The organism is Pseudomonas sp. NPDC087817, assembly GCF_044742875.1.
Taxonomy (GTDB): domain Bacteria; phylum Pseudomonadota; class Gammaproteobacteria; order Pseudomonadales; family Pseudomonadaceae; genus Aquipseudomonas.
In genome coordinates, this window is record NZ_JBIUVJ010000002.1 from 1 (window position 1) to 40,664 (window position 40,664).

Here is a 40,664-nt window from a genome sequence, read left to right on the forward strand (position 1 = left end):
AAACCAGTATCGATGATTGTAATGACGGCATGTTTGAGAGACTAAAGCGGGTATACACCATTACCATCAGAAGATGACTTCGCCGGACGCTTACATTGCAATGACCTGGTTCCCCATTTGCGTTCGACCTCTCCAATCATTTACATCGGATTTGACCAGCCCGCTGGGTGGCCATGACCGGCAGAAACGGCGCGTAGCTGGGCACACTCTTGAATGACCTGGGGTTTGAAGGACTTGGAATAGGAACGGTGTGTTGGCCGCATGAAATACCCACTTAAAAGGCTAGAAGTGGTGCCCACTTAAATTTAAGTGCACACCATGTCTTGGCTTTGCAGGGTTGGGTAAATCAGCCCACAACACCTCGGAGGTCAGCCGAGTGATCCCAGCTAACTGCCGTGAATCAAGCAATGGAAAGTAGTGCTTTTCAAGGTTCGGTGCCGAGCAATACTGGGTGTAGAACTGTTCGAGATCCTGACCCGGCTCCCACGGAGAAACACTTTCGGCATGCACATAAGCAACCGGCCAGAGTGTCACAGCCAAAAATACAAGCACTCGTAACATGAGACTTTCCTTGTCGCTTTCCTATATTTCGTTGGGTCTAGCTGCATGCGTGGGTAATTACACAGACTTGCCTACCCATTTGCATTCGGCCTGACCAGTCATTTGCATCGGATTTGACCAGCACGTTTCGCGGACATGACCGGCAGAGAACGACCCATTGCAGCCCTTCGTTAACGTCTGCAAATGTTCGGGTGTAGTCCTCTACGAACACCAAAAATCTGCTACAAAAATCCGTATATAGCTCTCGTTAGAAAACGTAAATGACTCTGGGTAGAAAAAACAGCCGAAGACCCCGTCAGTCCAAAGCAGCAGAATGCGCCTATAGACTTCGTGCTATCGCGGAGCCCACTGCGGCGGGATCCCTGTCACTCCGTTTCACCGCCCCTCGTACGAGGTAGTCGTCGAGTCCAGAGTTTCGCACTGCCCTAGACCCTGCCGGGCAGACAAGAGACCAGCTCCAAGCTCCGCGATTACTTCGACTGCCAGATAATATGTGTATAGGGAGCGGCAATCGTAATGGGGAGCCCACAGAATTCGGAAAAAATCGTACGCTAAGCCTGAGTCACCAGCTATAGAAGGCCAAGACTGTTGGCGTTGATTGAAATCTATGGTCACCCCCACTTTTGCAATACTGATTAACGGGCGAAGTGGTTGGCTTGCTTAAATCTATCCGGCGTCTATCTCGGGCATACCCCGCGCCACGATGAGAGTCGCGCCTAACGATCCTGAAAAACTGAGCGGCTTCTAAAGCCTATTTCAATCGCAGGTTCTTCGTCAGGCCGGTGGGCCGTTCACATCATCTGTTGTTCAGTTATCGCAAAACCTGAAGGGTAGTTCGTGGTACAGCAACATCAGCAGGGCCAGGCATTCATAGTGCTTGGCCCTGCTTCAAACTCGGTATGGTTGGTCGCTATCGCCCAAGCGATCCGCGCAAGTTTGTTGGCCAAGGCGCAAGCCACGACATTGGAGTGCCGTCGGCTGGGTAACGAGCGTACCCACTCGGCCAGAGCGCCATGCTGATACTCCAATCGTTGCATGTAGACTCTGGCGCACTGAACCAGAAGTCGTCTGAGGTTCTTATCACCACGCTTGCTGATTCCTAGCAAATTACTCTTGCCACCTGTGCTGTACTGCCTGGGTACCAGGCCTACAGACGCGGCGAAGTCGCGACTGCTGACCATCGCCCATTTCCACAGCCAGCAGGCTGGCGGTGATCGGCCCGACACACGGCATGCTCAGCAAACGACTCCCAAGATCATCGTCGGCCAGTTGGCCCTCCAGCTCTTTATCCAGCTCCTTGATCTGCTCATCCAGATAAACGAAATGGTCGTGCAGCGCTGCAACAGCACCGTCAGCCGAACCGGCAACTCATGCTCGGCAAGGACACTCGCCAAGCGCTTCATGATCGCCAGGCCCTTGGGCAGGCTGATGTCGAACACCAACAGGAAGCCATGCAGCTGATTGACGGTTTTGGTGCGGTCACGCACCAGCGACTGGCGCAGGCGATGCAGAACGGAAAGGGTCTGCTGGCCCTCGGTTTTAGGTGTGACGAAGCGCATCGAAGGGCGCGAGGCCGCTTCGCAAATGGCTTCGGCATCCGCGAAACCGTTTTTGTTGCTTTTGACAAAGCGCCGAACGAACTGTGGGGAAATCAACTTGGCCGTATGCCCCATGGCCATCAACTGGCGAGCGACAAAATGTGCGCCGGCACACGCTTCCATCACCACGGTGCAGGCCGCTAGATTGCCGAAAAGCTGCATCATCTGTGGGCGCTAGCTGTTTGCGAAACACTTCTCGCCCTGACGTGTCCTGGCCGTGCATATGAAAACTGTGCTTGCCGAGATCGATACCGATCAGCGCTGACTCGTTCATGATGATGGCCTCCGAAAACAAAACACCCTGCGAAACCGTAGCTCTCGTAGGATGTGGGGGTGACCATCTCATTAACTGACCCACCGGTGATTTTTGATTTACTTGTCCATCGTCTCGATTCTTTGATCTGGGCTCTCGACACGCTGCACCAACTGCGCATCCGGGGCGCGCAGTTGTTCAGGATTTAGTTGATCGAGATTTGGAAACGACGGTCATCCCTCCATTTTACCTGAGCAGGACAACACCGGTGATAGACTGATCGGGCCACTAGACAACTAATAAGGCATCACATGATAGAAGTCGCGCCGCCCGACCGACTCGTTACTGCGATCAATTGTTTAGCGCACAATTCCAGCTGAGATCCTGGCCAGAAAACTTGCCTTGGCGCAGACGGCGGGCCACCATTCAGATACCTAAATCGCCGTGCACCAACGCCTCAGCGCGTTATCGGTGCCCATGCGCATGTCCATGGTTTGCCGACGCAGCGAGCGACTGAGATTACCGAACTGTTTCCCCCGACTCTTAGCGCTCGTTAAGAGCCGGGAGGAAGGAGGAAGTTTATTGCAAAATCATTTGGTGGCCTTTAAACCCTTTTCTACGGCGTTCCAAAATTCTGCATTTTCGTAACCCATAGCCCATACGCTGGTGCCTGCAAGATTTAGTGCGCCTACTAATCGAGTTTTGGCTACAATGCTCGCAGTATCGTCGAACCAAAGGACCGGTTGCGCGGTCTTTTTGCTCCATTCAACCTCTTCAGTGAACTGAGTGACCGGCCCCCAAGTGGCAAATGGTGTCTGAGAGGCAGAGTCGCGACTAACAGTAGCTTTATGTGCTGAAATCACCTTTGTGTAGTCAGCCCAATGCACTTGATCTTTTGTACTGTAGTCGTAACCGTACGTAGGTAGGCCTGACAATACTTTGTTTGCTGGTACTCGGGACACCGCATATTCAAGCATGGCTTTCTGCCAATCCGCTCCCGACTCAGGACCAGGCCAAGTCTCACCATTGAATCCGCCACTGCTCCAACCAGGGCCTACTTGATCGTATGTCATAACTTGGAAGTAATCGACAGATCGTCCAATCTCTGCGTAGTCATACCCGCCCAGATATTCAGGTTCAAGGTCACTAATCTTTGCAGGAATACTGATGATCAGCTTCTTGCCACTCGCATGAAGAGCCTTTCCAAGATCTCTTACATAGCGGGAGAAGGCGTCTTTGTTTTTTGTCTCAACAGCCTCAAAATCAAGGTCAATGCCTGCGAACACCTTGCTATTTGCGAAATTCACTAGATGTTGAATAGATGACGAAAACTTCACTGGGTCAGTAAGAATTGCATTAGAAATCGCCTCATCGAATCTCTCTATTTTCTGGTTATAATCAGAAATAGTCGGATAAATCGGTAAAGACTTTGATTTTGATATCTTAATAATGTCATCAGTAATCGAGTTTGCTCCGCTCCCGTCAATAGTGCCTTTGTCAGTCATTCCATAGGCACTGCCCAATCCAACGGCGGATAGTTTTCCGTGAAAAAGCTCCAGATTTACGGATGCCTGGGGGAGCTGGCCATCAGTATAAGCAAGCACAAAAGGTCCGGCGCAGGCATTGCAAGCAATGGTCATGATTCCCAATGCAGCGCACAAATTCTGAATTGCTTTCAGGTGCGATTTAGAATTAGTAGTAGTCGGTATCATGCTTTTCATTACATCTCCTTCAGATTTACAAATACCATTCAATAGTAAAATAATTTTACTACATGTAAAGGCTAGCAGTGATTTATTGATTTTTTATGACGCAACATCAAATTGAATTATATTTTCTTAGCGTCGGGACAACTTTACTTTGCCAAGGGGGGCGTAATAACCACCACTGTGAATCGCCCCGGATTTTCTAGACACGCTAGCTTAACGTGTTTTCCGCGCCGACGAAATACGGGGTGTAGTGTCGCATGAAGATCGCGCTCAAACTGAAGGATATACTCGCGTTCAGAATTTTTGATCGGATAAGTGGCTTGATGAACGACTTGAGTAAATTTGTATCAATTACAATACATTTTCCTATTCATAAGTAGCTCAAACCATATTTTTGCTGGAGCAGGATTAGTTGGTCTGGACTGGGCTTTTCCGGAGCGACACGGCGTATCAACTCACCTGCTTCCTTAAAGAAACCTTCTGCTTCCCCAGGAGTAAAGGTTGTGAGAAAGCGACAGTGGGTGTCACCTTCATTTTTGAAATACTGCTGGACCCCACGTGGAGCAACGACATAGCTACCTGGCCCCGCCAAGTAAACAGCCTCGCCAATCTGCATGGTTAGTTCCCTTTCGAGGACAAAGTTATTTTCATAACTCCCCCTTGTGGATATGCCGCGGCACTACACCTCCAGGGGGGAGCACTGTCTCCATAAGCGAATAGACTCCTCCTGTTCCGTTCGCAAACACCTTGATGTTCATGTGCGCGCCAGTAGGGTGCAAAACGTGATGCCCCCCCATCAGGGCTAATCATGCGCGCCGTGATCGGACAACGTATCGGCTATGTCCGGGTCAGCAGCTACGACCAAAACCCAGAACGCCAGTTGGAACAGGCCGAGGTGAGCAAACTTTTCACCGACAAGGCCTCTGGCAAGGATGCCCGACGCTGCGCCCAATGATCGGCGGCACGCTGAACATTAAGCACGTCCGCGCTCACTGGGACGAAATTCTGCGTCTGGCGTCGTCGATCAAACAGGGTACGGTCACGGCCTCGTTGATGCTGCGCAAGCTGGGCAGCTATCCGAGCCAGAACGGCCTGGCCGTTGCCCTGCGGGAGTTGGGCCGGATCGAGCGCACATTGTTTATCCTGGACTGGCTGCAAAGCGTCGAGCTGCGCCGTCGTGTGCATGCCGGACTTAACAAGGGTGAAGCGCGAAACGCCCTGGCCAGGGCGGTGTTCTTTAACCGCCTCGGCTAAATTAGAGATCGGAGCTTCGAGCAGCAGCGATACCGGGCCAGCGGCCTCAATCTGGTGACCGCCGCCATTGTTCTGTGGAACAGGTTTACCTGGAGCGGGCAACCCAAGGGCTGACCGCCGCCGGAAAGCCGGTGAATACCGACCTGTATCAATACCTGTCGCCGTTGGGATGGGAGCACATCAACCTGACTGGCGATTACATCTGGCGCCAGAGCCGTACTTTGGAGGACGGGAAATTCAGACCGTTGCGACAGGTCGGAAAACCTTAGCGTACGATTTTTTCCGAATTCTGTAGGCTCCCCGTAATAGGCAATGCGTTGCCGCTATGGGCCGAAGTTAAGTGCAGATAGAGCGTTGAAGGGGCTAATGCTCGAAGACACCTATGCCGTCGGAGCTAACGGATATTGGTGCGTGCTCCCTCATCCTGCTGTCAATGGGTGTCAGCGAGGGATGTGGCTTGTAAATTGCATAACATGCTATTTGAAGGTTTCAAAGAATGAAAGTGGCACAGGTTTACTCTCTGCTGGCTGAGCAGACTGACATTTCAGACTCGAATCTAACCCCAACATTAGTGATTCGTACTCAAACCCATCGCTTCTCGACCGAGTGGTAGCTATATAAAACCACAGTCAGCGAGCAAACAGCTTACCCATGATGAACACTGAGGATGCAATATGCTGATATCAAAAAACCCTACAGCGCCCGTGAGCGCGATCAACATTGCACGGATGCTTCAGCAGAAAAGAGCTGTTGAACAGCTGCCTGACCAAGGGGCAGGTGTATTACTCATAAATATGGTTCTTAAGTATGGCGATACGTTTGCAGGCGTAATCGCTGCGCATCAGTCTGAAGGCCAGCCACCACAAACACCAACTTTTCCCATCGAGGTGTGATCAGCGCAGCAATCCCTCCGAATCAATCACTAAACCGAAACCCCCAAGATTGTTCTTGGGGGGGGCGTGTCTTGTACGAATACGACGACTAGCAATCTACGATCATGCTCGCGATCATCGCTTCACAGTGGGAAGTCATTTCTGCATCGCCCATGTCTAAGCTTGCATACCATTTGAAGGTGTCCACTTAGCGTTTATCACTTGCTCGACAGTTTTCGAGTGGTAACGGTAATTCTTCAAATTAAGGGGGAGTGTCATGTAGGTGTCACCGAGTGACAACAAACGCTTACGAAGTAGACCTCCATTCCTGAGGAGCCCGCAGAATTCGGAAAAAGTCGTACGCTAAGCCGATGCCATGCAGCATCTCAGCGCCACTGCGCAGGCCCCTCGAAGCGCTCGGCGCACTATTGCTGGTTCTGGCAGGGCATTACCTGTTGAATGCTTATCCGATGCGATTTTGGCTCGGTACCCAGTGCAGGATGCAGGCGAGCTCGTGCCCGGGGTGGTGTCGGCTAGCGGCGCGCGAACAACTGAGCTCGTGCACAAACAGCCGATTGCACTCACTCGCGGCCTGACCGGCACCGCAGGCGGTACAGCGCAAATAGATGCCCGTCAGCAACCAGTGTTGCGAATGCTCCAGCACCTGGCGATCCAGCGCCGACAAGTTTGTGCTCCACTGTGTTGGTGGTAGCAATTGTTCCACCATGACGCCCTCCATTTTGTTATCCGTCGCAGGTTTCGCGTCAAACCACCCAAGGGATCAACGGTAGACCAGTCCCTGCCCGATTGGTAACCGCCAGACGCAAGAAAGCCCGTCGAAGCGGGCTTTGCTGTGGGGGCCGTTTGAACGAAAACGCGTGATGCGCAGGTCAGTGCTCAGGCGGCGGCCCCAGGTCTTTGCTCAGTTCGTCATACTTGAAGTCATGCCGAGATAAGTCAGGCCATCGGCAAGAGCTGTAATTCCCCCACCGCGCACGGCATCGACCGCGTAGTGACCGCTAAAAAGGGCCATCGCGCATGTACATTTGGCGTGCCCCTCAAGCTCATCCTCTACTCCCTTGCGCCTTCCGCTCACAAGAAAATTGACCATTCACCAGGAGGGCTTTATGATTTACATAAACCTACCGACCGTTAGGTAGTTTTTAGGGTTTGAATACTATATGAATACGCAAAAATCGAATGGGGTTCCCTTGAGGTTAGCGATTGGGCTGGGGATGATCGGTGCCTTGGGCCCCTCGGCAGTCGACATGTACCTGTCAAGCCTTCCCGAGATAGCACGGGAGTATGCAAGCAGCTTCGCAAGCGTACAGCTCACACTTACGTTCTTCCTTTTAGCCATGGGCGCGGGTCAACTGATCTTTGGGCCTATTGTTGATGCCTACGGGCGCCGTAGACCGTTACTCGCGGGCTTGGCGGTTTTCACGATTTGCTCTTTAGGGGCGTCTTGGGCCCCGACCCTGCAAACGCTCATTGCCTATCGATTTGTTCAGGGGTTGGGGAGTGCTCTGACGCTTGTCGTGATCATGAGCATGGTGAGAGATGTGAGCCAAGGCGTCACCGCCACTAAACTGTTCGCGTTATTGATGACCATCGAAGGTGTTGCCCCCATCATCGCCCCTGCATTGGGGGGGTTCATTGATGCACATTATGGATGGCGTGCGGTGATGGTGGTGCTGGCCTCCTTTGGTCTGGCGGTCTATTGGAACAGCTGGACGTCTCTACCTGAAACCCTGGATGTCAAAAAAAGAGAGCCACTACGACTAGGGACCGCTTGCCGGACCTACCTGACGATTGTCTGCGACGGCAGTTTTCTAAGACCTACATTAGCCGTGGCTGCCGTATTCTTCTTCCTGTTTGCTTATATCGGTGGGGCAACGCTGGTTTACCAAGAGACATACGGCCTGAACGCAGAATCATTCGGCATGCTTTTTGGTGTAACAGGGACTGCGATCCTCTTCGGTGCGATGCTCGCCAGCGAGCTGGTCAGTCGGATAGGGCTAAATCGGCTTTCACTCATAGGTGTCACCGCGATGGCTGGCGGTGCGGCTATAACCTTGTTCTCGGCGGCGACAGGCATAGGTTTGCCCGGAATTGCGTTTGGCATGGCGGTGGCGCTGTTTGGTTTGGGGATCGCCGAGTCCACGCTCATGTCATTGGTGATGTCCTCCCAAGAGCGTGCGTTAGGCTCTACAGCTGCATTGCTCGGAGCTATCCAGCTAACCGTATCCTCAAGTGCGACACCCATTTCGGCATTGGTTCTAGAACATGGTCCTGTGGCTTGGACAGTCTTGCTTACAGCAAGCGCTCTGCTGGGATGCCTTTTAACAAAAATCAGCCTCCGCCAAGGTGCAGACGAAGTGTTTAACCTCAGCGGACACTGATAAAGGATCGACATGAACTCAACGCCCCTAAGCCCTGCTGCTGAACGAATTGCCCTTCTTGCTCTGGAGCAGTTTGCCGAGCATGGGTACGACGCCGCATCGCTCAACGACATTGCTGTCCGAGTCGGGATAAAAAAAGCTTCTCTTTACGCTCATTTCGCAAGCAAGGATGCCCTCTACGAAGTCACTTTAGAGCTGGCACTCCGAGCAGAACTCAATTATGTGGATGCCCAGTTTATAGAGTTCAAGCAATCGAACACGTCTCCTGGCGAGCTATACATCCGTAATCTGCGTTATCGCTTTAGCAGCAGCGAATCCCTTCGCTTTTTGCTACGTGCGGCGTTTTATCCACCGCAGACGCATAGGGAGAGAGTCATGTCCGGATTCAATAATTACCTTGCGTGCATGCGTAGCCGATTTCTGGCCGCTCTACATACCTGCTACCCAGCATTGTCCGGGCAGATCGGCGAACTACTGGCAGAGACATACATGGCGGTGATCGACAGCCTCAATGTTGAACTCATCTATGGGAACGAGAAGGCCTATGACCGCCGACTTAATGCCTTGCAACAGCTCTCACAGGCGGATGTTATAAATGCGCTAACTGGGAGAGAAGGTGAGTAACCAAGACATCGGCTATTTGATATTGGGTTGCATTGTGTGTTTCGGTTTAATCCACCACGGCTTTAATTGGACGCGCCCAAAAGATGAGCCAAATCAAAAGTCTGCTACCGAGTTGAAGAACCATAAACGAAAAGATCGACCTGATCGAGATCCGTATGCGTCCGGCCAAGTCATCTACCCAGCCCCTCAAAGCCAAGACATGGTGTGCACTTAAATTTTAAGTGGGCACCAGTTCTAGCCTTTTAAGCGGGTATTTCATGCAGCCAACACGCCGTACCTATTCCAAGTCCTTCAAGGCCTAGGTCATTCAATAGTGTGCACAGCCCGGCGCTTCGATTGCCAGCGTCGCGCTCGGCCACAGCCTCAACGCAAACCTCGTCCACAAATGGATTCGGCTGCAAGCGCAGAAAAGCCCTGCGCTCCCACCTGCATTTATTCCGTTACCCATAGATAACAACTGGTGTGAGAACCAGATCCGCCCTTGGGCTCTTGAACGTAAAAACTGGCTCTTCGCAGGGTCGCTACGCAGCGGAAAACGGGCAGCGGCGGTCATGAGTCTGATCCAGTCGGCGAGACTGAATGGTCATGATCCGTATGCCTATCTGAAAGATGTACTCACGCGCCTGCCGACGCAGCGGGCGAGTGAAATAAGCCACCTACTGCCCCACGAATGGACGCCTAATCGTGCCCAACTGAAGTAAGTTAGGCATCCGGCGTAAAATCGGTCACGGAGTTGACATGAAAACCCACGCCAAAAATGGACTGTTAGAAGGTTCCTGTCATTGTGGAAACGTGCGCGTGTTCATTCCGCATCCACCAGTTCATGCCATCAAATGTAATTGCTCTATTTGCCGGAGACTCGGGGCGCTTTGGGCTCACTATGAAACTGGTGCAGTGAAGTTCGAGGGATACCCTCAAAATACCTCATCGTACGTTTGGGGTCAGGAAACCCTGAGAACGATCCGTTGTAGTGATTGTGGGTGTGCCACTCACTGGGAAGCGATCCTCCCGCGGGCAGGTGCTGGTGTTGGGGTGAATATTAATAATTTCGATCAGGAATTGGTCGGAACAACACCCGTGCGCCATTTCGATGGTGCCGATAGCTGGGCATATCTAGACTAGGCAAGGTGCATTGGCTGGACACTTACGCATAAATGGCAGCCCGGTTAGCTTACGCGAGGCGGGATGCCTGGACAGATACTTTCGGGAGTGAGTAATGAGCAATGACGCCTGTGTTCTAACTGCGCGCGTGATTCGCAATTTCAATGATGTGCCGCTGCAATACGAGCGCCGCAACCCTCTTTACGAGAGCCATGGCGCGCGCCTCGGCACTGACACCGTCGCGCAGAAACTCGGTGCGTCAGTGGACATCGTCGCGCCAGGCAAGCGTTCTTGCCCCTACCACTTTCATTATGCTCAGGAAGAGATGTTCGTCATCCTGGAAGGGTCTGGCACCCTGCGCGTGGCGGGCGAAATGTTGCCGATCCGAAGCGGCGACGTCATCTTCATTCCGCCCGGGCCCGAGTATCCGCATCAGATCATCAACACCTCGGATGCGCCGCTGAAGTACCTGTCCATTGGCACCCGAGAAACCCCCGAAGTCTGCCAATACCCGGATTCCGACAAATATCAGGCGATGGTCACAATTAATGGAGCGCGCGCGTTCACTGCTGTGCAGCGGCCCGGGACTACGCTTAATTATTGGGACGACGAACCATGAGGGCGTAGTGTTGCCTGCCAGAGAACTGAATTAGGAAGGTCAAGTGACACTGCATCTGGTTGATTACGAATTGCTTGGGTGAGTTGGCCGGACGGTTACCGAGATCCTGCAAACCAGAGGATTCATTCACCAATCAACAAACCTGGAGGAACTGCGAGCACATCTAGCCAGCGCACCACGCTCAATTTACCTCGGATTCGACGCAACGGCCGATAGCCTGCAGGTGGGTCATTTGCAGGGGCTGATGCTCATGCGCAGGATTCAGAAAGCTGGGCACCGCCCTATTTTACTGCTTGGCGGTGCCACAACCCGTATTGACGATCCGAGCTTCAGGGATGAAAGCCGACCGGTGCTCTCACAGGCGCAGATAGACACCAATATAGCTAGCATTACCCAGACCTTCGGTCGTTATCTCACCTTAGGAGCGGATGCAGAACGGGTGTTCAATTGGAGTGCAATTTCGCAGCATGCGTGCTGTTATCTCAAAGCTTTCTCGGCCCCCGCGAATCTAACGAAATTATATTTGACGCAGGCAACTGCCGCTCAAGCTCAGCGATACGGTCATACAGCTCAATGATTTTCGCATCCGCTTCGCTCAATAAGCTTGCGAGTTGGTCGCGCTGCCGGGCAACTTGCTCAATCCGATCACGCAGGGCGCGGCTTTTCTGCCGGGCGAGAAGATTTACCTTGTTCAACGAAGGAGGTCGCTCCTCCGCATGTTGTTCCACGTAGGTTTTTATCTCTGCGATGAGACTCGGGAAACGAGATTTCTTAAGCGCTGACGGGTCGCTCCCGGCCTCTTTGGCCACGTTGTTCTGAGTGACCGGCGTCCCCTTCGGTAGAAGCTGTGGCCTATTGAGTTTCAGGCGCTCAAAAGCATCACGATATTGATCAGCCGCGCTGCGGCGAGCAGGGAGTTCAACGTCCATTTGCGGTCCCTACGACACGACGGAAGCTCTCTACGCTTCGCTGTTGAGCCATCAACGATTCCATCAGCGGACTTCCATCCTGAGCAGTAGCAAGCCGCTCTTTCAGTACATGTTCAAGATCATCTACCGCACCCAATCGTTCTGAGTCATACAGCACATCAGGGCAAGGTTTTGCATCCTGTGAATCACCGCCGCCGCAATGGGCAATGTTGTCAATGCCGCCGTACGGACAAGGCTCGCGGCTTGAACAAAAACCAAGAATGATCGGCCGACAGGCCACAGCGCCTTTCTTGGCCAAACCAATCATCTTCTTCGCATCCTCTGGCGAAATCAGCCGAACGATCTCAGCCTTTCGTTTGTCTCCATGTGGACTGACAAAACGTTCACTCGTAAGCTGCTGTAACTCTCTTCCAAGCGTCTCGTACATTGTGCGAACGTACAGAGTGTGAGCCTTCTCCTCTAGACGCAACCGAGAGTGATTTTGTCCATAGTAAAGGCTCATCGCTCGAGTGACGTGCTTGAGCTGGTACTGAAGCGAAGCATCACTTACGAGTCCGGAAGCTTGCATGTTCACTGCCCCAGTTCTACGCAACTGGTGCCAGGCCAGCGGCCAGACAGCGCCTACTTGATACTCCTCCGGCAGTGTAGGGGTAGCTAGCCGAGCCAATTTCAAATCCTCAGTCGTAATACGCAAACGTTTTAAGTCGAATAGCTTCCCGTACCGCCTCAAAAGGTCGGCGTATGGCGGAATGCTCGGTCTCCGTGAGTGATTACCTTTATTGCGCAATGAGCTCCAGGGTTCGTAAGAAAAATCGGTCAGATAGCGCCCGGCGAGAACTCTCGCAGCTTCATGAGGTGCGTGTAGTGAGCGAAAAAGAGAAATGACCTCCATCGCCTTCACGGCGACCGCCACAGATGGGGATGTGACCCAAAGGGCGGCGCTATCAGCGAGCGTTTTTGTCGTCTGCCCGCGTAACAAAAAAATGTCGCCGAAGCTCTTGTCGTGCTCGATGTCAAGGCAACCGGCTCGAAGATTCCATGCTTCCTCGACCCGCATGAGACTGAAGTTAAGGATGTAAGCTAATCCTGCTCCGCTGACCAGTTTCAGATAGCCAGTAAGCGCTGTTACTTGCAAATCGTCACCTCGACCCACCCAACGTTCAAGTAGCTCAAAGATGCCAAAGCGTTTCGCGGTGTCTGCAAACGCGCCGAGAAAACGAAGCCCCGTTTTAGAGCCTGATAACTTCATTTTATGGCCACTAAAAGGCGGGGCGTTTAGGCACGCCGTTCTCTCTGAAACCCTCTCGTTATGTTCGTAAGCCGCGAAGCAGAACCGATAACACGCTTCAACCTGTTCTCGATGGGACAGGAAGTCATCAAGGCACTCGCGCAGCCTGGTAACTTGGTAGCGCCAGATACGTGGAGGAATGTAAGGTGTTTGGGCTTTGTGGTGAGTGGGAAAAAGCGCAGCCATACGGATTAGAGAGCCTGAATCCAGCAACGTAAACCCTACGGCCTCTCTGGACGCGTAAAGCTCATGCATTAACGTCAGAAACTCGGTTTTTCTCGATGTATGAATAAAGGCAGGGATTCGTTCGCATACGCGTGGAAAGTGGCTTAATTCGCTGGCAAGGACTCCTGCCTCTTCGCAAAGAACAAAGAGCCGTCGCATCTGATCGAAACGCGTTTTAAGAGATCTGTAGCCACGAGCGCCGTACGGCCCGTATAGCCACCAGCCAGTGATGATTCGAAGTAAATTCGCGTTCTTTGAGCTAATTGGCGCCGCTGATTTTTTAACTGGCCCATCACCAAAATTCAGCGTCAGTGCCTTCTTGGCCCATGGGTCAAGCCTCCAAATTGGATCGCCCCAACGGCTTATTACTTTGCCCTGTGCATCAAGTACGACCGGCCAATCAGGTGGCGGAGGCCAGCTCTCTGGACGGTAATTCGATGCCTCAGGAACGGCGAGAGGCGACTCGATAGAAAGCCCTAACGTCGTGAGCATATTCATAGGGACGGCCCCGCTGTAACTTCCGCAAGCCGAATAAATCCGTCCCAAGCTGGGTGATAGTCCTCCTCAGCTATGCGAGCCAGTGCCTCTTGAACCCAAAGCCGACGCACCTCGCTACTTTCCTGAAAGAATCGTAACTTCGCACTCAGACGCTCGACCGCAAGCATCGCTGGATGGTGAGCCTCGTCAAATCTATCCGTGCAAGCTGGGCGGTATCTAGCCAGCTCCAAGCCCTTGAGCACTCTCAAACTACTCAGAGACCAGACGTGATCCTCGCTTTCAATATCCCGATGATTGACGCAGAAAAGGCAACCCGCTGCGTTAATACAATCGGGATCAGGAGCATTAGTTGGAGCATCCACGACAGATTCTGGTATCGGCGCCACACAAGTACCTGGAGCAGGTGAGCAAACGACGGGATCTGCTTGCCGGTAAAATCGAGTGATTTCAATCATCGCAATCTGCGGATTGGGCTCGGCGTACACACGAATCAAAGTTTCAGCGGTGTGCTGTGCGATTTCCGCCACCAGATCGGGCCGTTGCGATTCACGTAACAGCCAATTAATACGCGCACCCCGGAGCTTACGAGGTCGAACGAATCGAACATTGGAAATGGTGCAGACGCGCGCAGTAGCTATAAACTGAGGAGCTTCTAAAACGAGGCGTCCACCAGGACGAACGAGAGGGAAAAGAAGTCCCTCTAGATCGTCAGGAAACCACGTGTTTCGCCACTCGATGTAGCGTTCGAACCACTGCTTATAGCTTGAGAAAACGTCAAACAGCACTTCACCCTGACGGCGATTTTTGTAAGACCGCACTTGGTAACCATCAAGATGACTCGTGTAGTGGTATTGCTCAATTCGAAGCTGATGCGCCTGGGATAAATTCATGCCGGTTTGTGCTATGAACATCAGCAACTCGGCTTCGATTCGTAGATTCACCGCCGGGTATCGAGTCTCGATTGAAACGTCAGCGTTCCGAAGGTCGCGGTTTCGAAGGATGTCCGCAATCTGGAATTTGGTTTGAGGTCGGCTCCGTCGTGACGCTGCCTTCTCTGTATCGCGCAAGCCGCACCAGATAGGTAGCGTCGAACCCGACCGCAATTCCACATGGATGGGAAGCGGCCCCGTCACAGCTTCATAGGTAAGGGACGTACATACGTCGGCAATGAACTGCCCAAATGAAAAGCTCTCTTCTAGACTTTGCTTATCAGTGCACCCATTACTTGCCTTTCCGTTGCCTCTAGGCTTGCGAATTCGGGTGCTGTACAGAAGCGTCGAGCTTCGGCCTAGAACTCGGTCGAGCATCGTCGCGGTTAAACTTGCCGCGTCGTATAACGATCCGGCAGTTAAGTATCCTTCCACGCGATGACGCTGTAAAAGATGTTCAGTCCACCTCAGGTATTCCTCCGTGACCGTATCAATGCACAACGGACGCTCGCACTGATCCACCCACTGGAAAAACTTCCTCAACGCACCAATCTTGTTATTTGCCGAAAAGCGGCTCCCCCCGCCGACAAGGTCGTCGGTCAAACAGTCATGAAGCCCCTTCACAAGCTCTGCTCGCTCCAGCAAAAGATCACCTAAAGCACCTGATGTGATTTCACTGCGCACGGTCTTCACTTTTGCCCCAGCACCACCGCTGTATAAAAGCGGTGCCAAATCCCAGGGCGTCTCGGTTTTCCCGTACTCAAGCATTGGAAACGTCAGGTCTAAAGACGTCAGGTTACTCATTACTCGCTCCCTGCCTTGAAGCAATTCCTGTAAATGCAGTCATGAAGCTGTTCGCTAGGGCCTGCTTAGCAGGTGCGGCCTGCACAAACTTAATGTATTTGAAGGTGGTGGCCTCCGAGTTTCGACCGTGAAGCAATGCATTGCTGACCGTCGCAATCACTATCGCCACATCAGTGCAATTTGCTAAAGCGAGTCTAGCTAGCTCAGTTCCGAAGGTGCACCGGGATTGGTGGAAGCGAAACTTCCTGAGCGCTTTGATGCCCGACGCTATGCCTAATTTTCTAAGCGATGACATCTCAACGTTTATGGCCGAGGATTGATCACTATTGCGACGTCCGAAAGGGTTTCCGAAACGTGTCAAGAACACTAAGTCTTGATGCTCGCCAGCAGCAGATGCCTCGCGAGTCAACCTGCGAAGACCCTTGGCGTACTCCAAGACTTCTGAACACAACGCTTCGGGAATCCATACCTGGCCAGTTACACCAAATTTGGTATGCACTGGCGGCGACGTACCTGGCCCTATGGATATTAGAAGCAGACCTTTAGCAGACGGATCATGTAGGGCACGCTCCAACGTATCGATACGAAGGTCACAGATCGTTCCTAGTCGCATACCCGTAAAGAAACCTAGAGCCAACATAAGGTAAAGCTCGGGTGAGGCGTTCTGTTTTGCGAAATCAAGAATAGCTCCTCGATCAACCGCAGACACCGGAAGTAGCCCACCTTCCAAAGTGACCCCAATGCGTTTTCGGTTTGGAATACCCAGATCGGTCGTGGTGCCAGCTAGCGTTCGCTCGAAGCCCACCTGGTCAAAGAATTTGATGAAATAGCGCTTGTCCTTCCACAGCGGCAATAGCGGGTTTAGAAGGCCGCACCTTCTAACCCACCTGTAGAAACTGATGCAGTTACGCATGTACTCGGAAGCCGTGGCAGGACTGATATGACCAGCGTCACGAGCCTTTATAAGCGCCCCACGGTACTGAACAAGACATCGATCAGCCTTTCGAGGCGGAAACTCAAACCACTGAAGCCTGCGACTCTCCAAAAACTTCGCGTAGTTCAACAGCCCGTTCAGGTTGCTGGAAACGGTCTTAAGGAGTGCCTCACCATTGGTGACTCTCTCCATAGCCCAGAGATTGGCTTCTCTCCAAGGCAAACCGTCTTCCCAGAATATTTGTGGTAATCCTTCGATCACTACACGGGAGCTATTCAGCGAGTAGGTAATCAGGCGGTTTTTGACAGAAAGGTCATGCGGATTGAAGTGAATGTGTTCGACGGTAGGCAAGTGAAATCTCTGTAAGAACAAGCGTCAATGTCCATGGGGACGCCATCTAACTTTGGACGTCCACGGTATGCAACTTATTCTTACCCATTCGATCCCGCTGCGTTCAAGCAACGAATGTTGACGGCGCATGGCTGAATACCGACTGACGCCTGCGGCTGAAGGCGACCTTGAAGCAATCTGGGGTTATACCGCACGTCAGTGGGGTCAAGATCAGGCCAGTCGCTACATTGATATCATTACCACCGCATTTGCGCAGTTAACCGAGCGCCCAAAAACAGCGCCAGCCTGTGACGCTATACGTCCCGGTTATCGACGCTACAGTATTGAACGACACACGATTTACTTCCGAATCACGGCGTACGGAATTGCGATCATTCGCATACTGCATGATCGTATGGACACGCAGCGCAACCTCTGACCGCCCGTTATTACGCACAGGCTCCCGGCAAGGAACTGGCATCTTTCGCTTTTGATGTGGCGGAAGGCAGCCGGAGTCGAACCTGCCCGGGAACGGATGCCGTCCCCAACCGGGTTTGAAGCCCGGCCGCGCCACCGGGCGCGATTGCCTTCCTTTAACTCAATGGGCGCCTGGGTTGGCCAGCGCGCTGTCGGGGCGGATCAGTCGGTGTTCGCCGAGGCGTCGGGTCAGGCCGAGGCGGTCGAAGTATTCGAGGAACTGAATACATCGTTTGCGTCCCAAGCCTAGCGCATCACGCACGCTTGTCACCTGGATCTGCGGATTTTCCTGCGCCAGTTGCAGGAGCATCGCCGCCATTTGCCGCAGGACGATGTCGGTGACAAATAGATCGCGCACCACTTGGTGGGTCAGCCCCAGACGCGCCAGTTTGCGCAGCAGCAGACGCACATTGGCGTCTTCTTCGCCGACAGCTTTAGCCAGATCGCGAACCCACGGTGGGTCGAAGCCGGCCTGTTCGAACAGCGGTTGCAGTTGTTGCCAGAGGATTTCGTCAGCGGCGCTCAGGCGTACCTGGTGATCCGGCAGGTGCAGCCACGGCCCACTGGCGTTGATCGAGCCGGCGGCGAGCAACTCATCGAGCAGGCTTATGAACGTCGAGCGCTCCAGCGGCAGCGCACTGAAACGCCGCAGGCGATCCCGGTCCGGACCCATCTGGTCGGGCTCCAGTTCATGCAAGCGCGCCAGTTGCTCCAGCAAAGTGAATTTGAGCATGCCCCAACGTTGCACGTTGAACAGCAGCGGGCCCTGGCGGGTGTCGATCAGGCGTACGTTTTGCGGCAATGACCAATCGACGCGCGGGTGATTGAACTGGCGTTCCAGGCGCAACGGATCGAGCCCCGCCGCGCAGTGGTTGAGCAGCAACGGCAAGGCGTGCTCGAACGTCTGATTGAGCGCCAGCGCTTGCAGTTGCGCCAGACGTTCAGGGCTGCGCCGATGCCTGGCCGGAGCGAACGGGTCGAGCACCTGCCCGCCACCGAGCGTGCGTTGCGCGCTCTGGTCGCGCAGGATCAGCCGATCCCCCTTCACCGCATGCACCGGGGCGTTGATCAGCAGTTGCGCGAACATGCGCTCGCCAGGGTGCAGGCGTGAACCTTCGAGCAACGCGACACGGGCGATCACGTCCTGCGTGCCGAGATGCAGGTGCACCGGGTGAAAGTGTTCGAAGGCACGTTCGCCGGGCAACAATTGAAAGTCGATGTCGATTCGTTGCGTCGGCGCATGCAGCCATTCCGACAACAGCCATTGGCCGCGATGGATCTGTGCCAACTCAAGGCGTTCGCCGCTTAGATTAAGGGCCACGCGTTGCCCGGCGCAGGCGTGTTCGGCGATTTGGTTCTGTGCATGCAGGCCGCGCACCCGCACCGTTTTCCCCGACGGCCCGAGTGCCAGTTTGTCGCCCACCGTGACCACGCCGGACAGTGCCGTGCCGGTGACCACAATCCCCGCACCGGCCACGCTGAAGGCGCGGTCGATGGCCAGACGAAAGCCCCCGGCGCGACTACGTTCATGCACTTGGTTTTGCGTGTGCAACAACGCCGCACGCAGCTCATCGATACCCTGCCCGCTGACACTCGACACCGCCACTATCGGTGCTTTGGCGAATGGCCCCGGAGCCAGTAAATCGGTGATCTGCTCGCGCACCGCCATCACCCTGCCCGCCTCGACCCGATCACACTTGGTGATCGCGACCAATGCACGAGGAATGCCCAGCAGTTCGACAATCGCCAGATGCTCACGGGTTTGCGGCATCACGCCGTCATCCGCCGCGACCACCAGCAACACCAGATCGATGCCTTGCGCACCGGCGAGCATGTTGTGGGTGAATTTCTCGTGGCCGGGGACGTCGATAAACCCGGTGAGGCCCACGCCCGGTTCAAGTTCGGCGTAGAGATAACCGAGATCGATGGTCATCCCGCGCTCACGTTCCTGTGGGCGGCGGTCGCCGGTTTGCCCGGTCAGGGCTTGCAGCAGCGAGGTCTTGCCGTGGTCGATGTGCCCGGCGGTACCGACAATCACGGATTGACCTGCAAGTGGGGCAATTGCCCGAGCCACGCCGGTTCATCGTCGAGTTGGCGCAGATCCAGCCACAGCGCATCGTCATCAATGCGTCCGAGTACCGGGATCGGCAAGGCACGCAGCGCTGCTTCCAGACTCAGCAAATAACGCCCGCGCAAGCGTTTCGAGACTTGCGGGCGACAACACAGTGCTGCGCTCGGCAAGCGCGCCACGGGTTGGCTGCCGCTGCCGATCATGCCCAAGGCCTCGACTGCGCTGACCTGCCAAACCGAGCCCAAGACTTCGGCCAGCGCCGGTTGCAACCGCGAAGCCTGGGCGAAGATGTCGGCTTGCGGTCGGGTCAGCAGGCGCAAGCTCGGCAAACGCTCGGCCAGTCGATCCGGATCTCGGTACAGACCGAGCACCGCCTCCAGCGCCGCCAAGGTCAGCTTGTCCACCCGCAACGCCCGTTTCAGCGGATTCTTCTTGATCTTCGCGATCAGCTCTTTGCGCCCAACGATCAACCCGGCTTGCGGCCCGCCGAGCAGTTTGTCGCCGCTGAAGGTGACGATGTCCGCGCCATCGAGCAGCGCCTGCCGCACCGTCGGCTCCGCCGGCAAACCCCAACGGGTCAAGTCCAGCAAACTGCCACTGCCCAGATCCTCCAACAGCGGCAAGCCATGACGGTGGGCCAGCGCCGCCAGTTCCGCCGTCGGCACGCGCGCGGTAAACCCTTCGATGCTGTAATTGCTCGCATGCACGCGCATGATCAAACCGCTGCGCGGGCTGATCGCCGCTTCGTAATCTCGGGCATGGGTGCGGTTGGTGGTGCCCACCTCGTTCAAGCGCACACCAGCACGGGCCATGATGTCGGGAATGCGAAAGGCGCCGCCGATCTCGATCAGTTCGCCACGGGAAATGATGCCTTCCTTGCGGGCGCCGAGGCTGTTGAGCGTCAGCAGCACGGCGGCGGCATTGTTGTTGACCACGGTGACGGCTTCGGCGCCGGTCAGTTCGCGGATCAGGCCTTCGATCAAATCATCGCGGTCGCCGCGTTTGCCGCTGGCCAGATCGAATTCCAGATTGAGCGGATAACGGGCGGCCATGTGTACCGCTTCAATGGCTTCGTCCGGCAGTAAGGCACGGCCCAGATTGGTGTGCAGCACCGTGCCGGTCAGGTTGAACACCCGCCGCACGTGACTACGCTGTTGCTGCGCGAGGCGTTCACCGACGCGACCAGCGAGCACTTCGGGGCTGATTTCGACGGCGGATAATTGCCCGCTCAATACGCTGGAACGCAGTTCATCAAGCAACTGGCGCAAACCGGCCAGCAGCGATTCACGCCCGTGTCGTTCGAGTAAGGGCAGACACGCCGGATGACGCAACACACCATCAATGGAAGGTAACCGCAGGGCACCGCTCGCAGACATCAGCCACTCCCGAAATCAAAAGACTGTCGGTGTCCAGACCCAGCACACCGTCAAACCTGTGGGAGTGTAGACGCTCTGGTCATTCGTCTCCCGGCGCCAGCAACAAGTTCGGCGCCAGGCGCTGATAACCATCCTGAGCAAGGCGCATGTCGAGCAGCAAACTACCGAGATCCGCCGACAATGCCTCGGCGTCGGCATCGTTTTCCAGATAGACCAATTTCAGGTAGCTGTTACAGCCCGGACAGACCTCGGCGCGCAACGGTGCCTGATTGGCCGCGTAGCGATCGTCCTCAAGGCTCAGGTAATCAAGGCCTTTGCTCGATTCGCAATACACGCATTTGACCCGCACTACATGCCATTCGCAGGCGCACAGCGAACACACCAGATAACGCAAGCCGTTGTGTTTGCCGCGATGGCGAATGACCCCGGCCATGGCCGGCGAACCGCAGGCCGGGCATTGGCTGAGGCTGTTGCCGGGCGTCAGTTGCAGGTTCGGCGTACTCAGCAACCAATGACTCCAGGCTGTTTGCAGCGCCGCGCCAAGAAACGGCACCAGCGCCGCCGGCACCAGCGAGTATTGGCCACTGACCAGCGCTACGGCCCAGGCGCGCAATTGTCCGGCACTGGCGGTGCGCAGAGTGGTAATCGCTTCCACCACGGCGGGTTGCTGGGGCGGAGAGTAGCGTTGCAGCAAAGCCTCCAGCCAGGCTTGCCAGTCATCTTCGCGGATTAAGGTATCGGCAGCGAACGGCGGCAAACCGTGTTGCTGGCACAACTCAAGCCGTTGTTGATCGACCACTTCTGCTGACGGCGGATCGTCCAGCACTTGCTGCTGAACCCGACACAACCCGGCGATCAAGCGCAGATACTCGGCCAGCGGATGCCCGTCGGCCAGCTGCTCCAGGCGTTGCGCGCGCAAGGTGAACAAATTATGCGGTGGCAGATGCAGAAACGGCGGCGAACTGGCCGCCGCCTCGATTTCTCCGGGTTCAAGAATAGTCGCCAAAGGTCAGCCCTTTTTGGTGATCGGTCGCTCCGGCACGTCCGGATTGCGTTCGTCGCGGGTGATGTCGCGGTACCAGAGTTCGTGGTGTTTTTTCGCCCAGGCGCGGCTGACCCAGCCATGCAACATCGCGTCCACCGAACCCTTGATCCACAGCCCCGCGTAGATATGGATGATGATGCTGAGGATCAGCACAAACCCGGCCAGTGCATGCAGCAGCATCGCCCAGCGGATCACGGTGATACCGAAGTACGCACTGAAATACGCCCGCCAGATGACCAGCCCGGTGAACAGCAAACCGAGCATGCACAGCAGTAAAGTCCAGAACAGCAGCTTTTGCCCGGCGTTGTATTTGCCTACCGGCGGCACGGTTTCCTCGTCGTTGACCAGCACCCGGTCGATGCGCCGCAGCCACTTCCAGTCATTACCGATAAAGAAGTTCGCGCGCCAGAACCTGAACACCAGGCCGAGAAACAACACAAACATCACCACGCCCATGAACGGATGCAGAATCCGCGTCCACGGCCCGCCACCGAACAGGTGGGTCAGCCAGAACATCGACGGGTGAAACAACGCCAGCCCCGACAGCCCGGCCATGAAAAACAGGATCGCCACCAGCCAGTGATTGGTGCGCTGGTTGGCGGTGTAACGCAGGATTGTCTTGTTGCTCATGGCCGGTCCTCCCCGCGTGGATCGAAGGTATGCACCGCCGGATCGACGACGTGCACCGAGGTGTCGGGCGGCGTCGGGTGCTCATCTTCCTCGACGCGATTGGGCCCGATGCGCACGTAATGGAAGAACCCGGCCAGCACCGCCGCGCCCATGGCCAGCAGGCCCAAGGGTTTGCTGATGCCTTTCCACAAGCCCACCAGCGGACTGATGGCCGGGTCCTGCGGCAGATTGGCGTAGATTTTCGGTGTATCGGCGTGGTGCAGCACGTACATAACATGAGTGCCGCCGACACCCGCCGGGTCATACAAACCGGCGTTTTCGAAACCACGGCTTTTCAGATCGACGATGCGTTCGGCGGCGTGTTCCTTCATGTCTTCCTTGGTGCCGAAGACGATGGCACCGGTCGGGCAGGTTTTCACGCAGGCCGGTTCCAGCCCCACCGCCACCCGATCCGAACACAAGGTGCATTTGTAGGCCTTGTGATCCTTCTGCGAAATGCGCGGAATGTTGAACGGGCACCCGGTGATGCAATAGCCGCAGCCGATGCAGTGATCCTGATCGAAATCGACGATGCCGTTGGCGTGCTTGATGATCGCGCCAGGGCTCGGGCACGCCGCCAGGCAGCCGGGCTCGGCGCAGTGCATGCAGCCGTCCTTGCGGATCAGCCATTCGAGGTTGCCGGCGTCGGTTTCGTGCTCGGTAAAGCGCATCAGCGTCCAGGTTTCTGCGCTCAAATCCTGCGGATTGTCGTAGGTGCCGTGGTTGTGGCCGACCTCGTCGCGCAACTCGTTCCATTCCGAGCAGGCGACCTGGCAGGCCTTGCAGCCAATGCATTTGGTGGTGTCGATCAGCTTGGCCACCGCCTCCTGATTCCTCACCGATGGCGGCACCGTGGTGGTGGCCGAGCGGGCAATGATGTCTTGGCTGGCCATTTATAGTTTCTCCACGTTGACCAGGAATGACTTGGATTCCGGGGTCTGTGTATTGCCATCGCCGAGGAACGGCACCAGGGTGTTGGTCAGATAGCCGTGACGCGTCAGGCCGGTGAAGCCCCAGTGCAGCGGGATGCCGATCTGATGCACGACCTGGCCGTTGACCTGCAGTGGCCGAATCCGTTTGGTCACCACCGCCACCGCTTCGATAAAGCCGCGTTTGCAAGTGACGCGCACACGATCACCGGCCGCGATGCCCTTCTCTTTCGCCAGCACTTCGCCGATCTCGACAAACTGCTCGGGCTGAGCAATCGCGTTCAATTTGCAGTGCTTGCTCCAGAAGTGGAAATGCTCGGTCAGCCGGTAACTGGTGCCCGCATACGGGAAGTCCTTGGCCTCGCCGAGGGTTTCCCAGACCGAATCGAAGATCCGCGCCGCCGGGTTGCTAGTGGCTTTCTTGTTTTGCGGGTGCAACGGGTTGATGCCGATCGGCGTTTCGAACGGCTCGTAGTGCTCGGGGAATGGCCCCTCGTTCATCTTGTCGACGGCGAAGAAGCGCGCCACGCCTTCGGGGTTCATGATGAACGGGTTCATCCCGGCTTCCGGCGGCACGTCGGCCTTGTAGTCCGGCACGTCGGTGCCGCCCCAGGCCTTGCCGTTCCACCATACGAGGCGCTTTTTCGGATCCCATGGTTTACCCGCGACGTCCGCCGAAGCGCGGTTGTAGAGAATCCGCCGGTTGGCCGGCCAGGCCCATGCCCAGCCTTGATGCTGATGCATGTTGTACGGATCGGAATTATCGCGTCGGGCCATCTGATTGCCGGCCTCGGTCCAACTGCCGGCAAAGATCCAGCAACCGGACGCGGTGCTGCCGTCGTCCTTGAGCTGGGCAAACCCGGCCAGTTGTGAACCGCCCTTGATCACCGCGCCGCTGGCGTCGGTGAAATCGCTGGTGGCGTTGCCATTGAGTTCCTTGGCCAGTTCCTCGGGCGAAGGCTCGTCCGGGACTTTGTACGGCCATGACAATTTCAGCAGCGGATCGGGGAACTTGCCGCCCTCGGCCTGATAACGCTTGCGCAGGCGCAGGAACAGTTCGGCCATGATGCGGATGTCGGTTTGTGCTTCGCCCGGGCCATCGGCGCCTTTCCAGTGCCATTGCAACCAGCGGCTGCTGTTGACCAGCGAACCGTCTTCTTCGGCAAAGCAAGTGGTCGGCAGGCGAATGACTTCGGTCTGGATCTCCTCGCTTTTCACATCGTTGTATGGCCCGACGTTGTGCCAGAACTCCGAGGTTTCGGTGGCCAGCGGATCCATCACCACCAGCCATTTGAGTTTGGCCAGAGCGCCCATCACGCGGTTCTTGTCCGGTAACGCAGCAATCGGGTTGAAGCCTTGGCAGAGGTAGCCGTTGACCTTGCCCTGGCTCATCAGGTCGAACATTTTCAGGACGTCGTAGTTGGGGATGTCGAGTTTCGGCAGGTAGTCGTAATTCCAGTTGTTCTCGACGGTGGCGTTGGCGCCGTACCACGACTTCATCAGGCTGACGTGGAATTTGCTGTAGTTCTGCCAGTACGACAGTTGCCCCGGACGCAGCGGCACTTGCGTGCGTTTGGTAATAAAGGCGTTGTAGTCCTGCTCATTGTCGCTGGCCAGTGTCAGGTAGCCCGGCAGTGCGTTGGACAGCAGGCCAAGGTCGGTCAGGCCCTGAATGTTCGAATGCCCGCGCAAGGCATTCACGCCCCCGCCCGGCATGCCGACGTTGCCCAGCAACAGTTGCACCATCGCCGCGCTGCGGATGATCTGCGCGCCGATCGAATGCTGCGTCCAGCCCAGCGCGTAGAGAATCGTCATGGTTTTGCCCGGTGTCGAGCAAGTGGCGATTTCGTCCCAGATTTTTTGCATGGCATCGACCGGCATGCCGCATATCTGGCTCGCCAGTTCGATGTTGTAGCGGCTGTAATGCTGCTTCATCAGTTGATAGACGCAGCGCGGGTGTTGCAGCGTCGGGTCGACAGTGGCGAAGCCGTCCTCGCCCAACTCGTAACCCCAGCCGGATTTGTCGGTGTAGCTGCGCTTGGCCGCGTCGTAGCCGCTGAAGATGCCGTCTTCGAAGCCATAGCCTTCTTTGACGATGAACGACACGTCGGTGTAATTGCGCACGTACTCGTGCTGGATCTTGTCCTCGGTCAGCAGGTAATTGATCAAACCGCCCATGAAGGCGATGTCGGTACCGGTGCGGATCGGCGCGTAATAGTCGGCCACGGACGCGGTCCGGGTAAAACGCGGATCGACCACGATCAGCCGCGCGGCGTTGTGCGCCTTGGCCTCGGTAACCCATTTGAAGCCGCACGGATGCGCTTCTGCTGCGTTGCCACCCATCACCAGGATCAGATTCGCGTTGGCGATATCGGTCCAGGTATTGGTCATGGCACCACGGCCGTACGTCGGGGCAAGACTTGCCACCGTCGGGCCGTGTCAGACACGCGCCTGGTTATCGAACCCCAGCATGCCGAGACTGCGAATCACCTTCTGGGTGATGTAACCGGCTTCGTTGGACGCTGCCGACGCCGCGAGGAATCCACTGGAAACCCAGCGATTCACCGTTTGCCCGTTGGCATTTTTCTCGATGAAGTTAGCGTCGCGGTCGGTTTTCATCAGATCGACGATGCGGTCGAGCGCTTCGTCCCAACTGATCCGCGTCCATTCGCTGCTGCCGGGCTTGCGCGTTTGCGGGTAGAGCAAACGGCCCGGGCTGTGAATGAAGTCGAGCAGGCCTGCGCCTTTCGGGCAGAGGGTGCCGCGGTTGACCGGGTGGTCGGCGTCGCCCTCGATGTGAATGATGCTTTGCGCTACGTTCTTCGCGGTATCGCCCTGGCTGTACATGATCAAGCCGCACCCGACCGAGCAATACGGACAGGTGTTGCGGGTTTCATGGGTGTGGGCAAGCTTGAAGTGGCGCACCTGCTCGGCGAAGGCCAGCGTCGGGGCCATGCCCAACGCGCCCAGGCTAGAGCCTGCAAGGCCGATACCGGCGACCTTGAAGAACTGACGACGGCTGAGATCCATCGTGCACTCCTGATCAGGTGGAACCCGGTACTGGGGCCGGGCTTTTTCTGGACAATCACGGTTGCGGCAGACGAGTGCCGACTTTTTCACTGTAGACAAAGACCCCACAATCCGTGTGAAAACCGACCGTCGGCCGTTTGTCGGCACTCTCACTGACAGCCGCGCTCCCTGTGGGAGCTGGCTTGCCAGCGATAGCGGTGGGCCAGTCACCTTCATTGTTGGATGTGCCGAAGCTTTCGCTGGCAAGCCAGCTCCCACAGGTTTTGTGTGCTCCCACCGGGCCGTGGGCTTAGAATGCCCGGCAGGACCAATCCCGCCTTCACGAGACCGCGCATGACTTTCGATTTTGATCAGGTATTCGACCGCCACAACACCGGCAGCACCAAGTGGAGCCGTTATCCGGCCGATGTGTTGCCGATGTGGGTCGCTGATATGGATTTCGCTGCGCCACCGGTGGTGATCGAGGCTTTGCAACAGCGCCTGCTGCATCCGCTGGTGGGTTACAGCGTGCCTCAGGAAAATCTGCGTGAGGCCATCGTCGCCGACCTATGGAACAAGTTCGCCTGGAAGGTCAAACCGCAGGAGCTGATCTTTCTCCCGGGTGTCGAGTCGGGCTTCAATATGGCGCTCAAAGCCTTGGTGCAGCCACAGCAGAATGTTGTGGTGCAGGTGCCGAACTATCCGCCGTTGCGTCACGCGCCGGGCCACTGGGGCTTGAACAAAGTCGAACTGGAATTCGTCGCGCAGGCTGACGGCACCTACGCCACGCCGCTGGACGTGTTGCGCGACTCGCTGAACGGCGGTGGCGCGCTGCTGCTGAGCAACCCGCACAACCCGATCGGCAAAGTGTTCGGCCGTGAGGAGTTGCAAGCCGTGGCCGATATCTGCGTGGCGCAAGACGCGTGGATCATCTCCGACGAAATCCATGCCGAGCTGTGCTTCGACGGTCGCGTGCACATTCCCACGGCGTCCCTGAGCCCGGAAATCGCCCGGCGCACCATCACCCTGATGTCGGCGAGCAAGGCGTACAACATCGCCGGCCTCAAGACTTCGTTCATGATCATCCAGGACGCCGCTCTGCGCGAGCGCGTCAATCATGCTCGTTGCGGCATGGTCGACAGCGTCAACCCGCTGGGCATGGAAGCCACCCGCGTGGCTTACAGCGAAGCCGGACCGTGGCTGGCCGAACTGAAAACCTATCTGCAAGCCAACCGCGACTATCTGGTTGAAGCGGTGCGCAGTCGCTTGCCCGGCGTGAGCATCCAGGTGCCACAGGGGACTTACCTGGCCTGGCTCGATTGTTCGGCGCTGGACCTGGGTAATCCGCAGCAGTTTTTCCTTGAACAGGCCAAAGTCGGTTTGAGCGCCGGTAGCGATTTCGGCGATCAGAGTCAGCAATTCGTGCGCCTGAACTTCGGCTGCCCGCGTTCACTGCTGGAAGAAGGCATTGCGCGGATGGAGCGGGCGTTGGCCAGCCGCATCGGTTGAAGGCCGTTGCCATATGCGCGAATTCTTGGTTTCGTGCCACCGCTATCGCCAATGGTGATTAAAAACTGTCATTTATGACAGTTGGCACCCACGCGGATTTGTCGAACCATGGGCTTGTACGTCGCGCCGTCCCCGCGACGAACAGCTTCCATCCCATGGCATCGAGGTTTCAACATGGCAATGCACAATCACATTCGCAATGGCGATTTCAGTAGCGGAGACTTCACACACTGGATAGCCAAAGCCTACGACACGCCAATGTCGGTAGAGCTATGGCAATCCAGTCATGCCGCGCGGATGGTCGGAGGCAGAAGCTCGGGGCAGAATCTGGCGAGCGAAACATTTACGGTCTCGCCCGGACGATTCATCTTCAGTTTCGATGTGCAGGCTCCCGACGCCGTCCCGCTGGAGAACAGCGCGCATCGCCGGTTCCACATCGAGGGCCGCGAAACAGTCGATAACCCCCTGCTTAATGCATTCCTGACTTATACGGTTTGGGCCACCCACGGCAATGACGGCACCGCTGAGGTCTGGTTCGAACAGGCCTACGTCGATCCGAAAAAACAGCGGATCAATCTTGAAGGCGTTATCCCGCCGGGTTTTGCTCAGGTGGATGTTCACTTCGGGATTCCCAATGATCCATTCGGCAACAAAGGCCCTTACTTCATTGATAATGTGCAGTTTTTGATGGCGGCGTAAGTTCTGCCCGGGTGCCATGCGTTGTGATGATCCGAGTCGCTAGGACAGGTGTTACGGGCTATGATGGCGCCCCTTCCCGTCCTGCCATGCCAGTCGATTCCATGCCTTTCGAACTCAGCGTTGACCTGACCACCCTCGCCATTCTGGCCCTTGTCGCTTTCATTGCCGGTTTCATCGATGCCATCGCTGGCGGTGGTGGTTTGCTGACCACGCCGGCGCTGCTGACGGCCGGCCTGCCGCCGCACCTGGTACTGGGCACCAACAAACTGAGCTCGACCTTCGGCTCGGCCACCGCCAGTTTCACGTTCTACCGACGCAAGCTGTTCCATCCACGGCAATGGGTCCACGCGATTGTCGGCACGCTGGTTGGCGCACTGACCGGCGCCATCGTCGCGCATTACCTGCCAGCAGAATGGCTGAACAAAATGCTCCCGGTGATCGTCTTCGCCTGTGGCCTGTATCTGCTGTTCGGCGGCACCCCAAAAGCGCCGCTGGACAGCGACGCGCCGATCAAAAAGAAATGGCAATCGACCCAGGGCTTCAGCCTTGGTTTTTATGATGGCGTGGCCGGCCCCGGCACAGGCGCGTTCTGGACGGTCAGCAGCCTGTTGCTCTACCCGATCGACCTGGTCAAGGCCAGCGGTGTGGCGCGCAGCATGAACTTCGTCAGTAACATTGCGGCGCTGTCGGTGTTCGTGTTTTCCGGGCAGGTGGACTGGATCATCGGCCTGAGCATGGGCCTGTCGGTGATGGTCGGCGCGTTCTTCGGCGCACGCACCGCAATCAGCGGTGGCGCCAAGTTCATTCGTCCAGTGTTCATCACCGTGGTGCTGGGCCTGACCGTGCGCCTAGCCTGGCAGCACTGGTTCAGCGTGGCCTAAGCGCCGCGCCACGTAGACGTCGATCAGATAACGGGCAATCGACTTGGACGCCGGCAACGGCGGCAGGTCGTGCACGTTGAACCACTGGGCGTCTTCGATCTCGTCTTCCTGACAGACAATCTCGCCACCAGCGTACTCGGCATGGAAACCGAGCATCATCGAATGCGGGAACGGCCAGCACTGGCTGCCCATGTATTGAATGTTCTTCACCTCGATCTGCACTTCTTCGCGCACTTCACGAATCAGGCAGTCTTCCGCCGATTCGCCCGGCTCGGCGAACCCGGCCAGCGTGCTGTAGACACCAGTGACGAAGCGCGGTGAACGTGCCAGCAGAATCTCGTCACCACGGGTCACCAACACAATCATGCTTGGCGAGATACGCGGATAACTGCGCAAATCACACGGCTGGCAATACATCGCCCGCTCGCGCGGCACCTGGGTCATGGCCTGCCCGCAGTTGCCGCAGAAGCGATGCTCACGCGCCCAGGTACCAATTTGCGCGGCGTAACCGAGCACTTTATAAATCGTGTGATCGCCATCGAGCATGAACGCTCGCAGGCCTTTCCAATTGCAGCCCGGCACCTCGCTGGCACTGCGCAGTTCCAGCAGATACACCGGCTCGCCATCGAGATGGCCGATGCCGTGTTCGGCAAGAATCGACAAGTCCTGACGCTTGAGCCATTCCCGTGGGAACAGCGCGCCGTTGTCATCGAACAGAAAACCTTCGGGGCTGCGCGCCACGGTCCAGCCGCCCGGTTGATCGGTGTCCAGTACTGCAGTGGTCCAGCGAGATGTCATGGTTTCTCAATCCAGAAATTCGGGTTTCTGTTTGCTCATATGGGCGGCCATGGCCACGCGCAAGTCGGTGGATTGCAACATGGCGGCGTTCCAGGTGGCAACGTATTCGAGGCCGTCGTCAATGCGATGGTCGCGCATGTAGCTGATCATTTCCTTGGTGCCGGTGACCGCAATCGGCGATTTGCCGGCGATGTCACGAGCAATATCAAAGACGCCTTCGAGCAGCACATCCTTGTCGCTGTACACGCGATTGACCAGGCCGATGCTGCGCGCCTCTTCCGCACCAAAGGTGCGACCGGTGTAAGCCAGTTCACGCAGCATGCCGTCACCGATGATCCGTGGCAACCGTTGCAATGTGCCAACATCGGCGGCCATGCCGATATCGATTTCCTTGATCGAGAATTGCGCGTCTTCGGCGGCGTAACGCATGTCGCACGCGGCGATCAGATCGATTGCGCCGCCCAGGCAGTAACCTTGAATCGCCGCCAGCACCGGTTTGCGGCAGCTATCGACGGCATTGAACGAAGCTTGCAGGGTCAGAATCTTTTTGCGCAGCAGGCGCGCGTTGCGACCGACGTCCTTGCCCAGTTCATTGGCGACGCCGGCGAGCATCATCAGGTCGATGCCCGAGGAGAAATGTTTGCCGTTACCGCTCAGGACCACCACACGGACTTCGTCAGTGTCATCGATCCATTGGAAAATCTCGACGATCTCGCTCCAGAACGCGGCGTTCATCGAGTTGATCTTTTCCGGGCGATTGATCTGAACATGGGCGATGTTGTCGGCCAGTTCGACACTGAAGGCGGTGTATTGAGTCATGGCAGTGATCCTTTACCGGGCTGAAAATGAGGCCCGAACTATAACAAGGCATCACGGCGGCGGTTCGGCCAAATGCGGGACTGTCTTGAGTTTTGCTTTGCCAATGCCGGCCTCTTCGCGAGCAGGCTCGCTCCCACACGTTGAAATGCATTCCCTTTGTGGGAGCGGGCTTGCCCGCGATGGCGTCGGCTCAATCACCACCTATCATCGAGCCAGACGCCGAAGCCCAAACAACATCCCCCCTGCCCCCAACAGCATCACCGCCAAAAACAGCGGATAGGAAACCCACCACGGCGTCCCCGCCGTCATCATGCTGAACTCCGACATGCCGCCAATGCTCGCGATCAGGTTCAACGGTAGAAACACCACGTTGATCAACGTCAGCTTGCGCAGCAGGTTGTTCATGCTGTTGTTCATCAGGTTGCCACGCGCATCGATCAGCCCGGAAAACACCGTCGAGTAAATCTCCGCCTGTTTGTAGCACTGGTTGTTTTCGATGATCAGGTCGTCGATCAATCCGATCGCTTCGCTGCCGAAGTGCTGTTTCTCGGCGTGGTTACGCAAGCGCGTCAACACGGCGCCGTTGCTGTGCAGGGCATTGATGTAATAGATCAGGCTTTCACTGAGGTTGAACATCTGCACCAGATGCTGGTTTTGCATCGAGGCGTTGAATTTTTGCTGCAACTCGCGGGCGACCAGTTTGATCACCTTCAAGTGCCCGAGGTAGTGATGGATATTGTTGAAGAGCAAATCCAGCAACACATCCAGCGGCGTGTTTAGCGGCTGCCGCGTGCCAAGGCCGTGCAGCGGCGTGTCATCGGTGGCGATCACCAGCAGTTGTCCCGGCGCGAACAGCAAACCGCAGGATGACACTTCGAAGGCCAGACTGCCGCCACCGGAATAGTTTTCCGGGCGTTTCCAGATCAGGAACAAATGATCCGGGTGAAACTCGATCCGCGACACCTCGTCCGGGTCCAGCGCCGAGGCCAATGCGTGTTCATCGACTTTGAAATGACTGCGCAGCAAGTCGCGCTCGGCGGCGTCAGGGTTGCTGAACAGCATCACCTCGGCGTCCAGCCGTTCGACCCGCTGCAAGGCGCCGTGGCTCAGGGCAAAACTGCTGATCATCGGCGTGTCACCAGGCCTGGCCGCGACGTTTCAGCTCAAGGCGTCGCACGAACTCTTCCAGCACCAGTGAATACAGGTCGTCCTGTAAATAAGCGTCTTCGATCCCGGCGTCGAGATTGGGGTTGTCGTTGACCTCGATCACCACCACTTTATCGCCGGCCTGTTTCAGGTCGACGCCATAGAGACCGTCGCCGATCAGATTGGCGGTCTTCACGGCCAGTTCCACCACCGCGCGCGGCGCCTCGTGGATCGCCAGTGTCCGGCACTCGCCGTTGACGTCCTGGCCCTTGGCCTTGTGGTTGTAGATCTGCCAGTGGCCCTTGGACATGAAGTACTGGCACGCGAAGATCGGTTTGCGGTTGAGCACGCCGATGCGCCAGTCGTATTCGGTGTAGAAAAATTCCTGGGCCAGCAACAGCACCGAATGTTCGAACAACTGCGCCGTGGCTTCGAGCAGCGCCTGCTGGCTTTCCACCTTGATCACACCGCGCGAAAAACAGCCATCGGGAATCTTCAGCACCAAAGGAAACCCCAGGCGTTCGCCGACCCGCTCGAAGTCTTCGGGTCGCTCTTTGTAGAGGATTTCGGTGGCGGGCATGCCCAGTTGATGGCTGTTGAGCAGGTCGGTGAGGTAGACCTTGTTGGTGCAGCGCAGAATCGAGGCCGGGTCGTCCATCACCACCAAGCCTTCGCTTTCGGCCTTCTTGGCGAAGCGGTAGGTGTGGTTGTCGACGCTGGTGGTTTCGCGGATCAACAGGCCGTCGTACTCGGCCAGCCGCGCATAATCCTTGCGCTCGATCAGTTCGACATCGATGCCCATGGTCTTGCCGACCCTGACGAAATTCTCCAGAGCCTTGCTGTTTGACGGCGGCAACGCCTCTTGCGGATCGTGCAGAATCGCCAGGTCGTAGCGCGCCACTTGCCGGGAGCGTGGCATGCGCCAGACTTTACGGCTGAAGCCGTCCAGTGCATTGGCGAACTGGTCCTCCTGATCGTCGCGCAACTTGTGCAGCGCGCCGGATTTTATTCCTTCGATGTGCCAACCGTTAGTTCGGCGAAACTCAACTAACAAAATCGGACACGGGAATACTTCGAATAACTGGCGGGCCAAATCCTGTAATGGCTCGATGTGCGTTCTGCCGAAATAAAGTGTCAGGGTGAATCCTTCGGTATCACTGTAGAGGTGATGACTGAGGGCTTTTTCCAATGTTTTATCGAGATCGTCCAGCGCCAGTCCGTAGAGTGATTTCTTGGTCAGTTCGCTGATGGTGCGCACCGATGGAATCACTTTGTGCCCTCGGGCTTCGGCCAGCAGCGAGCAGTAATAACCGTGGCCCAGGTACTTGTAGCTGCGGCACAGGTTGATCACCTGCACGCGCTTGCCCGACTCGTTGTCACGGGTTTGCTCAAGGTATTCCTGCGCCGTGATGATGTCCTCGCTGGGAAAATAGGACGCCCAGTCTTCCTTGCGTTCGACAATGATCAGCACTTGACTGGAAGTTCTGACCGCTGAATTTAAATAAGTTGCCGCCGGCAAACTTTGCTCGGATACTTCGCGCCAATGACCCTGTACCGCTGACATAGAGATTGATCCGTTGGAGAACAAGACCATTTCTATTAAGCACGAAGTTTTTCGAAAGTCCCGTTTCGTTACGCAACTTTTACGGTGGTCATATGAGTGCTGTTTTTCGTTTGGCGGTAGTTGAAGACCTGCCGGCATTGCTGGCATTGGAAATGCAATGTTTCACCACAGATCGACTCACCCCTCGCAGTTTCCAGTGGATGATCACTCGGGCGCATGCGCAGTTACTGGTCGCCGAACGGGAGGGTCAATTGCTGGGGTACGCGCTGGTGTTGTTTCATCGCGGCACGTCCCTGGCGCGGTTGTATTCCATCGCCATTGCTGCCCAGGCGCGCGGCACAGGGCTCGGCAAGCAATTACTGCAGCACATGGAAACCTGCGCACTCGAACACGATTGTGCCTATCTGCGCCTGGAGGTGCGTACTGACAACCCTGCCGCTATCGCCCTGTACGAACGCAACGGTTACCGGCGTTTTGCGCTGATTCATGATTACTACGAAGACCACGCCGATGCACTGCGTCTGGAGAAACGCATTCTTCAACACCGCGACTCACGCAGCATCAAGGTGCCGTGGTATGCGCAGACTACCGACTTCACCTGTGGCCCGGCCTGTCTGTTGATGGCCATGGGTGCGTTGCAGCCTTCGCGCTTACTGGAGCGCCGTGAAGAACTGCAAATCTGGCGCGAAGCGACCACGGTGTTCATGACCTCCGGTCATGGCGGATGCAGTCCGCAGGGATTGGCACTCGCGGCATGGCGGCGGGGTTTTCGCGTGCGTCTGCAACTGAGCCTGGCGGGGCCGTTGTTTCTCGATGGTGTACGCGATGAGCATAAAAAAGACGTCATGCGTCTGGTGCATGAGGAGTTCACTGAGCAACTGGACCAGAGCGACGTTGAGTGTGTGATCGGTGCGCCGCTGGATCTGCCGCGTTTACTGGACGCGGGTGGACAGCCACTGGTGTTGATCAGCAGCTATCGCCTGACCCGATCGAAGTCGCCGCACTGGGTGGTGGTGACGGATTGTGATGCGGATTTTGTGTATCTGCATGATCCGGATGTTGATCACAGCCAGCATCGTCAGCCCATGGACTGCCAGCATGTGCCGGTAAGTCATGGCGAGTTCGAGAAGATGTGCCGGTTTGGGCGCGGGAAGCTCAGGGCTGCGGTGGTTTTGTACGCCTGCAACAGATGACTTATGCTCCAAAACTGCTTTCGTGGTGAGGGGATTTAGCGAAACGTCGCACCGCCCCGATGGGTCGCGAAGCGCACCCAGACTTTAATGAAAAAGCGGGGACCGCTGCGCAGTCCATCGGGGATAAATCCCCTCGCCACAACGCTCCCCTTGTATCTGAAATCAAGTTACTTCAGACCGATCTTGTACAGCGAACCATTGTCCTCATCCGTCAATACATACAGATAACCATCCGGCCCCTGGCGTACATCGCGAATGCGCTGCTTCAGCTCGCCCAGCAAGCGCTCCTCATGCACAACCTTGTCGCCATCGAACTGCAAGCGAATCAACTCCTGACTCACCAGCGCACCGATAAACAGGTTTTGCTGCCAAGGCTTGAAGCGGTCGGCATCGTAAAACGCCATACCCGTCACGCCTGGCGATTTTTCCCAGACGTGGCGAGGATCTACACCACCTTCAATGCTTTTGCCTTGTGCTTCGGGGATTGGCTGCAGCGAGTAGTTGATGCCATGGGTCGCCAGCGGCCAGCCATAGTTCTTCCCGCGTTCGATGATGTTGACCTCATCGCCGCCGCGCGGGCCGTGTTCGTTTTCCCAAATGGTGCCGTTCCACGGATTGAGCGCAGCGCCCTGCGGGTTGCGAATGCCGTAGGCCCAGATCTCCGGGCGCACACCGGATTGGCCCACGAACGGATTGTCGTCCGGTACTTTACCGTCCGCAAAGATCCGCACGATCTTGCCTTGCAGTTTGTCGAGATCCTGCGCGGTTGGCCGGTCGTTGTTTTCACCCAGGGTGATGAACAGATAGCCGTCTCGATCAAACACCAGCCGCGATCCGAAATGGTTGCCGGTCGAGAGTTTCGGCTCCTGACGGAAGATCACTTTGAAATCCTTCAGCGTTTTCAGGTCATCCGACAGATACCCGCGCCCTACCGCTGTCCCGGCCTTGTCGCCCGCACCGCCACCTTCGGCGTATGACAGATACACCAGCCGATCCTGTTTGAACTCCGGCGACAGAACGACATCGAGCAGACCGCCCTGCCCCTTGGCCCAGACCTTCGGCACCCCGCTGATCGGCGCCGAAAGTTTGCCGTCCGTACCGACCACGCGCAAATTGCCCGGTCGTTCGGTCACCAGCATGCCCTGGCGATCCGGCAGGAAAGCCAGTGCCCATGGATGTTCAAGGCCTTGGGCGATCGTGGTGACTTCGAGGGTGCCCTGCTCGCTTTGCAGCTCTTTGGGGGCGGCAGCGAATGCCGACGCGCTGATCAGAGCGCCGGCGCACAGGCTGGCTAGAAGGGTTTTACGCAACATGCACGATTCCTTTTGTTGGTTTCAAAGGCTGGCAGCACCGCAGTACCGCCGTTCAACGGGTGTCAGTGCTTCGTGAAGGTGGGTTGGGAATGAAGGTCGGCGGTGTACTCGGCACCGAACGAATCGGCTGGCCATTGCCAATACCGCGATTTTCGACGGTGGGCTGACGCGGCGTCGGCACGGTGTTCGGCCCGCGAAGAGGCGGAGCGCTGGGCTGGGTGCCCTGCATGCTGTTGGGGTTGGCTCGGCGAATCGGGCTGTTGTAAGGGTTGTTGCTGTTGCCGGTCGGACTTTGTGCCAGCACTGCGTCCGCATGAACCAGGCCGCCACTGAGTGTCAGGACGGCGATGCCAAGCATTAAGCGGTTCATGGGATTGCCTCTCGATGTGCAGGGAGTAGAGCCTTCGAGTCCACGCTACGCCGTGGGTTCGGATTTGTTAACCCGTGCCGCTTAAACAACATGTAACACGGCTTGACCAAGTCGTCTGAAACCCGTGCATTCACTGGAAACTTTCGCGCAAGCGCACAGGTCACCTGAACATCACTCGGAGAACTCACCATGGCTCGGGCAATCTGGAAAGGCGCGATCAGTTTCGGACTGGTTCACATCCCTGTCGCACTGGTTTCGGCGACATCGTCCCAAGGCGTGGACTTCGACTGGCTCGACAGCCGCAGCATGGACCCGGTGGGCTACAAACGGGTCAACAAGGTCACCGGCAAGGAAGTCACCAAGGAAAACATCGTCAAAGGCGTAGCGTATGAAAAGGGCCGCTACGTGGTCCTCAGCGAAGAGGAAATTCGCTCGGCACATCCGGTATCGACCCAGACCATCGACATTTTTTCATTCGTCGACGCCGAGCAAATCCCCTTGCAAAACATCGATACGCCTTACTACCTGGCGCCCGACAAGCGCGGTGGCAAGGTTTACGCGTTGCTGCGCGAAACCCTGAGCAAGACCAATAAAGTCGCCCTGGCCCGTGTCGTCTTGCATACGCGGCAATACCTGGCGGCATTGATGCCGCTGGAGTCGGCTCTGGTGCTGGTAAAACTGCGCTGGCCGCAGGAGGTTCGCGACCTCGATCAACTGGAGCTGGGCAGCGAAGTGACCAAACCACAGTTGGCCAAGGGCGAACTGGACATGGCCAAACGACTGGTTGAGGACATGAGCGGGGACTGGAGTCCTGAGGATTACAAGGACGAGTTCGAAGACAAGATTATGGCGCTGGTGGAGAAAAAGGCCCATGAAGGCAAGATCGAGGATGTTGAAACCGTGGGTGGCGAGGAAGAGCGCAAGTCGGCCGATGTTATCGATTTGACCGAGCTGCTCAAACGCAGCCTGGGTGGCAAGGCGCCCGCCAAATCAAAGCCTAAAACAGCGACTAAAGCGGCGCCGGCGAAGAAGACGAAGAAAGCGTCCTGAGCATGACAACTGAAGGTTTGTCAGGCAACTGACAGGTTGCTTTTGCGACAGTCATCGCTGGCAAGCCTGCTCCCACAGTGGTCGGTGTGATGCGCAGCACACTTCGAACCCTGTGAGAGCTGGCTCACAGGAATATTCAGATCAGAATGAAGATCGCCAGCAATCCACCGAAGATCGCCCACTTTTCCATGTAGTAGCGCTTGCGATTGCGCTTTTTCAGCTCTTTACCGCGCAAACGGATCTTGTAGATTTTGGTAAACAACCGGTTGATCCCACCGGTACGGTCACCGGCGTCGTTCGGCGCGCCGGCGGCGGACATCACGGTGCGGCTGAACCAGCCATTGAACGCGGCGGCCCAGCGGTACTTCATCGGCCGCTCAATGTCACAGAACAGGATGATGCGGTTCTTGTCCGTGGTGTTTTCTGCGTAATGAATGAAAGTTTCATCGAACATCACCGCTTCACCATCACGCCAGTGATAGTTCTCGCCGTCGACATTGATGTAGCAACCGGCATCATTCGGCGTTTCCAGGCCCAGGTGATAGCGATAGGAACCGGCATACGGATCGCGGTGACGCACCAGTTTCGAGCCGGGTGGCAGTTCGGCAAACATAGCGGCCTTGATCGAACCGATGCTCTGCACCAATTCAGTGGTGCGCGGGCACAGCTTCATTGCCGACGGATGACTCTCGCCGTACCACTTGAGGTAAAAACGCTTCCAGCCGCTTTTGAAGAATGAATTAAAGCCGACATCGTCGTACTGGTTCGAGCGCTTGATCTCACCGGCACGCAGCAAGTTCTGGCCTTCTTCGCGAATCTCCTGCCAATGTGCCTGCAATGGGCTGAGATCAGGAAATTCTGCGGGATTCAGATACGGCGTATTGGGCTTTTTCGAAAACAGGTACAGAAAGCAGTTGATCGGCGCCAGAAACGTCGAATGGTCGCTTAACTGACGACCCAGTTTGTGGCGCACACGGCCACGCAAGTGAACGTATGCAATGGAAATGACATAAATAGCAGCAATGATGAGTTTCACGGAAATCGTCACACGTCAGAAAGTGAACAAACTGCGCGCCTGATGGCTAGAAGCCCAGCGTCTGATGCAGTGGTCTGAGTACAAAATGGCACGTCCTTGAGCCCGCGCCGCTGTAGGGCGTTGGGTGAATGGATGGCATTTTAGCCACAGTTTGTAACTGATAGTGAGCCTTCATCTGTGAAAATCTGTCCCGCGATTGCGCCAATCGGCGCTCACAGCGTCATCGCCCTATCGTTTAAAGAGCCAGACCAGTACAATCGCCGCCAAACTTTACGCGCCCCCCTTGGTTGATGACGGGAACCTCCCCGCTTCAGCGCACTTTGACTCGGGCCAAGCGCTCCAGCCGCACCCTCGCTACTCAGAATGCTTCGCAGGAAAAACTCTTGATTTCTACAGCTAACATCACGATGCAGTTCGGCGCCAAGCCGCTCTTCGAAAACGTTTCGGTCAAATTCGGCGCGGGCAACCGTTATGGCCTGATCGGCGCCAACGGTTGCGGCAAGTCGACCTTCATGAAAATCCTCGGCGGTGACCTCGACCCGTCCGCTGGCCAGGTCATGCTTGAGCCGAACGTGCGCCTGGGTAAATTGCGCCAGGATCAGTTCGCTTACGAAGAATTCACCGTGATCGACACCGTGATCATGGGTCACGAAGAGCTGTGGAAGGTCAAGGCTGAACGCGACCGCATCTACTCGCTGCCGGAAATGAGCGAAGAAGACGGCATGGCCGTTGCCGAGCTGGAAACCGAATTCGCCGAAATGGACGGCTACACCGCCGAATCCCGTGCCGGTGAGTTGCTGCTGGGTCTGGGTATCGGTATCGAGCAACACTTCGGCCCGATGAGCGAAGTCTCGCCAGGCTGGAAGCTCCGTGTGTTGCTGGCACAGGCACTGTTCTCCGATCCGGAAGTGCTGTTGCTCGACGAACCGACCAACCACCTGGACATCAACACCATTCGCTGGCTGGAAAACGTTCTGACCCAGCGTAACAGCCTGATGATCATCATCTCTCACGACCGTCACTTCCTGAACAGCGTGTGCACGCACATGGCTGACCTGGATTACGGCGAGCTGCGTCTGTTCCCGGGCAACTACGACGAGTACATGACCGTGGCGACCCAGTCCCGCGAGCAACTGCTGTCGGACAACGCCAAGAAGAAAGCGCAGATTTCCGAGCTGCAATCGTTCGTCAGCCGCTTCTCGGCCAACGCCTCGAAAGCCAAGCAGGCCACTTCCCGCGCCAAGGCGATCGACAAGATCCAGTTGGCCGAGGTCAAGCCTTCGAGCCGTGTCAGCCCGTTCATCCGTTTCGATCAGAACAAGAAGCTGCACCGCCAGGCTGTCATGGTCGAAAAAATGGCCAAAGGTTTCGACGGCAAGCCGCTGTTCAAGGACTTCAGCTTCCAGGTTGAAGCGGGCGAGCGCGTAGCGATCATCGGCCCGAACGGTATCGGCAAGACCACCCTGCTGCGCACTCTGGTCAACGAACTGACCCCGGACGCCGGCACCGTCAAGTGGACCGACGCCGCGGAACTGGGCTACTACGCTCAGGACCACGCGCACGACTTCGAAGACGACGTCACCCTGTTTGACTGGATGGGTCAGTGGACTCAGGGCGAGCAGATGATTCGCGGTACTTTGGGGCGCATGCTGTTCTCCAACGACGAGATCCTCAAGTCGGTCAAGGTGATTTCCGGTGGTGAGCAAGGTCGCATGCTGTTCGGCAAGCTGATCCTGCAAAAGCCGAACGTGCTGATCATGGACGAACCGACCAACCACTT

32 protein-coding genes, 1 tRNA gene and 5 pseudogenes are annotated in these 40,664 nt (G+C 56.5%); 15 read left to right on the forward strand and 23 right to left on the reverse strand.

What is annotated here, in order from left to right:
• Window positions 1-282: 282 nt before the first annotated feature.
• The 4 genes and pseudogenes from ACIONG_RS02040 to ACIONG_RS02055 form a co-directional block, all read right to left on the reverse strand.
• The gene (locus ACIONG_RS02040) at window positions 283-561 is read right to left on the reverse strand and encodes a hypothetical protein (RefSeq protein ID WP_401296373.1); all 279 of its coding nucleotides are present in this window, start codon (window positions 559-561) and stop codon (window positions 283-285) included.
• Window positions 562-1,412: 851 nt separating this feature from the next.
• A pseudogene (locus ACIONG_RS02045) lies at window positions 1,413-2,433 on the reverse strand (IS110 family transposase).
• Between the two features lie 569 nt (window positions 2,434-3,002).
• On the reverse strand, window positions 3,003-4,133 hold the full coding sequence (locus ACIONG_RS02050; protein WP_401296375.1) for a glycosyl hydrolase family 18 protein: 1,131 nt from the start codon (window positions 4,131-4,133) through the stop codon (window positions 3,003-3,005).
• Window positions 4,134-4,491: 358 nt separating this feature from the next.
• Window positions 4,492-4,791, reverse strand: coding sequence for a cupin domain-containing protein (locus tag ACIONG_RS02055; RefSeq protein ID WP_401296791.1), 300 nt, complete (start codon window positions 4,789-4,791; stop codon window positions 4,492-4,494).
• Between the two features lie 147 nt (window positions 4,792-4,938).
• Here ACIONG_RS02055 and ACIONG_RS02060 point away from each other — a divergent pair.
• From ACIONG_RS02060 to ACIONG_RS02070, 3 genes and pseudogenes are all read left to right on the forward strand, one after another.
• Window positions 4,939-5,064 (forward strand): annotated as a pseudogene (locus tag ACIONG_RS02060) (recombinase family protein); the annotation flags it as partial.
• Window positions 5,064-5,644 (forward strand): annotated as a pseudogene (locus ACIONG_RS02065) (Tn3 family transposase); the annotation flags it as partial. The pseudogenes ACIONG_RS02060 and ACIONG_RS02065, both read left to right, overlap by 1 nt.
• A 405-nt stretch (window positions 5,645-6,049) precedes the next feature.
• Entirely contained in the window at window positions 6,050-6,268 is a 219-nt protein-coding gene (locus ACIONG_RS02070) for a hypothetical protein (RefSeq protein WP_401296376.1), read from the forward strand.
• A gap of 442 nt (window positions 6,269-6,710) precedes the next feature.
• Here the strand turns inward: ACIONG_RS02070 and ACIONG_RS02075 are convergent, their stop codons facing one another.
• Entirely contained in the window at window positions 6,711-6,974 is a 264-nt protein-coding gene (locus ACIONG_RS02075) for a hypothetical protein (RefSeq protein ID WP_401296378.1), read from the reverse strand.
• Window positions 6,975-7,428: 454 nt separating this feature from the next.
• On the opposite strand from ACIONG_RS02075, the gene ACIONG_RS02080 reads away from it, so the two are divergent.
• From ACIONG_RS02080 to ACIONG_RS02100, 5 genes and pseudogenes are all read left to right on the forward strand, one after another.
• Window positions 7,429-8,649, forward strand: a complete 1,221-nt coding sequence (locus ACIONG_RS02080; protein ID WP_401296380.1) for a multidrug effflux MFS transporter — start codon at window positions 7,429-7,431, stop codon at window positions 8,647-8,649.
• A gap of 12 nt (window positions 8,650-8,661) precedes the next feature.
• Entirely contained in the window at window positions 8,662-9,273 is a 612-nt protein-coding gene (locus ACIONG_RS02085) for a TetR/AcrR family transcriptional regulator (RefSeq protein WP_401296382.1), read from the forward strand.
• A gap of 440 nt (window positions 9,274-9,713) precedes the next feature.
• Window positions 9,714-9,974: pseudogene (locus ACIONG_RS02090) on the forward strand (transposase domain-containing protein); the annotation flags it as partial.
• A 515-nt stretch (window positions 9,975-10,489) separates the two neighbouring features.
• On the forward strand, window positions 10,490-10,993 hold the full coding sequence (locus ACIONG_RS02095; RefSeq protein WP_401296383.1) for a cupin domain-containing protein: 504 nt from the start codon (window positions 10,490-10,492) through the stop codon (window positions 10,991-10,993).
• Between the two features lie 103 nt (window positions 10,994-11,096).
• The gene (locus ACIONG_RS02100; RefSeq protein ID WP_401296793.1) at window positions 11,097-11,570 is read left to right on the forward strand and encodes a hypothetical protein; all 474 of its coding nucleotides are present in this window, start codon (window positions 11,097-11,099) and stop codon (window positions 11,568-11,570) included.
• Here the strand turns inward: ACIONG_RS02100 and ACIONG_RS02105 are convergent.
• From ACIONG_RS02105 to ACIONG_RS02120, 4 genes are read right to left on the reverse strand one after another with little or no spacing between them, the layout of a single operon-like run.
• Complete coding sequence (locus ACIONG_RS02105) at window positions 11,476-11,922, reverse strand: hypothetical protein (RefSeq protein WP_401296385.1); 447 nt, start codon at window positions 11,920-11,922, stop codon at window positions 11,476-11,478. The two genes, ACIONG_RS02100 and ACIONG_RS02105, sit on opposite strands and share 95 nt — an antisense overlap.
• On the reverse strand, window positions 11,912-13,933 hold the full coding sequence (locus ACIONG_RS02110) for a hypothetical protein (RefSeq protein WP_401296387.1): 2,022 nt from the start codon (window positions 13,931-13,933) through the stop codon (window positions 11,912-11,914). Before ACIONG_RS02110 ends, ACIONG_RS02105 begins: the two co-directional genes overlap by 11 nt.
• Window positions 13,930-15,666, reverse strand: a complete 1,737-nt coding sequence (locus ACIONG_RS02115) for a site-specific integrase (RefSeq protein ID WP_401296389.1) — start codon at window positions 15,664-15,666, stop codon at window positions 13,930-13,932. Before ACIONG_RS02115 ends, ACIONG_RS02110 begins: the two co-directional genes overlap by 4 nt.
• Complete coding sequence (locus tag ACIONG_RS02120; RefSeq protein WP_401296391.1) at window positions 15,659-16,972, reverse strand: site-specific integrase; 1,314 nt, start codon at window positions 16,970-16,972, stop codon at window positions 15,659-15,661. Before ACIONG_RS02120 ends, ACIONG_RS02115 begins: the two co-directional genes overlap by 8 nt.
• A 106-nt stretch (window positions 16,973-17,078) precedes the next feature.
• Here ACIONG_RS02120 and ACIONG_RS02125 point away from each other — a divergent pair, with 106 nt between their 5' ends.
• Entirely contained in the window at window positions 17,079-17,369 is a 291-nt protein-coding gene (locus tag ACIONG_RS02125; RefSeq protein ID WP_212808894.1) for a type II toxin-antitoxin system RelE/ParE family toxin, read from the forward strand.
• 57 nt (window positions 17,370-17,426) lie between these two features.
• Here ACIONG_RS02125 and ACIONG_RS02130 read toward each other — a convergent pair.
• The 7 genes from ACIONG_RS02130 to fdnG form a co-directional block, all read right to left on the reverse strand.
• A tRNA-Sec gene (locus tag ACIONG_RS02130) sits at window positions 17,427-17,522 on the reverse strand.
• 6 nt (window positions 17,523-17,528) lie between these two features.
• Window positions 17,529-19,445, reverse strand: a complete 1,917-nt coding sequence (gene selB / locus ACIONG_RS02135; RefSeq protein ID WP_401296394.1) for a selenocysteine-specific translation elongation factor — start codon at window positions 19,443-19,445, stop codon at window positions 17,529-17,531.
• Window positions 19,442-20,854 (reverse strand): L-seryl-tRNA(Sec) selenium transferase, encoded by a 1,413-nt coding sequence (selA, locus tag ACIONG_RS02140; RefSeq protein WP_401296396.1) that lies wholly within the window; start codon window positions 20,852-20,854, stop codon window positions 19,442-19,444. Before selA ends, selB begins: the two co-directional genes overlap by 4 nt.
• Before the next feature lie 79 nt (window positions 20,855-20,933).
• A complete protein-coding gene (gene fdhE / locus ACIONG_RS02145; RefSeq protein WP_401296398.1) occupies window positions 20,934-21,860 on the reverse strand; it encodes a formate dehydrogenase accessory protein FdhE in 927 nt (308 codons plus the stop codon).
• 3 nt (window positions 21,861-21,863) lie between these two features.
• Window positions 21,864-22,529, reverse strand: a complete 666-nt coding sequence (locus tag ACIONG_RS02150; RefSeq protein ID WP_315445486.1) for a formate dehydrogenase subunit gamma — start codon at window positions 22,527-22,529, stop codon at window positions 21,864-21,866.
• Window positions 22,526-23,461: a formate dehydrogenase subunit beta gene (gene fdxH, locus ACIONG_RS02155; protein WP_401296400.1), complete on the reverse strand. Its 936-nt coding sequence runs from the start codon at window positions 23,459-23,461 to the stop codon at window positions 22,526-22,528. Before fdxH ends, ACIONG_RS02150 begins: the two co-directional genes overlap by 4 nt.
• Window positions 23,462-26,527, reverse strand: a complete 3,066-nt coding sequence (gene fdnG, locus ACIONG_RS02160) for a formate dehydrogenase-N subunit alpha (protein ID WP_401296402.1) — start codon at window positions 26,525-26,527, stop codon at window positions 23,462-23,464. It lies immediately after the preceding gene.
• 333 nt (window positions 26,528-26,860) lie between these two features.
• Between fdnG and ACIONG_RS02165 the strand changes: the two genes are divergently transcribed.
• The 3 genes from ACIONG_RS02165 to ACIONG_RS02175 all read left to right on the forward strand — a co-directional run bounded on the left by ACIONG_RS02165 (window position 26,861) and on the right by ACIONG_RS02175 (window position 29,595).
• Complete coding sequence (locus ACIONG_RS02165; RefSeq protein WP_212808901.1) at window positions 26,861-28,015, forward strand: MalY/PatB family protein; 1,155 nt, start codon at window positions 26,861-26,863, stop codon at window positions 28,013-28,015.
• 174 nt (window positions 28,016-28,189) lie between these two features.
• Window positions 28,190-28,714, forward strand: a complete 525-nt coding sequence (locus ACIONG_RS02170; protein WP_401296405.1) for a hypothetical protein — start codon at window positions 28,190-28,192, stop codon at window positions 28,712-28,714.
• Window positions 28,715-28,815: 101 nt separating this feature from the next.
• Complete coding sequence (locus tag ACIONG_RS02175; RefSeq protein ID WP_103302453.1) at window positions 28,816-29,595, forward strand: TSUP family transporter; 780 nt, start codon at window positions 28,816-28,818, stop codon at window positions 29,593-29,595.
• Here ACIONG_RS02175 and nudC read toward each other — a convergent pair.
• The 4 genes from nudC to ACIONG_RS02195 form a co-directional block, all read right to left on the reverse strand.
• A complete protein-coding gene (gene nudC / locus ACIONG_RS02180; protein WP_401296407.1) occupies window positions 29,563-30,393 on the reverse strand; it encodes an NAD(+) diphosphatase in 831 nt (276 codons plus the stop codon). The genes ACIONG_RS02175 and nudC overlap by 33 nt on opposite strands.
• Window positions 30,394-30,399: 6 nt before the next feature.
• Window positions 30,400-31,212, reverse strand: a complete 813-nt coding sequence (locus ACIONG_RS02185; RefSeq protein WP_401296409.1) for a crotonase/enoyl-CoA hydratase family protein — start codon at window positions 31,210-31,212, stop codon at window positions 30,400-30,402.
• Window positions 31,213-31,416: 204 nt separating this feature from the next.
• Window positions 31,417-32,340, reverse strand: coding sequence for a magnesium transporter CorA family protein (locus ACIONG_RS02190; RefSeq protein WP_212808905.1), 924 nt, complete (start codon window positions 32,338-32,340; stop codon window positions 31,417-31,419).
• Window positions 32,341-32,347: 7 nt separating this feature from the next.
• Complete coding sequence (locus tag ACIONG_RS02195; protein WP_103302070.1) at window positions 32,348-33,922, reverse strand: RimK family protein; 1,575 nt, start codon at window positions 33,920-33,922, stop codon at window positions 32,348-32,350.
• 92 nt (window positions 33,923-34,014) lie between these two features.
• Between ACIONG_RS02195 and rimI the strand changes: the two genes are divergently transcribed.
• A complete protein-coding gene (gene rimI / locus ACIONG_RS02200; RefSeq protein WP_401296411.1) occupies window positions 34,015-35,115 on the forward strand; it encodes a ribosomal protein S18-alanine N-acetyltransferase in 1,101 nt (366 codons plus the stop codon).
• Window positions 35,116-35,282: 167 nt separating this feature from the next.
• Here rimI and ACIONG_RS02205 read toward each other — a convergent pair whose 3' ends face one another.
• Complete coding sequence (locus ACIONG_RS02205) at window positions 35,283-36,428, reverse strand: PQQ-dependent sugar dehydrogenase (protein ID WP_401296413.1); 1,146 nt, start codon at window positions 36,426-36,428, stop codon at window positions 35,283-35,285.
• Window positions 36,429-36,480: 52 nt separating this feature from the next.
• Window positions 36,481-36,798, reverse strand: a complete 318-nt coding sequence (locus tag ACIONG_RS02210) for a hypothetical protein (RefSeq protein ID WP_103302073.1) — start codon at window positions 36,796-36,798, stop codon at window positions 36,481-36,483.
• Between the two features lie 189 nt (window positions 36,799-36,987).
• Between ACIONG_RS02210 and ACIONG_RS02215 the strand changes: the two genes are divergently transcribed.
• Window positions 36,988-37,848, forward strand: a complete 861-nt coding sequence (locus ACIONG_RS02215; RefSeq protein ID WP_401296415.1) for a Ku protein — start codon at window positions 36,988-36,990, stop codon at window positions 37,846-37,848.
• Between the two features lie 136 nt (window positions 37,849-37,984).
• Here ACIONG_RS02215 and lpxO read toward each other — a convergent pair whose 3' ends face one another.
• The gene (lpxO, locus tag ACIONG_RS02220) at window positions 37,985-38,884 is read right to left on the reverse strand and encodes a lipid A hydroxylase LpxO (protein ID WP_401296417.1); all 900 of its coding nucleotides are present in this window, start codon (window positions 38,882-38,884) and stop codon (window positions 37,985-37,987) included.
• Between the two features lie 383 nt (window positions 38,885-39,267).
• Here lpxO and ACIONG_RS02225 point away from each other — a divergent pair.
• Window positions 39,268-40,664: pseudogene (locus ACIONG_RS02225) on the forward strand (ABC-F family ATPase); the annotation flags it as partial.

What these genes read in the sequence shown, in the direction of transcription:
- ACIONG_RS02085 (WP_401296382.1), top strand. Translation starts at nt 8,662, where the DNA reads ATGAACTCAACGCCCCTAAGCCCTGCTGCTGAACGAATTGCCCTTCTT.
- ACIONG_RS02195 (WP_103302070.1), bottom strand. Translation starts at nt 33,922, where the DNA reads ATGTCAGCGGTACAGGGTCATTGGCGCGAAGTATCCGAGCAAAGTTTG.
- fdxH (WP_401296400.1), bottom strand. Translation starts at nt 23,461, where the DNA reads ATGGCCAGCCAAGACATCATTGCCCGCTCGGCCACCACCACGGTGCCG.
- nudC (WP_401296407.1), bottom strand. Translation starts at nt 30,393, where the DNA reads ATGACATCTCGCTGGACCACTGCAGTACTGGACACCGATCAACCGGGC.
- ACIONG_RS02040 (WP_401296373.1), bottom strand. Translation starts at nt 561, where the DNA reads ATGTTACGAGTGCTTGTATTTTTGGCTGTGACACTCTGGCCGGTTGCT.
- ACIONG_RS02115 (WP_401296389.1), bottom strand. Translation starts at nt 15,666, where the DNA reads ATGAGTAACCTGACGTCTTTAGACCTGACGTTTCCAATGCTTGAGTAC.
- ACIONG_RS02105 (WP_401296385.1), bottom strand. Translation starts at nt 11,922, where the DNA reads ATGGACGTTGAACTCCCTGCTCGCCGCAGCGCGGCTGATCAATATCGT.
- ACIONG_RS02075 (WP_401296378.1), bottom strand. Translation starts at nt 6,974, where the DNA reads ATGGTGGAACAATTGCTACCACCAACACAGTGGAGCACAAACTTGTCG.
- ACIONG_RS02170 (WP_401296405.1), top strand. Translation starts at nt 28,190, where the DNA reads ATGGCAATGCACAATCACATTCGCAATGGCGATTTCAGTAGCGGAGAC.
- ACIONG_RS02210 (WP_103302073.1), bottom strand. Translation starts at nt 36,798, where the DNA reads ATGAACCGCTTAATGCTTGGCATCGCCGTCCTGACACTCAGTGGCGGC.
- selA (WP_401296396.1), bottom strand. Translation starts at nt 20,854, where the DNA reads ATGTCTGCGAGCGGTGCCCTGCGGTTACCTTCCATTGATGGTGTGTTG.
- ACIONG_RS02175 (WP_103302453.1), top strand. Translation starts at nt 28,816, where the DNA reads ATGCCTTTCGAACTCAGCGTTGACCTGACCACCCTCGCCATTCTGGCC.
- ACIONG_RS02190 (WP_212808905.1), bottom strand. Translation starts at nt 32,340, where the DNA reads ATGATCAGCAGTTTTGCCCTGAGCCACGGCGCCTTGCAGCGGGTCGAA.
- ACIONG_RS02125 (WP_212808894.1), top strand. Translation starts at nt 17,079, where the DNA reads ATGGCTGAATACCGACTGACGCCTGCGGCTGAAGGCGACCTTGAAGCA.
- ACIONG_RS02050 (WP_401296375.1), bottom strand. Translation starts at nt 4,133, where the DNA reads ATGAAAAGCATGATACCGACTACTACTAATTCTAAATCGCACCTGAAA.
- ACIONG_RS02080 (WP_401296380.1), top strand. Translation starts at nt 7,429, where the DNA reads ATGAATACGCAAAAATCGAATGGGGTTCCCTTGAGGTTAGCGATTGGG.
- ACIONG_RS02215 (WP_401296415.1), top strand. Translation starts at nt 36,988, where the DNA reads ATGGCTCGGGCAATCTGGAAAGGCGCGATCAGTTTCGGACTGGTTCAC.
- ACIONG_RS02110 (WP_401296387.1), bottom strand. Translation starts at nt 13,933, where the DNA reads ATGAATATGCTCACGACGTTAGGGCTTTCTATCGAGTCGCCTCTCGCC.
- ACIONG_RS02205 (WP_401296413.1), bottom strand. Translation starts at nt 36,428, where the DNA reads ATGTTGCGTAAAACCCTTCTAGCCAGCCTGTGCGCCGGCGCTCTGATC.
- ACIONG_RS02150 (WP_315445486.1), bottom strand. Translation starts at nt 22,529, where the DNA reads ATGAGCAACAAGACAATCCTGCGTTACACCGCCAACCAGCGCACCAAT.
- ACIONG_RS02185 (WP_401296409.1), bottom strand. Translation starts at nt 31,212, where the DNA reads ATGACTCAATACACCGCCTTCAGTGTCGAACTGGCCGACAACATCGCC.
- ACIONG_RS02165 (WP_212808901.1), top strand. Translation starts at nt 26,861, where the DNA reads ATGACTTTCGATTTTGATCAGGTATTCGACCGCCACAACACCGGCAGC.
- ACIONG_RS02095 (WP_401296383.1), top strand. Translation starts at nt 10,490, where the DNA reads ATGAGCAATGACGCCTGTGTTCTAACTGCGCGCGTGATTCGCAATTTC.
- ACIONG_RS02070 (WP_401296376.1), top strand. Translation starts at nt 6,050, where the DNA reads ATGCTGATATCAAAAAACCCTACAGCGCCCGTGAGCGCGATCAACATT.
- rimI (WP_401296411.1), top strand. Translation starts at nt 34,015, where the DNA reads ATGAGTGCTGTTTTTCGTTTGGCGGTAGTTGAAGACCTGCCGGCATTG.